Source organism: Gordonia rhizosphera NBRC 16068 (assembly GCF_000298195.1).
Classification (GTDB): domain Bacteria; phylum Actinomycetota; class Actinomycetes; order Mycobacteriales; family Mycobacteriaceae; genus Gordonia; species Gordonia rhizosphera.
In genome coordinates this window covers 1-56,774 of sequence record NZ_BAHC01000164.1, presented here as the reverse complement: position 1 = coordinate 56,774, position 56,774 = coordinate 1, and the positions used below count along the sequence as shown (strand labels likewise).

The 56,774-nt window shown below is 66.8% G+C and carries 53 protein-coding genes, 1 tRNA gene and 1 pseudogene (1 of these 55 running past the window's edge); 36 read left to right on the top strand and 19 right to left on the bottom strand.

Annotated elements, in window-relative coordinates:
• A protein-coding gene (locus GORHZ_RS20265) for an AMP-dependent synthetase/ligase (protein WP_006336282.1) crosses the window boundary here: on the top strand, positions 1–1,782 show its 3' portion. The gene continues 51 nt to the left of window position 1, outside the view; only the last 1,782 of its 1,833 coding nucleotides appear in the window; the start codon falls outside the window, past its left edge; its stop codon occupies positions 1,780–1,782.
• Positions 1,783–1,831: 49 nt separating this feature from the next.
• On the opposite strand, the pseudogene GORHZ_RS30220 reads toward GORHZ_RS20265, so the two are convergent.
• Positions 1,832–2,470 (bottom strand): annotated as a pseudogene (locus tag GORHZ_RS30220) (DUF998 domain-containing protein); the annotation flags it as partial.
• 161 nt (positions 2,471–2,631) lie between these two features.
• On the opposite strand from GORHZ_RS30220, the gene GORHZ_RS20260 reads away from it, so the two are divergent.
• Together GORHZ_RS20260 and GORHZ_RS20255 are read left to right on the top strand one after the other, a co-directional pair.
• A complete protein-coding gene (locus GORHZ_RS20260; RefSeq protein ID WP_006336280.1) occupies positions 2,632–3,060 on the top strand; it encodes a DUF6325 family protein in 429 nt (142 codons plus the stop codon).
• Between the two features lie 43 nt (positions 3,061–3,103).
• Positions 3,104–3,427 carry an SHOCT domain-containing protein gene (locus tag GORHZ_RS20255; protein ID WP_006336279.1) on the top strand — a complete coding sequence of 108 codons (324 nt, stop codon included), beginning with the start codon at positions 3,104–3,106 and terminating at the stop codon, positions 3,425–3,427.
• A 3-nt stretch (positions 3,428–3,430) separates the two neighbouring features.
• Here GORHZ_RS20255 and GORHZ_RS20250 read toward each other — a convergent pair whose 3' ends face one another.
• Positions 3,431–5,041: an MFS transporter gene (locus tag GORHZ_RS20250; protein ID WP_006336278.1), complete on the bottom strand. Its 1,611-nt coding sequence runs from the start codon at positions 5,039–5,041 to the stop codon at positions 3,431–3,433.
• 111 nt (positions 5,042–5,152) lie between these two features.
• Between GORHZ_RS20250 and GORHZ_RS20245 the strand changes: the two genes are divergently transcribed.
• From GORHZ_RS20245 to GORHZ_RS20235, 3 genes are read left to right on the top strand one after another with little or no spacing between them, the layout of a single operon-like run.
• Positions 5,153–5,407, top strand: a complete 255-nt coding sequence (locus GORHZ_RS20245; protein ID WP_006336277.1) for a hypothetical protein — start codon at positions 5,153–5,155, stop codon at positions 5,405–5,407.
• Positions 5,408–5,417: 10 nt separating this feature from the next.
• Complete coding sequence (locus GORHZ_RS20240; RefSeq protein WP_006336276.1) at positions 5,418–6,617, top strand: cupin domain-containing protein; 1,200 nt, start codon at positions 5,418–5,420, stop codon at positions 6,615–6,617.
• A complete protein-coding gene (locus GORHZ_RS20235; RefSeq protein WP_006336274.1) occupies positions 6,614–7,498 on the top strand; it encodes a ferredoxin family protein in 885 nt (294 codons plus the stop codon). The genes GORHZ_RS20240 and GORHZ_RS20235 overlap by 4 nt, the downstream gene beginning before the upstream one ends.
• A gap of 1 nt (position 7,499) precedes the next feature.
• Here the strand turns inward: GORHZ_RS20235 and GORHZ_RS20230 are convergent, their stop codons facing one another.
• Entirely contained in the window at positions 7,500–9,611 is a 2,112-nt protein-coding gene (locus tag GORHZ_RS20230) for a glucose PTS transporter subunit IIA (RefSeq protein WP_006336272.1), read from the bottom strand.
• Between the two features lie 154 nt (positions 9,612–9,765).
• Positions 9,766–10,083, bottom strand: coding sequence for a hypothetical protein (locus GORHZ_RS20225; RefSeq protein WP_006336264.1), 318 nt, complete (start codon positions 10,081–10,083; stop codon positions 9,766–9,768).
• A gap of 106 nt (positions 10,084–10,189) precedes the next feature.
• Here GORHZ_RS20225 and GORHZ_RS20220 point away from each other — a divergent pair, with 106 nt between their 5' ends.
• The 4 genes from GORHZ_RS20220 to GORHZ_RS20205 are packed head-to-tail and all read left to right on the top strand — an operon-like array spanning position 10,190 to position 13,777.
• Entirely contained in the window at positions 10,190–10,597 is a 408-nt protein-coding gene (locus GORHZ_RS20220; RefSeq protein ID WP_051999008.1) for a YchJ family protein, read from the top strand.
• Positions 10,598–10,657: 60 nt separating this feature from the next.
• Positions 10,658–11,401 carry a hypothetical protein gene (locus tag GORHZ_RS20215; RefSeq protein WP_006336262.1) on the top strand — a complete coding sequence of 248 codons (744 nt, stop codon included), beginning with the start codon at positions 10,658–10,660 and terminating at the stop codon, positions 11,399–11,401.
• Positions 11,398–12,195, top strand: a complete 798-nt coding sequence (gene mddA, locus GORHZ_RS20210; protein ID WP_006336261.1) for a methanethiol S-methyltransferase — start codon at positions 11,398–11,400, stop codon at positions 12,193–12,195. Before GORHZ_RS20215 ends, mddA begins: the two co-directional genes overlap by 4 nt.
• A gap of 31 nt (positions 12,196–12,226) precedes the next feature.
• Entirely contained in the window at positions 12,227–13,777 is a 1,551-nt protein-coding gene (locus GORHZ_RS20205; RefSeq protein ID WP_006336260.1) for an HD domain-containing phosphohydrolase, read from the top strand.
• On the opposite strand, the gene GORHZ_RS20200 is transcribed toward GORHZ_RS20205, so the two are convergent.
• Positions 13,774–14,406 carry a DUF2461 domain-containing protein gene (locus GORHZ_RS20200; RefSeq protein ID WP_006336259.1) on the bottom strand — a complete coding sequence of 211 codons (633 nt, stop codon included), beginning with the start codon at positions 14,404–14,406 and terminating at the stop codon, positions 13,774–13,776. The two genes, GORHZ_RS20205 and GORHZ_RS20200, sit on opposite strands and share 4 nt — an antisense overlap.
• Before the next feature lie 121 nt (positions 14,407–14,527).
• On the opposite strand from GORHZ_RS20200, the gene GORHZ_RS20195 reads away from it, so the two are divergent.
• From GORHZ_RS20195 to GORHZ_RS20185, 3 genes are all read left to right on the top strand, one after another.
• Complete coding sequence (locus tag GORHZ_RS20195) at positions 14,528–17,020, top strand: FAD-dependent oxidoreductase (RefSeq protein WP_006336258.1); 2,493 nt, start codon at positions 14,528–14,530, stop codon at positions 17,018–17,020.
• A gap of 405 nt (positions 17,021–17,425) precedes the next feature.
• On the top strand, positions 17,426–17,818 hold the full coding sequence (locus tag GORHZ_RS30215; protein ID WP_245551477.1) for an oxygenase MpaB family protein: 393 nt from the start codon (positions 17,426–17,428) through the stop codon (positions 17,816–17,818).
• Between the two features lie 83 nt (positions 17,819–17,901).
• Entirely contained in the window at positions 17,902–18,642 is a 741-nt protein-coding gene (locus GORHZ_RS20185) for a PIG-L deacetylase family protein (RefSeq protein WP_006336256.1), read from the top strand.
• Here the strand turns inward: GORHZ_RS20185 and GORHZ_RS20180 are convergent.
• The gene (locus tag GORHZ_RS20180; RefSeq protein ID WP_006336250.1) at positions 18,629–21,442 is read right to left on the bottom strand and encodes an ATP-binding protein; all 2,814 of its coding nucleotides are present in this window, start codon (positions 21,440–21,442) and stop codon (positions 18,629–18,631) included. The two genes, GORHZ_RS20185 and GORHZ_RS20180, sit on opposite strands and share 14 nt — an antisense overlap.
• Positions 21,443–21,564: 122 nt before the next feature.
• Between GORHZ_RS20180 and GORHZ_RS20175 the strand changes: the two genes are divergently transcribed.
• Complete coding sequence (locus GORHZ_RS20175) at positions 21,565–22,611, top strand: class I SAM-dependent methyltransferase (RefSeq protein WP_006336248.1); 1,047 nt, start codon at positions 21,565–21,567, stop codon at positions 22,609–22,611.
• A gap of 24 nt (positions 22,612–22,635) precedes the next feature.
• Here GORHZ_RS20175 and GORHZ_RS20170 read toward each other — a convergent pair whose 3' ends face one another.
• From GORHZ_RS20170 to GORHZ_RS20155, 4 genes are all read right to left on the bottom strand, one after another.
• Positions 22,636–23,439 carry an ABC transporter permease subunit gene (locus GORHZ_RS20170; protein WP_006336246.1) on the bottom strand — a complete coding sequence of 268 codons (804 nt, stop codon included), beginning with the start codon at positions 23,437–23,439 and terminating at the stop codon, positions 22,636–22,638.
• The gene (locus GORHZ_RS20165; RefSeq protein ID WP_006336244.1) at positions 23,436–24,332 is read right to left on the bottom strand and encodes an ABC transporter ATP-binding protein; all 897 of its coding nucleotides are present in this window, start codon (positions 24,330–24,332) and stop codon (positions 23,436–23,438) included. The genes GORHZ_RS20170 and GORHZ_RS20165 overlap by 4 nt, the downstream gene beginning before the upstream one ends.
• A gap of 205 nt (positions 24,333–24,537) precedes the next feature.
• Entirely contained in the window at positions 24,538–25,191 is a 654-nt protein-coding gene (locus tag GORHZ_RS20160; protein ID WP_006336242.1) for a hypothetical protein, read from the bottom strand.
• Positions 25,188–25,838, bottom strand: coding sequence for an MBL fold metallo-hydrolase (locus GORHZ_RS20155; RefSeq protein ID WP_006336241.1), 651 nt, complete (start codon positions 25,836–25,838; stop codon positions 25,188–25,190). Before GORHZ_RS20155 ends, GORHZ_RS20160 begins: the two co-directional genes overlap by 4 nt.
• A gap of 125 nt (positions 25,839–25,963) precedes the next feature.
• On the opposite strand from GORHZ_RS20155, the gene GORHZ_RS20150 reads away from it, so the two are divergent.
• On the top strand, positions 25,964–26,896 hold the full coding sequence (locus GORHZ_RS20150) for a sodium:calcium antiporter (protein WP_006336239.1): 933 nt from the start codon (positions 25,964–25,966) through the stop codon (positions 26,894–26,896).
• On the opposite strand, the gene GORHZ_RS31785 is transcribed toward GORHZ_RS20150, so the two are convergent.
• Genes GORHZ_RS31785 through GORHZ_RS20140 form a run of 3 tightly spaced genes read right to left on the bottom strand, consistent with a single transcriptional unit; the run spans position 26,875 to position 28,528 of the window.
• Positions 26,875–27,057 carry an alpha/beta hydrolase gene (locus GORHZ_RS31785; RefSeq protein ID WP_006336237.1) on the bottom strand — a complete coding sequence of 61 codons (183 nt, stop codon included), beginning with the start codon at positions 27,055–27,057 and terminating at the stop codon, positions 26,875–26,877. The two genes, GORHZ_RS20150 and GORHZ_RS31785, sit on opposite strands and share 22 nt — an antisense overlap.
• Positions 27,058–27,059: 2 nt before the next feature.
• Positions 27,060–27,812, bottom strand: a complete 753-nt coding sequence (locus GORHZ_RS20145) for an alpha/beta fold hydrolase (RefSeq protein WP_006336235.1) — start codon at positions 27,810–27,812, stop codon at positions 27,060–27,062.
• Positions 27,809–28,528: a potassium channel family protein gene (locus GORHZ_RS20140; RefSeq protein ID WP_006336230.1), complete on the bottom strand. Its 720-nt coding sequence runs from the start codon at positions 28,526–28,528 to the stop codon at positions 27,809–27,811. The genes GORHZ_RS20145 and GORHZ_RS20140 overlap by 4 nt, the downstream gene beginning before the upstream one ends.
• Positions 28,529–28,704: 176 nt before the next feature.
• On the opposite strand from GORHZ_RS20140, the gene GORHZ_RS20135 reads away from it, so the two are divergent.
• The 3 genes from GORHZ_RS20135 to GORHZ_RS30600 are packed head-to-tail and all read left to right on the top strand — an operon-like array spanning position 28,705 to position 30,525.
• A complete protein-coding gene (locus GORHZ_RS20135; protein WP_040532650.1) occupies positions 28,705–28,920 on the top strand; it encodes a hypothetical protein in 216 nt (71 codons plus the stop codon).
• Positions 28,917–29,564, top strand: a complete 648-nt coding sequence (locus GORHZ_RS30605; protein ID WP_006336228.1) for a cytochrome b N-terminal domain-containing protein — start codon at positions 28,917–28,919, stop codon at positions 29,562–29,564. The genes GORHZ_RS20135 and GORHZ_RS30605 overlap by 4 nt, the downstream gene beginning before the upstream one ends.
• A gap of 4 nt (positions 29,565–29,568) precedes the next feature.
• Positions 29,569–30,525: a hypothetical protein gene (locus GORHZ_RS30600; RefSeq protein WP_006336227.1), complete on the top strand. Its 957-nt coding sequence runs from the start codon at positions 29,569–29,571 to the stop codon at positions 30,523–30,525.
• Between the two features lie 8 nt (positions 30,526–30,533).
• On the opposite strand, the gene GORHZ_RS20120 is transcribed toward GORHZ_RS30600, so the two are convergent.
• Entirely contained in the window at positions 30,534–31,391 is an 858-nt protein-coding gene (locus GORHZ_RS20120; RefSeq protein ID WP_040532647.1) for a DUF5995 family protein, read from the bottom strand.
• A 382-nt stretch (positions 31,392–31,773) separates the two neighbouring features.
• On the opposite strand from GORHZ_RS20120, the gene GORHZ_RS20115 reads away from it, so the two are divergent.
• Entirely contained in the window at positions 31,774–32,625 is an 852-nt protein-coding gene (locus GORHZ_RS20115) for an SAM-dependent methyltransferase (RefSeq protein ID WP_006336225.1), read from the top strand.
• Positions 32,626–32,760: 135 nt separating this feature from the next.
• Here GORHZ_RS20115 and GORHZ_RS20110 read toward each other — a convergent pair whose 3' ends face one another.
• Positions 32,761–33,183, bottom strand: a complete 423-nt coding sequence (locus tag GORHZ_RS20110; protein WP_006336223.1) for a DUF1801 domain-containing protein — start codon at positions 33,181–33,183, stop codon at positions 32,761–32,763.
• Between the two features lie 235 nt (positions 33,184–33,418).
• On the opposite strand from GORHZ_RS20110, the gene GORHZ_RS20105 reads away from it, so the two are divergent.
• The 4 genes from GORHZ_RS20105 to GORHZ_RS20090 all read left to right on the top strand — a co-directional run bounded on the left by GORHZ_RS20105 (position 33,419) and on the right by GORHZ_RS20090 (position 37,270).
• Positions 33,419–33,709: an Rv0250c family protein gene (locus tag GORHZ_RS20105; RefSeq protein WP_006336221.1), complete on the top strand. Its 291-nt coding sequence runs from the start codon at positions 33,419–33,421 to the stop codon at positions 33,707–33,709.
• Positions 33,706–34,530, top strand: coding sequence for a succinate dehydrogenase subunit SdhC (gene sdhC / locus GORHZ_RS20100; protein ID WP_006336219.1), 825 nt, complete (start codon positions 33,706–33,708; stop codon positions 34,528–34,530). The genes GORHZ_RS20105 and sdhC overlap by 4 nt, the downstream gene beginning before the upstream one ends.
• 63 nt (positions 34,531–34,593) lie before the next feature.
• Positions 34,594–36,513 (top strand): fumarate reductase/succinate dehydrogenase flavoprotein subunit, encoded by a 1,920-nt coding sequence (locus GORHZ_RS20095; RefSeq protein WP_006336218.1) that lies wholly within the window; start codon positions 34,594–34,596, stop codon positions 36,511–36,513.
• Between the two features lie 10 nt (positions 36,514–36,523).
• Positions 36,524–37,270 carry a succinate dehydrogenase/fumarate reductase iron-sulfur subunit gene (locus GORHZ_RS20090; RefSeq protein WP_006336216.1) on the top strand — a complete coding sequence of 249 codons (747 nt, stop codon included), beginning with the start codon at positions 36,524–36,526 and terminating at the stop codon, positions 37,268–37,270.
• 105 nt (positions 37,271–37,375) lie between these two features.
• Here GORHZ_RS20090 and GORHZ_RS20085 read toward each other — a convergent pair whose 3' ends face one another.
• Together GORHZ_RS20085 and GORHZ_RS20080 are read right to left on the bottom strand one after the other, a co-directional pair.
• Entirely contained in the window at positions 37,376–38,284 is a 909-nt protein-coding gene (locus GORHZ_RS20085) for an NAD(P)-dependent oxidoreductase (protein ID WP_280986377.1), read from the bottom strand.
• 10 nt (positions 38,285–38,294) lie between these two features.
• On the bottom strand, positions 38,295–39,098 hold the full coding sequence (locus GORHZ_RS20080; protein WP_040532644.1) for a hydroxypyruvate isomerase family protein: 804 nt from the start codon (positions 39,096–39,098) through the stop codon (positions 38,295–38,297).
• A 157-nt stretch (positions 39,099–39,255) separates the two neighbouring features.
• On the opposite strand from GORHZ_RS20080, the gene GORHZ_RS20075 reads away from it, so the two are divergent.
• Positions 39,256–40,515 (top strand): serine hydrolase domain-containing protein, encoded by a 1,260-nt coding sequence (locus GORHZ_RS20075; RefSeq protein WP_051999007.1) that lies wholly within the window; start codon positions 39,256–39,258, stop codon positions 40,513–40,515.
• 171 nt (positions 40,516–40,686) lie between these two features.
• Here the strand turns inward: GORHZ_RS20075 and GORHZ_RS20070 are convergent.
• A tRNA-Leu gene (locus GORHZ_RS20070) sits at positions 40,687–40,763 on the bottom strand.
• A 155-nt stretch (positions 40,764–40,918) separates the two neighbouring features.
• On the opposite strand from GORHZ_RS20070, the gene GORHZ_RS20065 reads away from it, so the two are divergent.
• The 11 genes from GORHZ_RS20065 (at position 40,919) to GORHZ_RS20015 (ending at position 53,125) form a co-directional block, all read left to right on the top strand.
• On the top strand, positions 40,919–41,545 hold the full coding sequence (locus GORHZ_RS20065; RefSeq protein WP_040532662.1) for an ANTAR domain-containing response regulator: 627 nt from the start codon (positions 40,919–40,921) through the stop codon (positions 41,543–41,545).
• 171 nt (positions 41,546–41,716) lie between these two features.
• The gene (locus GORHZ_RS20060; protein WP_040532642.1) at positions 41,717–42,937 is read left to right on the top strand and encodes a branched-chain amino acid ABC transporter substrate-binding protein; all 1,221 of its coding nucleotides are present in this window, start codon (positions 41,717–41,719) and stop codon (positions 42,935–42,937) included.
• A gap of 86 nt (positions 42,938–43,023) precedes the next feature.
• Positions 43,024–44,064 (top strand): branched-chain amino acid ABC transporter permease, encoded by a 1,041-nt coding sequence (locus tag GORHZ_RS20055; protein ID WP_006336209.1) that lies wholly within the window; start codon positions 43,024–43,026, stop codon positions 44,062–44,064.
• Positions 44,061–45,284, top strand: a complete 1,224-nt coding sequence (locus tag GORHZ_RS20050; RefSeq protein WP_006336208.1) for a branched-chain amino acid ABC transporter permease — start codon at positions 44,061–44,063, stop codon at positions 45,282–45,284. The genes GORHZ_RS20055 and GORHZ_RS20050 overlap by 4 nt, the downstream gene beginning before the upstream one ends.
• Positions 45,281–46,222, top strand: coding sequence for an ABC transporter ATP-binding protein (locus GORHZ_RS20045; RefSeq protein WP_006336207.1), 942 nt, complete (start codon positions 45,281–45,283; stop codon positions 46,220–46,222). Before GORHZ_RS20050 ends, GORHZ_RS20045 begins: the two co-directional genes overlap by 4 nt.
• On the top strand, positions 46,206–46,940 hold the full coding sequence (locus GORHZ_RS20040) for an ABC transporter ATP-binding protein (RefSeq protein WP_006336206.1): 735 nt from the start codon (positions 46,206–46,208) through the stop codon (positions 46,938–46,940). Before GORHZ_RS20045 ends, GORHZ_RS20040 begins: the two co-directional genes overlap by 17 nt.
• 18 nt (positions 46,941–46,958) lie before the next feature.
• Complete coding sequence (locus GORHZ_RS20035) at positions 46,959–47,528, top strand: GNAT family N-acetyltransferase (RefSeq protein WP_006336205.1); 570 nt, start codon at positions 46,959–46,961, stop codon at positions 47,526–47,528.
• A gap of 72 nt (positions 47,529–47,600) precedes the next feature.
• Positions 47,601–50,330, top strand: a complete 2,730-nt coding sequence (gene polA, locus GORHZ_RS20030; RefSeq protein ID WP_040532640.1) for a DNA polymerase I — start codon at positions 47,601–47,603, stop codon at positions 50,328–50,330.
• A gap of 152 nt (positions 50,331–50,482) precedes the next feature.
• Entirely contained in the window at positions 50,483–51,394 is a 912-nt protein-coding gene (locus GORHZ_RS20025) for an ABC transporter substrate-binding protein (protein WP_006336203.1), read from the top strand.
• Between the two features lie 8 nt (positions 51,395–51,402).
• Positions 51,403–52,365, top strand: coding sequence for an amino acid ABC transporter permease (locus tag GORHZ_RS20020; protein WP_006336201.1), 963 nt, complete (start codon positions 51,403–51,405; stop codon positions 52,363–52,365).
• Positions 52,352–53,125: an amino acid ABC transporter ATP-binding protein gene (locus GORHZ_RS20015; protein WP_006336199.1), complete on the top strand. Its 774-nt coding sequence runs from the start codon at positions 52,352–52,354 to the stop codon at positions 53,123–53,125. The genes GORHZ_RS20020 and GORHZ_RS20015 overlap by 14 nt, the downstream gene beginning before the upstream one ends.
• Before the next feature lie 26 nt (positions 53,126–53,151).
• Here GORHZ_RS20015 and GORHZ_RS20010 read toward each other — a convergent pair whose 3' ends face one another.
• Positions 53,152–54,000 (bottom strand): class I SAM-dependent methyltransferase, encoded by an 849-nt coding sequence (locus GORHZ_RS20010; protein WP_245551476.1) that lies wholly within the window; start codon positions 53,998–54,000, stop codon positions 53,152–53,154.
• Between the two features lie 21 nt (positions 54,001–54,021).
• On the opposite strand from GORHZ_RS20010, the gene GORHZ_RS20005 reads away from it, so the two are divergent.
• Positions 54,022–56,774: AfsR/SARP family transcriptional regulator (locus GORHZ_RS20005; RefSeq protein WP_040532639.1), on the top strand; the 2,753-nt coding region annotated here is incomplete at its 3' end.

The following is a 56,774-nucleotide window of genomic DNA, read 5'->3' as shown; positions in this document are numbered from 1 at the left end:
GCGACACTCCCCGAGGCATTCCAGCAGACGGTGAAGGTGCGGCCCGGTGCGGTGGCACTCCGTACCGTCGGCGGGATCACCGAGATCACCTGGGCGGAGTACGGCAAACGGGTGCGGGCCATCGCCGCCGGGCTCGCCTCGCTCGGGGTCTCCCACGGCGACACGGTGGGCATCATGCTCACCAACCGTCCCGAGTTCCATCTCGTGGACACCGCGGCGCTGCACCTCGGTGCGATCCCGTTCTCGATCTACAACACGAGCTCACCGGATCAGATCGAGTACCTCTTCGGCAACGCCGAGAACCGGATCGTCATCACCGAGCAGGTGTTCGTCCCGCTGATCCGGGCGGCGAACACCGTCGTCGAGACGATCGTCGTGGTCGACGGCGCGGCGAGCGATGCCATGACCCTGACCAACCTGGAGGAGGCGGGCTCACCCGACTTCGATTTCGACGCCACCTGGCGGGCGGTGGAGCCGGCGGATCTGGCCACGCTGATCTACACCTCGGGTACCACCGGACCGCCCAAGGGCGTGGAGATCACCCACCGCAACATCATCGCCGAGCTCGCGGCCCTCGCCGAGGTCGTCGACGTCGGGTTCGACGACCGGGTGATCTCCTACCTGCCGGCGGCCCACATCGCCGACCGGGTGTCCTCGCACGCCGCCAATATGGTGCGCGGCCTGCAGGTCACCACCGTCGCCGATCCCCGCGAGATCGCGGCCGCGCTCCCCGAGGTGCATCCGACGTTCTTCTTCGGGGTGCCCAGGGTGTGGCAGAAGCTCCGCGCCGGAATCGAGGCGAAGCTGGCCGAGGAGACCAGTCCGGTCAAGAAGAACCTGGGATCGTGGGCACTCGGGATCGGCGCGAAGGCCGCCCGGGCCCAGACCAACGGTACGGAGCTCGGATTCGCGGACCGGATACAACACGACCTGGCCGACAGACTCGTGCTGAGCAAGGTGCGTGCCGCGATCGGCATGGATTCCATCACCTTCGCCGGGTCCGGTGCCGCCGCGATCCCCGCCGAGGTGCTCGAGTTCTTCCTCGGACTCGGTGTCCCGGTCCTCGAGGTCTGGGGGATGTCGGAGACGACGGGGGTCGCAACGATGACCACCGCCGACAACCTGAAGATCGGTACCGTCGGGAAACCGGTCGAAGGGGTGGAGGCCAAACTCGCACCCGACGGTGAACTCCTGATCCGCGGTCCGGTGGTGATGCACGGCTACCGCAAGATGCCGGAGAAGACCGCGGAGACCATCGACGCCGACGGCTGGCTCGAGACCGGGGACATCGCGACGATCGACGACGACGGCAACGTCACCATCGTCGACCGCAAGAAGGAACTGATCATCAACGAGGCCGGCAAGAACATGTCGCCGACCAACATCGAGAACGCGATGAAGGCGGCGTCGTCGCTGATCGGTCAGGTTGTCGCGATCGGCGATGCTCGTCCGTATGTCGCCGCCCTGGTGGTGCTCGACCCGGATGCCGCTGCGGCGCGGGCGAAGATGCTCGACATGCCCGAGGCGGACATGGCCGCCCTGTGTACCCACGACGCCGTGGTCGAGGAGGTAACCCTCGCCATCCGCAGCGGTAACGAACGGCTCTCACGAGTCGAGCAGGTCAAGCGGTTCACCATCGTGCCGGCGGCGTGGGACCCCGGCGGGGATGAACTGACCCCGACGATGAAGTTGCGCCGCAAGCCGATTGGGGAGAAATACGCGGAAGCCATCGTGGGTCTGTATGAAGAACAGGCCGGTACCGCGGTAGTCGATCTCCGATAGTCCAGCGCACCGGACGTAGCGCCGGGGTTGCCAGCGCCACCCCCCAGATCACCAGCCACACCGTCATCCCACCGACCTGGATACGTTGTGCCAGCCCGAGCACGAAGTCGCCACCCAGATTGTCGGCAGCCAGCATCCATGCCGTCGACACTCCGATCACCCCCAATGCGACGGTGCCGACCATCTTGAGCTGCGGCCAGATCCGGTCTCGGAAGGCCGAGACCGTCGCGGCGATCATCACCGCGAAGATCGAGACGACGGCCAGCGTGCTGGTCAGGGCGTGGATGTGATGAAGCTGCGGGAACAGCCCGCTGGGTTCGCTGGGGCAGCCCGGGTCCACTCCCGGGATGCACTCGATGGGCAACAGGGCGTCGGAGATCGTCGACACCCCGAACATGGCAAGGGCGATCACCGCGGTGATCGCGGGAAACCCGCGGAAGTGCGGTCGCGGCAGCAGCAAGAGGGCGGCTGCCAGCATGGCGCAGCAGGCCGCGATCACGTCCCCGGCGACGTAGACGTCGCGATGCGGGCGGTGGAGGGCGTCGAGTTCGGAGAGGAAGCTGCGGAGAGGGTCGAGCGGGCTGGACCAGAGGAACTCGAGCACCCACGACGAGTAGCTGATGCCTGCCAGCGCCACCAGGGCGGCGGCGATGACAACACGCGGGGACCCGGTTCGTTCAGACTGCATCCCGCCAGCGTAGCCGCGGATTCTCACGGCAATCTGAGGAGATCTGGCCTATGCGCCGGTGTCGGCACCCGGCCGCACTAGGATCGGTGGCGAGCGGTCGGTCACTCGTGATCATCGATACCGACCGTGATCCCACAGCCGCCACGCAGCGAGGTTCATAGATGACCGAAGACACTGACATCGAGATCGGCCCCATCGACTACATCGTGCTCGAATGGACGGACAAACAGCCCAATGGTGAGGCGATCCCGCATCTGATCGACCTGGTCGACCGCGGCATCATCCGGATCATCGACCTCGTGTTCGCGACCAAGGGCGAGGACGGCACCGTCGCCCAACTCACCGTCGACGAACTGGGTGCAGAGTTCGACGTACTCGAGGGCGCGGCAACGAATCTGATCGGCGACGACGATATCGCGGAGGCGACGGCGGTTCTCGAGCCGGGCACCTCGGCCGCGATCATCGTCTACGAGAACGCCTGGGCGGCACCGTTCGCGACGGCGCTGCGACGCAACGGCGCGCAGCTGGTCGCGTCGGGACGCATCCCGATCAACGCTCTGCTGCAGGCCCTCGACGACGCCGAGGCCTGACCCCCGGCCGACCGCTTTTCACCCGATCACGAAGGAGAACACCATGCCAGGACTCATCCGCGCGGCCGCTCGTACCGCGGTCATCGCCGGTACCGCGACGTCGGTGAGCAACCGCGTTTCTCGCCGCCAGTCCAATCGCTGGGCCAAGCAGGAGTACGAAAACCAGCAGCGTTACGCCCAGCCGCCTCAGCAGCAGTACTACGAGCAGCCGGCCCCGGCTCCCGCTCCGGCCGCTGCGGCACCGGCTGCCGGCGGGATGTCCGCCGACGCGATCGAGGAGCTCAAGCAGCTCGGCGCGCTCTTCCAGCAGGGCATCCTCACCGAGCAGGAGTTCGCCGCGCAGAAGGCGAAGATTCTCGGTAGCTGACGGTTAGGGCTGCGCCCCGAGTTCCGCGCCGGGGACTCGGGGCAGACGCCGTGCGATCACCAGGCCGATCGCGGCCAGGAAGATCGCCAGCAGGATCGCCTCCTTGATCGCCTCGATCTGGGCCTGCGCGTAGTCGTCGGAGAGCGCGGTCGCCTCGTCGGGGGACAGACCGGCCCGCTGCGCGGCGGCCTCGATCTCGTCGCGGCTCACGATGTCGACTCCGTCGGCGGACAATTGGGCCACTTGTAGTTTGGTCGCCGTCGACAGATCCGGGTTGGTCTGGGCGGCGCTGTTGAAGCCGGAGCTCAGGGCGGCGACGAGCAGCGCGCCGAGCAGTGCCACACCGACCGACGTGCCGATGTTCTGCGCGGTGCCCTGCAGCCCGCCCGCCTCGCCGCGGTCACGGTCGCCGACCGACGACATGATCACATTGCCCAGCTGGGATGCGATCAGGCCGAATCCGGCTCCGAAGATTGCCATGCCGACGGCGAACAGGAAGCCGTTCAGTTCCACGTCTATCGTCGTGATCAACAACAGCGATCCCACCATCACACCGACGAGACCGGTCGAGACCATCCGGCGGGGTGACTGTGTCGCAGCGAGTTTCGGGCTGGAGAAGGCGGCCAGCAGCATCGCGATCGACATCGGTGCCAGCTTCACCCCGGTCTCGAAGGCGTTCTTCAGCAGCACGTATTGCAGGTAGATCGGGATGACGAAGAACATGCCGCCGATGATGGTCTGCTGTGCCATCAGCATGACCAGGCCGTTGCGCAGCTGCAGCATCTTGAGGAGTCCGGGATGCATGAGGGGGGTGTGTCCCCGTTCGATCGTCCTGCGCTCGAAGGCGAAGAAGCCGATGAGCACGAAGATGCCCGCCGCGATCATGAACGGCACCATGGAGAAACCGAACGGCGTGATCTGGGTGTCGCCGATGGTGAGCGCTCCGGTCGGTTTGATGAAACCCCAACTGCCGGACTGCAGGAAGCCGAGGACGATCAAGCCGAGACCGAGCGCGGACAGGACCGTCCCGCCCCAGTCCATCCGACGCGACGCGGACTTCTGCCCGATGTCGGCGATCACCTTCACCGAGGCGATGATCGCCAGACACACAACCGTTTCCGCCGCGAACACGACGCGCCAGGTCAGTGCCTCGGTGACCCACCCACCGATGAGGGGGCCCGCCGCCGCCCCGGCCGCCGCGATCCCGCCCAGTGCGCTGTAGGCGGTGGCTCGGTCGCGGCCGTCGTAGTTGCTCGCGGTCAGCGAGATGATCGCGGGCATGACCATGACCGCGCCGGCGCCCTCCACGAATGACCAGCCGAACAGCAGCACACCGATATTCGGGCTGAGCGCGGTGATGAGCGATCCGGTGCCGTAGATCCCGAGTCCGATCGCGAACACGCGTCGACGCCCGAACATGTCGCCGAGTCGCCCGCCGAAGAGCATGAATGACCCCATCACCAGTGTGTAGAGGGTGATGGCCAGCTGAACCTGGGTGAGGGTCGTGCCCAGATCCTCGACGACCGCCGATACGGAGACGTTCATGACAGTGGTGTCGAGGACCATGATGAATTGTGCGGCGCACAGGATGAGCAGAACGCTCCAGCGTTTCATGCGTGAAGCGTAAACGGGGATCCGGCGAATGCGCGGAATCCCCACCGTGATGTCGACATAGTGGAGACAGGAGTCGCCAACCCGGGTGGCTCCGACGAGGAAGGACGATCGATGGCGATCAACGACGACGACATCACCACCTCGACGGGCGGCGGTGAGGGTACCGCCGACGGCGGTTCGAATCCGGGCGGCCACGACGGCGGTGCCGATGGCACAGCGGGTGCCGGTGAGGGACCCGCCGACGGCGGCTCGAACCCCGAAGGCCATGACGGCGGTGCCGATGGCACAGCGGGTGCCGGTGAGGGAACGGCCGACGGCGGCTCGAACCCCGAAGGCCACGACGGCGGAGCGGACGGAACCGCCTGAGCGGCAGGCGATGCTGAGCCGCTGTATCTCGACCGATCCGGAGACCTTCGCGGGACGGCACTGGGGACGACGACCGATGCTCAGCCGGTCGCACGAGTTGCCCCGGGACTTCGACGACCTGCTCTCCGGAGAATCGGTCGACGAACTCCTCACCTCCCGGGGTGTGCGGATCCCCTTCATCCGGATGGCCAAGGAGGGCGCCCTCGTTGGCCGCGAGTGTTTCGTGGGGCCGGCGGGTTTCGGGGCGGAGGTCGCCGACCAGGTGGATTCGGCGATGGTCCTCGCGCAGTTCGCCGACGGTGCGACGATCGTGCTGCAGGGCCTGCACCGGTTGTGGCCACCGGTCATCGATTTCGTGCGGGACATGGTCGACGATCTCGGACATCCCGTGCAGGCCAATGCATACATCACCCCACCGAGCAATCGGGGCTTCGACCCGCACTACGATGTGCACGACGTATTCGTCCTGCAGGTGACCGGACGCAAACACTGGCGGGTGCACGAACCGGTGTACACCGATCCGCTGCCGTCGCAGCCGTGGACCGACCACCGGGCTGCGATCGTGCGACGTGCCGACGACGCACCCGTCATCGACACGATCCTCGAACCGGGAGACGCGCTCTATCTGCCCCGCGGGTGGATTCATTCGGCGCAGGCGCTGGGGGAGACCTCGATCCACCTGACCGTCGGGGTCGAGCCGCTCACCGCGCGCGATGTCATGGCGGCGGTCCTCGATGAGTTGGCCACCGTCGCGGAGTTCCGGGCGTCGCTACCGATGCGTGCCGACCCCGCCGACGCGATCGCCGGCACGATCGCCACCGCGATCGACGTGTTGCGTGAGCGGGCAGGGGAATTCGGCACGACTGCGGCGACACGGCTCGCGACCCGGCATGCCCGGCGGACCCGGCCGGTGGCCGTTGCACCACTCGCCACGCTCGAGGCGATCGACAATCTCACCGCCGACACCGCGGTGCGCTGGCGACACGGTCTGCACGCGACCCGGCACCGATGCGGTGAGCGCGTGGAGCTGCGCCTGCCCGACCGCACGGTGAGCTTCCCGGCGGTCTGCGCCGACGCACTCGCACAGATCCGGCGCGGCGATACGGTATCCGCCCGTACCCTTCCCGGTCTCGACGCGGCCGACGGGGAGGTGGTCATCCGCAGGCTGCTGCGCGAGGCGGTCGTCATCGTCGTGGGGACAGACCGATGACGGATCGGCGTCCCTGCAGCGACGAGGCCGCCGGCCGCGACGACCCGATGTACGGGACCGCGTCGGCCGGCTATTCCTGGGTGCTGCTGGAACTGTCGGGGCCATGGGGGCCGTCCGTGTTCCTCAACTCGCCCACCGTCATCGACCCCGCACTGGGTCGCGCCATCGTGCGCCGGGTGGAGAGTGCGGGGATGCGCATCGTCGCGATCCGTCGCCCCGGGCGCCGGCCGTCGACGCGCCGCTGGCGGTGGTTCGTGGTCGACGCCCGGCCCGGCGAGGAGAGCATCCACCACGGGGAGGTCGATGATCCCGCCGGTTACCTCGACCTCGCGCTCGACGGCACCGACGGTGAGGTGTCGCCCGATCCGCTGATCGCGGTCTGCGCCCACGGCAAACACGATCAGTGTTGTGCGGTCCGCGGCCGACGGGTCGCCGCGGCCATCGCCGCCGAGTTCGGTGACTGGACGTGGGAGTGTTCGCATCTCGGCGGTGACCGGTTCGCTGCGACGATGCTCGTGTTGCCGCACGGACTCTGCTACGGCCGGGTCGACTCGCATGACGACCCCGCCGCGATCGTCCGCCGCTATCGCGAGGGCCGCCTCGACGATGCGTTGCTGCGCGGGCGGACCGCGCTGCCACACGCCGTGCAGGCCGCACAGCACTTCGCGCGGCAGGCGATCGGGGAGGACCGGATCGACGCCCTCGCGCCGCTCGACCTCAGGCGTGAGGAGCACACGATCCGCGTGCTCCTCACAGGGTCGGCCGGTCCGATCGAAGTCGTACTGGCCGAACACCTGTCGGACCCGCTGTACTCCACCTGCGGGGCCACCGCCGCCGGGCGGGTGCGGCAGTTCGTGCTCGTCTCGCTGGCGGCGCCGTAGCTCAGGCGCTCGGCTTCGCCTTGGCCTTCGCCTCCACGGCGATGACCGGCACCCCGACCTTGACCTCGCCGTCGGCGATCTTCTCGACGGAGGCGAACTTCTTCGTGTTCATGATCACCACCGGCGTGATGAGCGGGTAACCGGCATCCTCGATGGCCTTGCGGCTGAAGGTGCCCAACGGCGTTCCGGCCGTGACCTTCTGCCCTTGCTTGACCTTGACCTCGAAACCATCGCCCTTCATCTGGACGGTGTCGATGCCCACGTGGATCAGCAGTTCGATACCGCCGTCGAGGACAAGTCCGTAGGCGTGTCCGGTGGGCTGCGCGGCCACCACCATCCCCGACGCGGGCGCATAGACGGTGTCACCGGACGGCAGGATCGCGACGCCGCCGCCCATCGTCCCCGCGGCGAACACCGGATCGGGTACGGCACTCAGTGCGACGACCGTACCGTCGAGCGGCGCACCGATCTCGGTCACCGCACCTCGCTCACCCTGGGCCTCCGCGGTGGTTTCCCTGGCGGCCAACGTCTTCGCCGCAGTGGCTGTGGCGGTGAACCGCTCGGCCGCCTCGACCTGTTCGGCGGTCGCGTGCACCGCCGACGCGGTGTCCTCGATGGGGATCGGGCCGGGCTCTTCGGCCCCCGCCGCCCGTGCCTCCTCGAACTCCGCCTGCTGCTCGGGCGTGCGGTAGCCGGAGAGGAGCACGAGGGCCATGGCGGTGAAGAACGCCGCGGCGACGGCGATCCCGTACAGCACGATGCTGTCGAACGCGGGGATCGTCAGCAGCGAGGTGAAGACGAACGCGTTGGTCGTGACACCACCACCGATGCCGATGATCAGGCCGCCGACGAAGCAGCCCACGAGCATTCGTGGATAGATCCGTTTGAAGCGCAGGTGGATACCGTAAAGGGATGGCTCGGAGATCCCACCCAGCAGGCCGGCGGCAAGGGCGCCGGTCGCCGTTTGTTCCATCTGCTTTTCACGTTCCCGCCAGGAGAGGATCAGCACGGCCGCGGTCGCACCGAAGCACGCGAAGTTCCACGCGCCCATCGGGCCCTGGATGAAGTCGTAACCCAGGGTCTGGATGTTCAACAGCATGATGGCGTTGATCGGCCAGTGCAGGCCCAGCGGCACCATGAACGGGTAGGCGAGTGGGATGACGATGGCGAAGATGAACGGTGAGAAGTCGTTGATGGACTTCAACAGGTCGGCGAGGCCGGCGCCGACATAGACGCCGATCGGGCCGATGACGAAGGCGGTCAACGGGATCATGATCAGCATCGCCACGAACGGGACGAAGATCAGTTGGACGTTCTCGGGGATGAGTTTCTTGAGCAGTTTGTAGAGCGGGCCGAGCACGGCGGCCATCAGCAACGGCGGGAAGACCTGCGAGCTGTAGTCGAAGAGGGTCAGCGGTACGCCGAAGATGTCGATGGTCTGGACCTCGAAACCGAAGACCGAGCGTGTCTGCACCTGGTCCGAGGACATGAGCGCCTGGAACCCGGGCAGCATGACCACAGCCATGATCGCGAAGCCGACCCATGGGTCGGCGTCGAGTTTCTTCGATGCGTTGTAGGCGATCATCAGTGGCAGGAAGGTGAACACGCACTGCCAGCAGAAGTTCACGAACTGCCACGACGGCGACAGTTCGGTACGCGGATCGGCCCAGTTGCCGATCACGTCGAGGGTGCTCATCAGCGACATGAAAGTGATGAACAGCGACGCGCCGAGCAGGGCGCCGAGGATGGGGCGGAACGAATCCGAGAGGTACTCGAACAGGGAGTCCAGCCAGGCGGACTTGCCCCGCGGGCCCTTCGCGCGGGCGGCCGCCTTGATGGCGGCAGCGTCGGTGGGCCCGCCTCCGGCCATCCCGGGCAGGGCCATGATGTCGTTGTAGACCGTCTGGACTCCACCACCGATAACAACCTGATAGCGGTTCCCGGCCTGCGGGACGGCGCCCATGACAGCAGGGATCGCGTCGAGATCGGATTCCTTGACCCCGGAGGAGTCGATCAGCTGGAATCGCAGTCGGGTCGCACAGTGTGTGAGACTTTCGATGTTGCCGGGTCCGCCGACCGCCTCGACAATGTCGGCTGCATCCTTCGTCGCCATGACTCTCCCTTGAGTGAGGGCCGCCTGTTCAGTTATGTGGTACGTACCGGCCCGTCATCAATACGACGTCCCCGACATGATCGACAGGCCCGACAAAATGGATGCTAGCGCGCGCGCACCTCTCGCGGGCCCAGATGGCGAAGGCTCTCCAGGATCATGCGACCCGGCGGTCGGCGGAGTCGATGTCGGCGAGGAGACCACCCGGGTCGACGATCATGATGACCGATCCGAGGGTGTCGGCGGCACGTTCGATGACCCGCTCGATCTGGGCCGGATCGGAGGGATCGCTGACGACGGTCAGGACGTGATCGTGGATGGACGCATCGTTGTAGGGCACCAGTGCTCGCTGTGACGGACCGGTGATAACCACGTTGCGGCCGGAAGCAAGGATCTGCGCCACGATCGAGTGGGCGCGCCGGCCGCCGTCCATGACGACGAGGATGGTGTCGGTGCTGTTGTCGTTGGGTTTCATGAGGTCATCTCACCGCGCCGCACTGCGACGGCCATGTGCTCTTGCTGTCAGTCGGCTGGACGCCGTGCGACCAGGACGCAGTAGGCCGGAGCATAAGCTGACGACGATGACCAGACGACCGCGCGACGGGGTTCGCCCGGACCGATGCCCATGCCTGTCCGGCCTGACCTTCGATGACTGCTGCGCTCCGATCTTGTCCGGACAGCGCAGGGCCGGTACCGCCGAGGCCCTGATGCGGTCGCGGTTCACGGCCTTCGCCCTCGGAGATCGCGACCATCTGCTGGCGAGCTGGCATCCACGCACCCGACCGGAGAGCCTCGACCTCGACGACGGCCTGCAGTGGTACCGACTCGACGTCGAGGAGATTTCCGGGGGGTCACCTTTCGATACCACCGGTGAGGTGACCTTCACGGCCTACTACCGGACCGGCGCGGCCCGCGGAACGCTGCACGAGTGCAGCAGATTCGAGCGTTACGACGGACGCTGGGTCTACGTCGACGGCGTCGTGTCCTGAGCCGATGGTTGAGGCAACCGCCTCACGCGACGGCGGTCGACCCGGGCCGACACTGGCCTCATGAACACGACAACACCCCTGCAGGTCGTCACCGCCCTGCGCGCAGATCCCCAGCTACCCCACGGCACCGACGAGCGACTGACCGGCTACGGCGTCATGGGTATCCCGTTCGCATCGGGTCACGTCCTCGCACTGCGAGACATGCTGGCCAACTCGGTCGGGCCACCCTACCGCGCCATCTGGCATCGCGATCCCGAGGGCCGGTGGACAATCCACACGACCACGGATCCGGACTGCAGTTGCCCACGGTGGTTCGGCGCCGGCGCCGCCGTCGACCGGGTCGACAGCATCGACGTCTCGTGGGTGGACGACTCGACACTCGAGGTCACCCTCGGGGACCTGTTGCACTGGCGGGTCGCACTGGTGGCGTCGCCGTCGACGCGGATCATGACCACGATGGGCGGCGCGATGCCCGCGGCCGCCTGGACCAGCAACACGGTGCTGGCCTCGATGGGACCGATGGCGCGCGCCATGCTCGGCGTGGGCCGCGTCCGACTGCGCGGCCGAACCCCGAACGGTCAGTGGTTCAAAGCAGCTCCACTACATGTGTGGCGGGTCGGCACGAGCGAGGCCACTCTCGCCGGGGAGGACCTTGGTGATCCTGCCCCGCTCGATTCGCAGGCCCGCCTGGGTGACTTCTGGCTGCCCCAGCGGGGCATCTTCTTCGCCGGGGACGCCCGCTTCATCCCGGTGACGCCGTCGTCCGAGGACGAGGCGCCGGTCGATGTCGAGGTGGCCCGATGACCACCATCGAACGGACCGCGCACACACCGACGATCGGCCGGGTCGCCGGTGTCGTCTACGGCACGGCCGCCTACCTGTTGTTCCTCATCGTCTTCTTGTGGGCCATCGCATTCGTCGAGAACGCCACCATCGTTCTCGGCGGCACCGACATCGTGCCGAACACCATCGACAGCGGTGGTCCGACCTCGTCGACCGCGATCGCGCTGCTCGTGAACCTGGCATTGCTCACTGCCTTCGCCACCCAGCACAGCGTGATGGCCCGGGCCGGCTTCAAGCGATGGTGGACCCGTTTCGTGCCCGCCCCGATCGAACGAAGCACCTACGTGTTCGCCGCCACGACGTGTCTCGCCGCGCTGATGTGGTGGTGGCACCCGATCACCGCCACAGTCTGGGATGTGTCGGGCACAGTGACCCGAGACCTGCTGATCGGGGTGTCACTGGCGGGATGGCTGTTCGTGCTCGCCTCGACCTTCCTGATCAACCACTTCGATCTGTTCGGACTGCGGCAGGTCGTCGCCAATGCCCGCGGCGTCACGTTGCCGCCGTACCGCTTCGTCGTGCCACTCTGGTACGGATTCGTGCGCCACCCCATCTACCTCGGGTTCCTGGTCGCCTTCTGGGTGGCCCCGACGATGACCGTCGGGCACCTCGTGTTTGCCAGTGCCACAACCGGTTTCGTACTCTTGGGCATTCAGCTCGAGGAACGGGATCTGGTGCGCTCCTTCGGGGCCGACTACGTGGCCTATCGTCGGCGGGCGCCGATGCTGATCCCGGGGGTGCGGCGCCGTGCCTGATGGGGTCGCGGTGATGCGCGACAATGGACCGATGACCGGGTCACCCCCGCTGCCGCGACGCGTGGAGGTCTTGGCCGGGCTGTCCATCGCCATCGATCTGGGGTTGGGTCAGCCGGCCGAGCACATGCTGCGGTCGGCAGTCGTCGCGTGCAGGCTCGCGGATCGTCTGGGTCTCGCACGGGAGCAACGCGCCACCATCTACTACGCGACCCTGGTGATGTGGATCGGATGTCACGCCGATTCCCAGGAATACGCCCGGTGGTTCGGTGACGACATCGCGGTCCGGCGGGATTCCTACCTCGTCGACTGGTCGGGACTGCCCTACCTCCGTTTCCTCCTCGGCAACGTCGGTCGGGGAGAGCCGGTGGGACAGCGGGTGAAGACGATGTCGGCGTTGTTCCGGGACGCGCGCGGGAACATCGCCACTCTGGTGCATTCGCATTGCCTGTCGGCTGCCGCGCTGGCCCGTCACATCGGTCTCGGCCCCGATGTCGAACAGGCGATCGCCTTCACCTTCGAGCGTTACGACGGTGGCGGGTTGCCGACGGGTGCCGCCGGCGACGCCATCCCGATCGAGATGCGGGTGGCCCAACTGGCCGACATGGCCGAGGTACACGAACGTCTCTACGGCGCCGACGGTGCGATGGCGATGGTCCGCAGCCGGCGGGGCGGACACTTCGACCCGGCGGTCGTCGACGCATTCTGCGCCCACTGCGCCGACCTCTTCCCGGCTCCCGACGACGACCCGTGGCAACAGGCGCTGGACCTCGCACCCGATGCGGAGATCCGACTCGACGGCGCCGGACTCGACGTCCTGCTGACCGCGATCGGGGATTTCGTCGACCTCAAATGTCCCTTTGCGCTGGGCCATTCGCGATCGGTGGCGAAGCTGGCCGACTCCGCCGCCCGACAAGTCGGCCTCTCGGCGGCCGACACCGATGCGATCCGCCGGGCCGGCTTCGTCCACGACGTGGGGCGCCTCGGGGTCTCCAACCAGATCTGGTCGAAGCCGGCCGAGCTCACCGGTGCCGAATGGGAGCGGGTCCGGATGCATCCGTACCTGACCGACCGGGTCCTGACTCGCATCTCCGGCCTGGGCACCATCGCGGCGATCGCGCGCGCCCACCACGAGCACGTCGACGGCACCGGCTATCCGCTCGGTATCGGCGGTGCGGCGCTGGGGCGATCCGAGAGATTGCTGGCCGCTGCCGTCGCCTACCAGTCGGCGCTCGAACCGCGCCCGTACCGGGAGCCGATGTCTGCGGAGGATGCCGCGGCCCGGTTGCGCCGGCGCGCCCAACGTGGCGCCCTCGACGGCGATTGCGTCGCGGCGGTGCTCACTGCTGCCGGACACGCCCGGTCGCGGATGCACCGCGACGACACCTTGACACCGCGTGAGACCGAAATCCTCGGCCTCGTCGCACGCGGCCTGTCCAACCGGGAGATCGCCGAGCGGCTGGTGTTGAGCGAGAAGACCGTCCGCAATCACGTCGAACGGACCTACACCAAGATCGGCGCCTCCAACCGGGTGGGTGCAAGCCTGTACGCGCTGCAGAACGGTCTGGCCGGTCCGCCCGACTAGGCCCCGCCGTGCCGGACGACCCAGTCGACGAGCGGAGTCGTCTCGCGCCAGTCCGTCCTGATCTTGTCCACGAGTTCGGGGGAGTGGATGACCTCGTCGAAGCCATAGTCGCGCATCACGGTCAGGGACTTGTGCCGGAGCAACCCGATCCGCGGGTGGTCGGCGGGCCAGCCGCGCGGAGCGGTCTTGAGCCTCTCGCCGCCGATCTCCCAGCCCGCGGCCTCGAGAACATCGATGATCCGCACGAGTTCGGCGCCATGGAGCTGTTCGTCGATGGCCTGGCGGATCGCGGTGAGGCGTTCGGCGGAAGCGTCGTAGAACCCGGCCCCGACCCGCACCCCGGGCGCGCCGATCTGGACGTAGTAGCCGGTCGCCGGGGCGACCGCGACGTAGGCACCCTGATGGGTCTTGTAGGGCGTCTTGTCCTTGGAAAAACGCACATCGCGGTAAGGACGAAAGATCTTCGCGGCGCCGAACTCGTCGGCCAGCGCGTCGGTGAGTTCGGCCATCGGCTCGGCAACAGCGGTGCGGTAGAGGTCTTTGTGCGCCTCCCAGAACACCTTGGAATTGTCGATCTCCAGATCGTCGTAGAAATCGAGCGCCGCCTCGGGAAATCCCTGGAACGTCATGGGACGAGATTATCGATTTCACAAGTGAACATTCGGTACAAGACACCGATTGGCCGGGTGGGTGGCCACGAATCGTTCTAGGCTCGGGCCCACACTTGTATGTCCGATTCGGGAGTTCGTCATGAAACTCGTTGTCGTCGGCGGCGTGGCCGCCGGAGCGTCGGTCGCGGCGAGGGCTCGTCGTCTCGACGAGTCCGCCGAGATCATCGTCTTCGAGCGGGGCCACCACGTCTCGTTCGCCAACTGCGGTCTGCCCTACCACGTCGGCGAGGTCATCGCCGAGCGCGACCGCCTGCTGCTGCAGACCCCGCAGAGCCTGCGTGAGTCGCTCAACATCGACGTTCGCATCGCGACCGAGGTGATCGCGATCGACCCGGCGGCGCACACCATCTCGGTGCGCGAGGTCGACACCGGAACCGAGTACACCGAGAGCTACGGCAAGCTCGCGCTGTGCCCCGGTGCCTCACCGGTTCGTCCGCCGCTTCCGGGGATCGATCACCCGGCCATCGACGTGCTGCGCCGCATCGGTGACATGGACCGCATCAAGGCGCGGTTGGACGGTGCGCTGGCCAAGCAAAAGGCCGGACGACGCGACCCGGTCCACGCCGTGGTCATCGGCGCCGGCTACATCGGGCTGGAGATGGCCGAGAACCTGCACCACCGCGGCGTCACGGTGGATGTGGTGGAGATGGCCGATCAGATCCTCCCGCCGGTGGACCGCGACATGTCCATTCCCGTCGAGCAGCATCTGCGCGGGCGGGGCATCCACGTGCACCTGTCCACCGCGGCGGCGGCATTCGCGCCGCTGCCCGACGAGCGGGTCAGCGTCGAACTCAAGAGCGGCACGACCCTGCCCGCCGATCTCGTGGTGCTGGCCGCCGGGGTGCGACCGGACACCAAGCTGGCGACGGAGGCCGGACTCGCCCTCGGCGAGCACGGCGGTATCGCGGTCGACACGCACATGCGCACCTCCGACCCCGACATCTGGGCGGCCGGCGACGCCGTCGAGACCCCGCACACGGTCCTGCCCGGGAGTTACCTGTCGCCGCTGGCCGGACCCGCGAACCGCGAGGCCCGGGTTGCCGCGGAGAACATCTGCGGCCGCGAGACCGAATACCTCTCCACTCAGGGCACCTCGATCGTCAAGGTGTTCGACATGGTCGCCGGTGGCACCGGCGCCACCGAGCGGCAGCTCAAGGCCGCGGGGGTCGCCTACAAGGCGGCCCATGTCCACCCCTCGGGCCACGCCGGCTACTACCCGGGCACCGCGATGATGCACCTCAAGGTGCTCTTCGCGCCCGACGACGGCCGCCTTCTCGGCGCGCAGGCCTGCGGCTTCGACGGCATCGACAAGCGCCTGGACCTGATGGCCATGGCGATTCGCCAACAGATGACCGTCTACGACCTCGAACATCAGGAACTGGCCTACGCACCGCCGTTCGGGTCGGCGAAGGACCCGATCAACATGGCCGGGTTCGTCGCCTCCAACGTGCTGCGCGGAGATCTGACCCTTTGGTACGCCGAGGACTTCCCGGCGGCGACCGAGGGTGCCGCCCTCGTCGACGTCCGCACCCCCGAGGAATACGACATCTGGCACATCCCCGGGGCGGTGAACGTCCCACTGCCGACGCTGCGCAAGACCATCGAGGCAGGGGAATGGGACCGCGCGCAGCCGCTGCGGCTGTACTGCGCGGTCGGGTTCCGCTCCTACCTGGCCCATCGCGTGCTCGTGCAGTCCGGCTTCACCGACGTCGCGACCCTCTCCGGCGGTTCGACCACCTTCAAGGCGGTGCACGAGAAGCCCGAGGACACCTACGAGGCGATGCCGCCGATGGAGTCCTACGCCGAGGCCGCCTCGATCGCAGCCGCGCCGGCTGAGGCGACCGGCACACTCATCAACCTGGACTGCACGGGTCTGGCCTGCCCGGGGCCGATCATGAAGCTGTCCAAGGCGATGGAGGACATCGAGGTCGGCGACGAGGTGCGGGTGACCGTGTCCGACCCGGGATTCGCCCTCGACGCGCCCGCGTGGGCCTCCAAGAACGGTCACCGCCTGGTGGACATCGAGCCCGAGGGGCCGGGCTACGTCGCGACCATGCGCAAGGGTGGCGCCGGCGTGGCCACCGTCCCGTCGGGGCCGGTGAAGGACAAGACGACGATGGTGGTGTTCTCGGGCGACCTCGACAAGCTCGTCGCCGCCTTCATCATCGCCAACGGCGCGTTGTCGATGGGTCAGGACGTGTCGATCTTCTTCACCTTCTGGGGCCTCAACGCGCTGAAGCGCGAGGACGCACCGTCGCGCGACAAGTCGGCGATGGAACGGATGATGTCGATGATGATGCCGTCGGGTGCGGGACACCTGCCGCTGTCGACGATGAACTTCGGCGGCGCCGGCGCGGGCATGATCAAGAAGGTGATGAGCGACCACGGCGTTCCCACCCTGCCCGAACTGATCGCCTCGGCACAGGAGGGTGGAGCACGCCTCATCGGCTGCACGATGACCATGGAACTGCTCGGTATCGCCGAGTCCGATCTCATCGACGGGGTCGAATTCGGTGGTGTCGCGACGATGCTCGGCGATTCGCAGGATTCGAGCAGCACCCTGTTCATCTGACGGCTGTTCATCTGACGGTTGTTGATCTGACGGCTGTTCATCTGAGGACGGGTCGATGGTCCCTATGCGCCCGACCGCTACCATGACAGCCTGGACTGACAACCGGCGTTCTCAGAATTGCCGGGGTCGGCGAGTCCGGCGGTGTTCGGGGGCCGCCGGACCCGCCGGAGGATGAGCGAGGGGGAGGCGTGTCCGCGGAAGCGACTATGGCCCAGAGGGATACGCGGCGTCGGGTCGAGATGCCGATGGTGTATCGCTACCTCGGTGATCGGCGGTTCGCCTACGCGCTGCCGCGGGCGATCAGTCTGCAGATCCTGCACCCGAGCAACGCGGCGAGCCTGGTCTCCCACGTACCCGGTGGACTGTGGGTGCACAAGAGCCGCGCGGTCTCCCAGATGGTGTACGTTGCCTACAGCAACCGGGATCTGCGAGCTCTACCTCGAATGCTGCCGCTGGTATTCGAAATACGGCATCTCGGATCGTCGGATGCCGCGCACGCGTGGCGAGTTCGACGAGTACTTCGACGACTTCTGCGCGACCCGGCTCGAGGTGTCGCCAGAGGCGCAGGCGCTGCGTGACGAGGCCGTGCAACCGCGGACCTGGCTGCCCGGCAAGGTCCCCACCCCCGCGATCCGCGCCATGCTGCACGAACGGGCGCGGGATCTGCTCGGCGTGGAGGTCAGCGATTCCGATCGGCGGGCGTTGCGGGCATTCGCCGCCCGGGCGAAGATGGGTGCGGCGCTGCGACCACCGCAGCTGCGGCTCATCCCGTCGGCACGCCACAACCCGGACGACTGAACCGGCCGTGACAGCGTCACGTTAGCCGGCCGCGAGTCCGGTCCTCGACGATCAGGGGGATCCCGACGAGCGAGGAGGACATCATGATCGAGCAAACCGCCACCGTGGCAGAACTCGGCACGATCTTGGGGATCTGGGCGCATCCCGACGACGAGGCGTATCTGTCCGGTGGTCTGATGGCACTGGCGCGCGATCAGGGCTCACGCGTCGTCTGTGTCACGGCGACCCGGGGAGAACTGGGCACCGACGACCCGGACACCTGGCCACCGGCCAGGCTTGCTCGCACGCGTACCGAGGAACTGGCGGCGAGCCTCGAGATCCTCGGGGTTGCCGAACACGTCTGGCTCGACCACGCCGACGGGGAATGCGCGACCGCCGACCATGCGGCCACGATCGGCCGGCTGTCCGAGATCATCGACGACGTGCGGCCGGACACCGTGATCACCTTCGGGCCGGACGGGGTGACCGGACATCCCGACCACCGGATGGTGTCGGCTTGGGCCACAACGGCATTCGATCGTGCCGCGCCGGCCGGCGCTCGCATCTTGCAGCCGACCTCCGCACTGCGTCGGGTGGCCGCCTGGCGTGAGCTCAACGACAGCCTTGGGATCTACCCACCCGGACTTCCGGTCACCACCCCGCCCGAGCGGCTCGCCCTCGACCTGGTTCTGGACCCGCCCACGGCGGCACGCAAGGTCCGTGCGCTCGCGGCACAGGAATCCCAGACCGCGCCGCTGATCGCCGCGATGGGCGTGGCGACCTACACCGCGTGGGTGGCCGACGAATCGTTCGTCGGCCGTCGTCGCCGGATCACCGCTGCGTGAGGTGCCGGTCGATGGCCTCGCGCGCGGCGCCCAGCACCTCAGCGCGGCCGGCCGCGGCGCCATCGTCGGCGCCGGCGCCCGCCGACGCACCTGCGAGGGCCGGTGCGTCGGGGGCGTGGTCGGCGGCGGTGTCGATGAGTGCCGCGGTGTCGTCGTCACCAAGCCGGCGCAACAGCATCGCGAGGTTGCGCAGCGCGGTCCACTGATGGGTCCAGTTGCCCGTCCGGGTGAAGTAGTCGAGCACCTCGCGGTACCCACGTAGTGCCTCGTCGAATCGCCCGGCCGCAGTCCGCGCGGTCAATAGCCCGACCGTCGCCACCCCCGCGAAGAATGTCGCACCGGATTCGTGTGCCAGGTCGATCGCCCGAAGATAGTGGCGCTCGGCGGCCGCGGCGTCGCCGGCGATGTTCTCGATCTCCCCGTCCACGTAGGCCGCCCATGACCGCATCGACGGCGACACCGCAGCCGCCGACCCGCGCGCATTGAGGTCGCGCGCCGTCGCCACATCGCCCGCGTACACGCGGGCCAGGGCAGCGATGCCGAGATTGTCGCGCTGTGGTGCCAGCTCGGCCGCGGCCAGGGAGTGGTCGACGCACCGATCCCACTCACCGCGGGCGAGGTCGGCCACCGACAGCACCGACAGTCCGTACCACCGGTCGGGCCCGTCGGCCAGGTCCAGTCCCACACCTGCCAGGCGTTCGGCCTGCCGGTAATCACCGTCGTGATACCAGGCCTCGCCGGCCATCGCGAACACCGCCCCCGCGCGGGCGTGGCCGGCCAGGGCCGGGTCCGCGGCGAGTTCCTCGGCCCAGTGCCGGATCTCGATCAGATCCCGGTAGGCGATCGCGTTGTACAGGCCCAGGACGATGGCGGCCGTGACATCGACCGCCCCGACGGTGCGTGCCGAGCGCCACGCCGCTCGCAGGTTCGGCATCTCCCGGCGCAGCAACGTGTCGGCGTCGGCCTCGGCCACCGATTCCATACCTGTGCCGATCCGGTCGGCGAGAGCGGACGCCCAGCTCAGCATCCGATCCGTCGCCGCAGCCTGTTCGCCGGCGGCCGCGAGCCGATCGAGGCCGAACGCGCGCAGCGTCTCGAGCATGCGGTACCGGGTGGCGCCGCGGAACGACGCGTCGACCATGGACGCGTCGACGAGCCGGGCCAGCGCCTCGCCGGGCTCGGTGGCCAGGTTCAGTTCGGCGGCGACTCGCTCGGCGGTGTCGAGGTCGACGCCATCGGGAAATACTGACAGACTCCGGAACAGCGCCTGCTCGTCGTCGGACAGCAGCCGATAGGACCATTCGATGGTGGCGCGCAGCGTACGGTGCCGCGCGTCGGTGCTCGACCGCCCGCCGCCGAAGAGATCCAGCGAACGATCCAGCCGCGCATGCAGATCGCGGAGCGAGAACGTGGACAGCCGACCCGCGGCGAGCTCGATCGCCAGTGGCATGCCGTCGAGCCGGGAGACGATGTCGGCGACCGTGGCCAGTTGATCCGGCGTCGGTCGGGCGGCGGGTCGAACCCGTTGTGCGCGTTCGAGAAACAACGCCACCGACGGGAATCCGGCGGGATCGTCGCCGGCCGCCGGAACCGGCAGCGGTGCCAGCCGAAAGACGAACTCGACCGGCAGCCCGAGTGATTCGCGGCTCGTCGCCAGCACTCTCACGTCGGGGCATGCCGCGAGAATGCGGGTCACCGTGTCGCGGGCGGCGTCGGCGAGGTGCTCGCAATTGTCGATGACCAGCGTCGCGGGTTGCTGTCCCAGCACGGCCACACATGCCGCCAGCACGTCGCCGTGTTCCACGCGAAGGTTCAGCGCCGCGGCCAGGGTGTGCGCGATGGCGGCGGCCTCGGTGATGGGGGCGAGCGACACCAGCGTCGTGTTCGGGGTCGCGCGCGCGACCGCGAGCGCGACGCTGGTCTTGCCGACGCCGCCGGGCCCGACGATCGTGACCAGACGCTCGGTTTCCAGTGTTCGCCGCACAGAGGCGATCTGGGTTTCGCGTCCGATCAGTCTCGGAGATCCCGAGAATATCTGCGGCCCAACCGTATCGGGGACCGACGCGGCGATCTCGCGTTCGGTCTCGCTCAGTGCGGCGGACGGGTCGAGGCCGGTCTCGTCGGCCAGTCGCCGGCGAAACTCGCGGGCCACGCGCAGCGCCTCGGGTACGCGTCCGGTGGCGGCGAGTGCGCGCATGTGACCGAGAACCGCCTGTTCGCGCAGCGGATCGGCGGCCCACGACGACGCGGCGAGGTCGGCCACCTGGCCGGCGTGCCCCTCGGTTACCCCGACGGCGACCAGGGCATCGGCGATCTCGCGGTGCAACCGCGCGTATCCCTCGACGGCGGTGGCGATCTGGTCCACCTCGGTGAGGTCGGGAAGCTCCGGGCCGCGCCACAGGTCGTAGGCCTCCCGGAGTGTCTCGAAAGACCCGGGCGACCCGGTTTGCGCGGCCGCCAGCCGGGTGCGGGCCGCGATGACGTCGAGCTCGTCGGGTTCGAGGGCCAGCCGGTACCCGCCCGGCAGCGTCTCGAGCCGGTCCGCGGCGGAACCGAGTTGGGCACGTAGCCGCGAGATGTGGTTCTGCAGCGCCTGCCGTCCGGTGTCCGGGATCCCCGCCGGCCACAACGCGTCGAGGAGTGCATCGACGGGTACGACCGCCCCTTCGGCGATCGCGAGTAGTACCAGCAGGGCCCGACGCTTGGAGCCGGGCACGTCGACGATCTCGCCATCGACGACGAGCCGCAACGGTCCGAGCACCTCGATACGCAGTGTCGATGGTCTGCGCTGGGTGGGCATGGCTGCTCCCGTGTGCTCGTGTCAGCACGACGATAGCCGACGGCAGTGCCGTGACAGCGCGTTCGGCGACTCTTCGGTGGTGGCCGGCATCGTGCCGGTCGACGACACGAAGGAGTACTGAGATGGACCCCGAGAAGGTAACCGAATTCATGGGACAGGTCGTGGCGGACATGGCCGCCACCGACGCGGCGGGTTCGGTGGTGATTGGTGAGCGGCTCGGCCTGTACCGTTCGCTCGCCGAAGGACCGGCGACGCCGGCCGAGTTCGCCACCCGAACCGGTTGTCACGAGCGGTATCTGACCGAGTGGCTGCGCGGTCAGGCCGCGGGTGGGTACGTCACCTACGACCCTGCGACGGGGCGGTTCTCGCTCACCGAGGAGCAGGCGTTCTGCCTCGCCGATCCGGACGGGCCGAACGTCCCCGCGGCCTTCTGCATCGGGCTCGGGACACTGCGCGCGGAACCGAAGATCACCGAGGCCTTCCGCACCGGCGCCGGCGTCGGCTGGCATGAACACGACGAGGATGTCTTCGTCGGGTGCGACGCCTTCTATCGCCCCGGCTACGTCGCGGACCTGGTACCCACCTGGATCCCGGCGCTCGACGGGGTCGAAGACAAGCTGCACGCCGGAGCGCGCGTGGCCGACGTCGGTTGCGGGCTCGGGTCGTCGACACGGCTGATCGCGGCCGCCTACCCGAACAGCTCGGTCGTCGGCGTCGACTACCACGAGGAGTCGATCACCCTGGCGCGCAAGCGGACTGCCGAGGCCGGCCTCGGCGATCGGGTGGGTTTCGAGGTCGCGACGGCGCAGACGTTCCCCGGATCCGACTATGACCTGATCGCGATGTTCGACTGCCTGCACGACATGGGGGATCCGCTGGGCGCGGCCCGCCGGATTCGCGAGGCGTTGACCGACGACGGCACCTGGTTGCTGGTGGAACCGCTCGCCTCCGACGTCGTGGAGGAGAACTTCAATCCGGTGGGACGGCTGTTCTACAGCGCGTCGGTGTTCCTGTGTCTGCCGAACAGCCTGTCGCAGCCGGGTGGCTACACGCTCGGTGCTCAGGCCGGCGAGGCCGCGGTCCGCGAAATCGCCGCCGACGCCGGGTTCACTCGGTTCCGGATGGCCGCCCAGACCGGGTTCAACGCGGTATTCGAGATCCGGCCGTAGTCCGGTCTCGCCACGGCGGTTCCGTCAGACGATGTCTCGGCGGAACGTCGTGGCGCGGCCGAGCACCGCGAAGACCGCGATGTAGGCGAGCATGATGATCACACCCGCCCACCGCGGCAGCAGTTCGACGGTGCCGCTGCCCACCGACGAGTAGAAGCTCGACCCGACGACCGCGTCGGCGGCCGCGCCGGGGAGATACAGCGCGACCGACGATGTCGCGTCGAAGGAGGCGAGCGCCACCCGCGCGATGGGTTCGACCAGCTGTGTGAAGGCGAGCAGGATCACGATGGCCGCCACCTGATTGGAGACCACCGATCCGAATGCGACACCCATGGCGGTCCACAGGACCATCACGAGCATCGACGCCACGATGACCTCCACTGTCCTGCCGTCGGTGAGGTAGGCGCCGTCTCCCTGCCAGGCGAGCACCGGAGCAGCGGTGACCACCACCGCTGCGGTGCCGAGAATCCCGTACAGCAGTCCGATCGGAATGCCCGCGACCAGTTTGGCCGACAGCAGGACAGTGCGGCGCGGCTCCACCAGGAGACTGGTCGTGATGGTCTGGTGGCGGAATTCGCCGGTCACCGCCAAACTGCCGATCACCAGCGCGAATACGTATCCGATCGGGCTGGTGAGCGCATAGATGGAGCGTGCGAGTTCAGCTCCGCTGAGTTGCGTCTGTGGCGGCCGGCCCTCGACTTCGACGGTCAACGAGACGCTGAGCACCAGGCCGATGAATCCGAGGTACAGGACCAGGGCGACCAGCAGGATCCACCACATCCGGGTGGACACGAACTTGCGGTACTCGGCGATCAGCGCGGCCGTCACCGGCGGTCCTCCGACGTGAGCCTCAGGAACACTGATTCGAGATCGGCACCTATATCGACCAGCTGATGCAGTTCGATGCCCGCGGCAAAGGCGGCCGATCCGACGGTGGCACCATCTTGTCCGTCGACCCGGAACCCGCCCGGTCCCTCACTGACGGCCCAGCCGCGGTCGTGGGCCAGTACGGCGAATGCGTCGGGCACGGGTGTGCGCACGCCGACGGCGGTTTCGGCCAGCGATTCGAATTCCGCGAGTGTGGACGCCTGGATGAGCTTGCCACCGCTGATCACGACGACGTCGTCGACGGTGTTGCGCACCTCGGCGAGCACGTGGCTCGAGACCAGCACCGTCCGGCCCTCGTGCGCCAGGGAGCGCAGCAGTTCCCGCAACCACACGATGCCCTGTGGGTCCAGACCGTTGGCCGGTTCGTCGAGAACGATGATCTGCGGGTCGCCCAGCAGTGCGACGGCCAGCCCTAGCCGTTGCCGCATGCCCGTCGAGTACCCGCCCACCCGGCGATCGGCGGCAGGGCCGAGACCGACGAACTCGAGAACCTCGCGGCAGCGTGCAGTCGAGACACCGGTCTGGGGTGCCAGTGTCTTGAGGTGGCCGAGGGCGGTCCGTCCGGGATGGAAACTGGACGCCTCGAGCGCGGCCCCGACCAGCCGCATCGGCCGCGGGATCTCGCGGTACGGCCGGCCGCCGATCACCGCGCGGCCCGCGGTGGGCTCGATGAGACCGAGAACCATCCGCAGGGTGGTCGTCTTCCCTGAGCCGTTGGGACCCAGGAATCCGGTCACCCGTCCGGGCGCGACATCGAACGTCAGACCGTCGACCGCGGTGAGGGTGCCGAAGCGTTTGGTCAAACCTTCGATGGAGATCGCCGACGCTGCCATCTCACCTTCCTGTCGATTCCGGTTGGTCTCGGGCAACGCTACCCGAGGTTGTCGTGCCTTCACACTGTCCGCACCTGCCGTCAGACCCGTGTCGCCCGACGGCAGCACTCGACACCTACCTGCGGATTCGATACGGGCACAATGTGATTCCCGGCTGCGGAAGGTGCCGCCGAGCGACGACGATGCCGGCTCGCGGTGAAGGTGCTCAGCCGAGCAGGTTGACCGCGTTGGCCACGACGAGGCTGAGGACGACGATCGACAGGAGTGATTGTGTGGCCATCGCCAGTTTGACCCAACGCGCCAGTGGCATGACGTCGGTCGGGCTGAAGGCGGTGGCGTTGGTCAGCGCGAGGTAGAGGTAGTCGAAGAAGATCGGTCGCCAACCGGGTGCCGCGAGGCGGGGATCGAGCTGCTGCGGGAAGGCCAGATCGGGGTGTTGGCGCGGATGTAGATGTCTGTTGACGGGCCCGCCGTCGTCGAGTTCCCAGTACAGGAACGCGAAAGCGATGATGGTCTGCAGCCAGATGAGCGCCCCGGAGACGAGCAGTTCGTTTGCCACGGTCGTATCCGGGTTGCCGTGCAACAGATCCCAGACCAGTCGCCCGGCCCCCCACGCCGCGCCCGTGGCGATCGCCGCGACGAGAGCGAGCGACAGAGCCCGGACCCACCGGCCGGGCCGATCGATTCGACCCGGATCGACGATGATGAGGGCCACCAGCACCGTCCCTTCGATCGCGGGCAGCAACCAGTCGGTGCCCGGTGAATAGCGGGCGGGCAGCAGGAACGGCACCGCCATCGAGACGACGACGAATGCTGATGCGGTCCAGCGCCGCTCGGCGCGCGGCCCGTCATCTGTCATTCGGTACCGAGGTCTCGGGTCTCGCCCAATGCCAGAACCTCCAGCGGTGTTTTGGTGAGCGAGTTCTCGCCGAGGAACATGTCGGCCGTGGCCTTGCCTGTGTCGTTGAGCATGATGTCGTGGATCGCGATGCAGCTGCGGGGGGACAGGGCGCGGACGTAGTCGATGGCCTGTTCGGTCGAGATCCACGGTCCGCTGATCGGCAGGAGCAGCGTCTCTACCGGGCGTCCCGGATTCAGGTATGCATCGCCTGGATGAAACAGCTGCCGGTCGATGAGGTAGCCGACGTTGTCGACCAACGGGATCTCGGGATGGATCACCGCGTGATCGGCGACGAAGGTCTCGACGGAGAAGCCGACGATATCGAAGGACTCACCCGTCGAGACCGCATGCACCCGGTCGGAGACCTCGGAGATCGCGCCGGCAATCGACGCGGGCCCGTAGAGGTGCAGATCGTCGTGCGCCTTCATGGCCGCCACGATCTTCTCGGTGTCGAAGTGGTCGAAATGTTCGTGCGTGATCAGCACGGCATCCGCGGCGTCGAGGAGCTCGGCCGCGTCGGGGGTGAACGCCCCGGGATCGATGAGGAGCGTCTTGTCGTCCTTGGTCAGTGTGACGGTGGCGTGTGTGTGCTTGGTGAGGAGCATGAGACCTCCGATGTGCAAGTGATCGCCCGACAAGACCAGGGTAGTTGCAGCGGGCACCTACCCTCCGAAGATCATCAACAATCCCCGGCAAGCGCGAGATCGCCCGACGTGATAGTCGGTAGATCATGGGGTTGGTGGTCGCGGTGGCGGCGATGGTGGCCGGTTTCGCGGTGGCGGTGCTGGCCTCGCGGGTGGCCGTCACCGGCGCGAACAGCCTCGTCGCGCGCACCCGGTTGCCACCCTTCATCGTGGGTATGACCCTCGTGGCGCTGGGCACCGACCTGCCCGAGATGGTCAACTCGATCGCCGCCTCGGTGCAGGGATTGGGCGACGTCAACGTCGGCGACTCGATCGGTTCCGTGGTCACCCAGATCACGCTCGTCCTCGGGTTGATGCCGCTGCTCGGGGGTGCGCTGCTGCTTCCGCGTCGGCGCAGCACGATCGTCGGCGTGGGTATCGTCGGGGCGCTGCTGGTCGGTGCGGCCCTCATGCGTGACGGCGACCTCTCCCGGTTCGACGGGGCCGTGCTCGTCGGTTCCTGGGTGTTGTTGTCGTTCATCGTGTGGCGGTTCGGTGGCGACACGGAGACAGACCCACCGGAGCCGGACGACGGCAGTCACCTCCGTGCGCTCGCACAGCTCGCGGTCGGCCTAGCGATCATCACCGTCGGCGTCATGGCGGCGATCTGGGGTGTCGTCAGGCTCGCCGACGCGGCCGGGGTCCCGGTGTTCCTCGTCAGCTTCTTCGGCGCCTCGCTGGGCACATCGCTACCCGAGTTGCTGTTCAGCGTGACCGCGCTGCGCCGCGGTCACTCGGATATGGCCGTCGGCGACGCCCTCGGCGCATCGATGGTCGACGCGACCCTGTCGATCGGCATCGGCCCGCTCGTCGCGCCCACCCTCGTCTCGACGTCGCTGGTCGAGCGCGGGGTCCTGGTGGCGACGGCATCCGTCGTGTTCGCCGTCGCATTGCTACTGGCGCGGGGCCGGCACACCCGGGTCACCGGCGCGATTCTCGTCGGCATGTACCTGGCCGTCTACGTTGTGCTGCTCGCCTGATCGTTCGACAGGAAGGCCTCGACCTCGGTGCGCACCCGCTCGGTCTGACCCAGTTGGAGGTGGCCGCCCGATTCCAGACTCACGAGCCGGGCGATGGGGATGCGGTCGGCGGCCCGGGCGGCGGCGTCGTAGGACGCCAGCGGATCGTCGGCGGCGTGCACGATCAGCGTCGGGACGCGGGTTCCTCGAGCGGATAGGTGTTGATCTCGGGGTTCGCCACATATGCGTCGAACACTGCGCCGGCGGCACGCAGGCGCACCGGGAAGATGGTGTCGAGCAGCTGCGCCAGCATCCGGCCATCGTCGTCGCCTCGCGGGAACCCCTCGGGGACACCCATCATGCGGGCGAACGCCGGCCGGGCGAACGTCTTGAGCGCCCAGAGCGGCGGGTCGGAGTAGAACGCCTTCGCCCACGCCGGAGGTGCCTGCGCGGTGCCGCTGCCGGGGAAGTTCCCGGAACTGATGATCAGGTGCCGCACCCGATCGGGATGGCGCAGCGCGAACTGCACCGCGGCACTCGTGCCCGCCGAGATCCCGATGACATCAACCGCGGTCAAACCCAGTGTGTCCAGCAACTCGGCGAACGCGTCGGCCTGGCCGGCGACCGACGGGTCGTCGGGAATGTCCGACCCCAGGTAGCCGAACCGGGACGGAGCGATGATCCGCCGGCCTCTGACCGTGTCCCGCACCGACAGCAGCCCGCCGTCGCAGCCGTGGAAGATGCCGTGGCTGACCAGGATCGGATAACCCGAGCCGTATTCGGTGTACTCCACGGCGCCGAACCGGGTGGTGACTGCACGGCGATCCATCGCCTCGACGCGGGCGCGGGCGTCTGCGATGTCGCGGCGGTAGCGCAGTGCGGTGGCACCGCCGGCCGCCGAGAGCGCCGCCACAAGGATCGGGAGGAGGCGGCTCATGGGCGCACCGAGTCGGACTCGAGTCGCTCACCCAGGCGGGCGACCTCGTTGCGGAGCTCTTCGATCTGCAGGGCGGTGGCGGCCTGGTGTGCCGCGTCGCCCTCGGAGACCTGTTCGACGATCCACGACGCGATCGTGGCGGTCACGACACCGATCAGGCTGATACCGCCGATCATCAGACCTGCGGCGACGAACCGCCCGGTGGTGGTCACCGGCGAGAAGTCGCCGTAGCCCACGGTGGTGACGGTGGCCATCGACCACCAGAGGGCCTCGCCGAAGGTGGTCACGGTGGAGTCCGGATGTCCGCGTTCGGCCTCCAGCATCGCCAGCGAGGCGACATAGATCAGCAGCACCGACGAGGCGATCGTGTACATCATCACCTTGCCCCGGATCGCGCCGCCGACCGCCCGATGCATGACGGACAGCATCGCCAGCAGACGCAGAAGTTGCAGCGGCCGAATGGCCGGTAGCAGCACCACCGCGAAGTCGAACAGATGATGGGCGAACCAGCGTAATCGTTGATCGGCGAGTATCAGGCGGGCTGTGTAATCGACGAAGAAGAGGACCCAGGACCCCAGGATGACGACGGCACAGACCGCCTGCCACGTTCCGGTCAGGTCAAGGAGCACCTGGCAGCTGTAGGCCACCAGGAAGCAGAGAGCCACCCCGGCCATCGGCCACTGGGTCCGTCGTTCCCACTGTTGCTGCGAAACCATATCCGACCACAGTAACGGTGAGCGTCGGCCACTGCGCGACCTCGGGGCCACCTCCAGGTCACCGAAACTTCTGATAACCGACAGGTGGTAGCGCGGAGATGATGTGCCGACGTACGTTGAATTAGGTCCCCGACAGCGTCTCCGGCGCTGTGCCGAATGAAGGCGGGTGGCGCGCTGTGGAATTCGTACATTCTGTGGCCGAAGGAGCTGGCAAATACGTCGAATGGGGCGTAATTCAGATATCGGTCACGAACCTGGCGATCATTGCCGTGATGGTCGTCGTGTTCATCCTGGCGCTGATCATTCCGTTTCCGTCCGGACATGGCCCTTCAGCCCATGACCCGTCAGCGCATGGCACGGCCTCCGACGAGGACGGCGGTGAGGATCGATGAGTACCGCCTCGGATCGGATCGGCAAGCAGCACGGGACGGACTCGTCGAACTGGACAGTCCGGGTACGCGGTTGGATCACCCGTCTGGTTCCGCCAGGTGAGGCGCTTCCCGACCGGCAACCCGTCTACGTCGCGTCGTGGATCTACGTCTTCGGTGTGCTCACGATCGCGGCCCTGGTAGTAGTCATCGGTTCGGGCTGTGTCCTGGCGTTGGGCGGCTCAACGTGGTGGCACGTTTCGTCGCTGGGCCATTTCGTCAACTCGGTCCACCTGTGGAGCGTGGAACTGCTCTTCGGGTTCATGGTCATCCACCTGTGGGGGAAGTTCTGGATGGCGGCGTGGCGGGGCGGGCGCTCGATGACCTGGATGACCGGCGTCGTGCTGTTCGTCACGGCGATCGGCGCGTCGTTCACGGGATTCCTGTCGCAGACCAATTTCGACGCGCAATGGATCAGTACCCAGGCCAAGGACGGTCTGAACTCGGTGGGCATCGGGGCGTGGTTCAACGTACTCAATCCGGGACAGATGCTGATGTGGCACATCGTGCTGTTGCCGCTGGGCGTCGGCGCACTCACGCTGATCCACGTGGTGCTGGTGCGGCGTCACGGCGTGGTCCCGCCGATCGGCGCCGACCAGGAGGTCTGAGGTCATGGCCCGTAGGACGCCGGACTCACACGGCTTCCCGACCCGGCCCTACGACCTGGTCAAGGAGTTCACCATCGCCTTGGTGGTCGTTCTCATCCTGAGTGTGGGCCTGGCAGCGATCTTCTCGTCGCCGGATGAGCGACCAATCACGTTGAAGGCGTGGGCACAGGCAGCACCCAATGACGTCATCGCCACTGCCGCCGGTGAACTCGCGGGCACCACGGCAAGTGCCACCTATGGACCTCCGTACAACAACGCCTCGGACGGCCAGAAGCTCGGACCACTGCCGCTGCAGAAGTGGGGCGGAGTCCGCCTGCCGGTCGACTCGGCGGATCTCGTCCTCGATCCGCTCGGAGATGTTCAGAACAACCCACGGCTCGGGGTGGCACTCGCTCGCTGGAAGGCTGCGACACCCGATCAGCGGACCAGGTGGGCAACCGACTATTCGGATGCCATCGGTACCCCGGCAACCGACGGCGAGGCCGCCACCGGGGCGGCCGGCGACCCGGCTGCGGTGGCGCCGGGTGACTACGGACCGGTACCCACCCTGTCGTCAGAGTTCCTCACCTATGCGCTGAGCGGTGGTCTGGAGGGGGCCCTCACCTCGGCCGGCAACTTCTACGGCGGTGACGCCACCCGGTCACTCCTACTGCTGTCCGACGGCGCTTATCTCGAGGACCAGGCGCGGGCAAAGCACCTGGGTGGCGACCAGTGGGGGATGATGAACGAGGTAGGGAACGCCCCGGGCCAGCCGTGGATGTGGCTCTACACCTTCTGGTATCAGGTTCCGCCGTTCTCCACGTCCGACAATGCCGACGCCCTGGTCTGGGGCCTGATGATCCTGCTCACAATTCTGCTGATGCTGGTTCCCTTCATCCCGGGCGTGCGGTCGATTCCGCGATTGATCCCGGTGCACCGGCTGGTGTGGCGGGACTATTACCGGCGCACGACGCGGCCTTGACCTGAGCGTCAGAACAGGCCGACCGCATCGGATGTATCGAGGGCGGCCTCCGCGGTCGCCCATTCTGCCCACATCGATCCGTAGGTCGCCGTTTTGGTGACCGGATTCGACAGCCCGCGCCCGCTCACCCACGCCGCGGCGCGCACGCTCTGGAAGAACAAACCCGTCGCCCGTTGTTCGCCGATCGCGTCGCCGACTATCGAAGCGGTGAACAGTTCGGTCAGGTCGGTGCCGTAATCCTCCTTGATCGACGCGATGATGTCGGGGGTCGCGCTTCCGAGGATCTCTCCATAGTGGTTGAAGTCGGCCCATTGGTCCGCGTCGGTGTGCACCGCGACGATGGCTGCCGGGAGATCGAGAATCAAGTGGGAGTTCATCCCCGAGGTGGCCACCCGGCCACCGCTGTGCCGGCAGTCGGTGGCGAACTGGAAGTGCTGCTGCCATGCGCGGGGCACCTCGCCGCCGGTGACGTGCGCGTTGACGGCCTCGAGGTAGCGATTGACGAAGTTCACCGCGAGACGCTCCGCCCACGGTGTCTCCTGATAGGCGTGTTGCGCGATGGATCGGAGGGTGACGTCGAGGATCGGAGCATAGACGTCGGCGAAGGCGCCGCGAGGGTCTCCCTGACCGGCCCAGATGGAGGCGATCTCATGGACATTGTCGCGGGCCTCGGTCAGTGTGCGGTTCGCCAACGGTGCGGACAGGTCGGCGATGTGCTGACGCTCCGCCGTCGGCAGTGTCGGCCTACAGGTCGTCGTTCCGGAGGTGGCATGCGCGACGGGCGCCGTGAATGCGACCATCGCGAGTGCACCCACGGCGATCATCGCTCGACGGACCGTCGTGCCGGCGATCGTGGTCTTGGGCATGGCCGCGAACTTACTGGTGCGTAAGGTTCGATTCAAACCGAAGTGGCTCACGCCACATCCGCGACAGCTTCAGCGTCCCTTGGTTATTGGTGCCCTGGGATGGGTGTCGCTCAACCGGTGCAGTCTGTGTTCGCCTTCGCGAAGACGTAGCAGTGCAGCGGCGGCGTCGAGACGATAATCAACGTCGGGTCGGATCAACCGGAGCGCCCGGCGTCCCGCTCAATGCGAGCGAAAGTCCTGGTCGGGATCGGCAAGCGGCCTGGTACCGTTTGCCGCAGCCCTGTCCATGCGGTGTCGGACCTCGAACGCGCCGTCGACGATGTACTCGATGTCGTCGGCATCGTGGTTGAGCGGAAGACCGCACCTTCGAGCGGAGCGGCGTATGTCTGACATTGTCGGCGGATCGTCCCACAACGACAGGTTTCCCCGGGCATCCGGGTATAACCCGGATTGGGTCCGTGCAGCAGTCAGCGGGGGAGCGAACTCGCTGTGGCTGACCGAGTGGCTGTGCGAGGCAATGGACCTGCAATCCGGAATGCGCGTCCTCGATCTCGGGGCCGGGCGAGGTGCGTCGTCGGTGTTCCTACATCGCGAGTTCGGCGTCGAGATCTGGTCTGTCGACCTGTGGTTCGGCGTAGACGAACGCGCACAACGGATTCGCGATGCCGGAGTGGCCGCATCGGTGTTCCCCCTACACGCAGACGCACGCGCATTGCCGTTCGCTCGCGACTTCTTCGACGCCATCGTGAGCATCGACTCGTACGTGTACTACGGCACCGACGACCTGTACCTCGGCTATCTCATGCGACTGTTGCGGCCGGGAGGCCGATTTGGGATCGCAGGAGCCGGATTGTTGAGTGAGATCGACGGAGAACCGCCGGCGCATCTGCGGGAGTGGTGGGAACCGGGCATGGCGTGCCTGCATTCCGCGCAGTGGTGGCGTCGGCAATGGACGCGCTCGGGCGTGGTCGACGTCGAGCTATCTGACGCACTCGAAGACGGGTGGCAGTACTGGCTGCAATGGCAGAACGCGATCGCGCCGGACAACGAGACCGAGATCCGAGCTCTGGAAGCCGACGCCGGGCAATACCTCGGCTACGTGCGGGCGGTGGCCCGTCGTCGCGAGGGCGTGATTCCGGATGACCCGATCGGTCTGATCCCGGTCGAGTACGAACGGTATCCGTTGCGGCGCGACGCTGGCTCCGTGAACAACCCTGAGAAATTTACGGGCTGATCGTGGCACCTTCGTCGGCCACCACACCTCCGGTGAACCGGTCGCGGAGGCGCCCATCACGCTTGACCGAAGCCGGTCGCGTCGATCCGCTTTTCACGGCGCTGTCGGACACGTTCGACGCTGATCGCGGGTTGTTCAGGGGCGGGGATCATCGCCGCGGCTGAACGCGATACGGATGAGTTGACGCAGAACGTCGATGTCGATCTGCTCCAGCCGTTTGACGTATACGCACCCCGCTCCCTCGGTGTACGTGCCGAGTTCGGGTAGCAGTGCAGCTCCCTCCGGCAGATCCTTCAGCCCGTAGAAGGTCATCGCGGTCTTACGTGGCGAGAACCCAACCTTGGGCCAATCGCCTTCGGTCCGAGATGTTTTCGACGGCGACACGTAGTGGTAGGAGCCGTAGCCGACGATCGACGGGCCCCACATCACCGGTTGTGCGCCGGTCTCGGTGCGCATGATCTCGTCGACGCGGTGTCCCTCGCCGACCCGACGGGCCGGGGACGCGCCGTCCAGGAAATCCTGCACCGACGCGTCGGTCGGCTGGGTCTTGATCGCCATATGCTCAGCGTAGTGGTGTGCCGGCCGGCCACTCGGAGTCGAAGCGGCCGTCAGCTCCGCGCGCGGGGAAGGCCCCACGAGCGGCCCGACACGTTCGGACAAGGAGTCGAAGCGGCCGTCAGCTCCGCGCGGGGGGAAGGCCCCACGAGCGGCCCGACACGTTCGGACAAAGTCGTTGACTGAGTGAGTCCTGGCGGTACTGTGGTGTCTATCACATAGGCTTGGAGGGAACGCCATGATAACGGCCGAGATGAACGAACTCCATCGCAGCATCGGGGTGCTGCGGCATCACATCGTCACACTGAAAACCAAGTACGGGGATGTCGATGCCGTCCGCCGGATGACCAACGACCTCGATCGGCTCGAGATCGACCTGCACGACTTCGAGCACAAGCCGCCGCCGGTGCTGCGGGCGAAGGGTAAGGAAGACGTGATCTACGTCCCCGACAGCAAGTCAGACGAGGCGGCGTGGCTCGGTGCGCAAGACGAAGGGTTGGGCTTCCACTCGCGTGAGCGCACGAAGTGAGCGCCCCCGCGACTGAGCGGGAGGCTACCGGGGTCTTTTCTCCGGGACGGGCGCGCATTGCGGCGCGAACCCTTCGTGTGGACAGATGGTGGCTGTCGCCACTGCTGACGGTGCTCGGGCTGTCGGTCTTCATCGTCTACGCGACGGTGCGTTCGTTTGTCCGCAGTGCCTACTGGGTTGCGGATTATCACTATCTGACGCCGTTCTATTCGCCGTGCCTGAGTGAATCGTGTGTGCCGGGATCGAGCCATTTCGGGACGCCGTTCCCGGAACTCCCGATGTGGATCCCGCTCGGCTTCGTGGTCCTGCCGTTTCTGCTGGGCTTCCGTGTGACCTGCTACTACTACCGCAGGGCCTATTACCGTTCGTTCTGGTTCTCACCGCCTGCCTGTGCGGTAGCCGAACCCCATGCGCGGTACACGGGGGAGACGCGGCTTCCGCTGATCATTCAGAACGCGCACCGCTACTTCTTCTATGTGGCGGTCATCGTCTCATTGATCAACACCTACGACGCCGTCATCGCGTTCCACGGCAAGGGCGGTGGTTTCGGCTTCGGACTGGGCAACGTGATCCTGGTGGTGAACGTCGTCCTGCTGTGGACCTACACGGTGTCGTGTCATTCGTGTCGGCATGTCACCGGTGGTCGCCTGAAGCACTTCTCGGCGCACCCTGTCCGGTACTGGATTTGGACTCAGGTCTCGAAGCTCAACACCCGACACATGCAGTTCGCCTGGATCACGCTCGGCACGCTGATGCTCACCGATTTCTACATCATGCTGGTGGCCAGCAACACAATCTCTGACCTGCGATTTGTGGGTTGATCCGTCGCCATGCTCGCAATGCCTGTTGCGCAATCGATTTCACGTTTGGGGGGCTTGACCTAGATGACCGAACCGGAACGCCACAAATACGACGTTGTTGTGATCGGTGCCGGCGGTGCCGGTCTGCGGGCGGTAATCGAGGCCCGCGAAAAGGGCTATTCGGTCGCGGTGGTGTGCAAGTCGCTGTTCGGTAAGGCCCACACCGTGATGGCCGAGGGTGGTTGTGCCGCGTCGATGGGCAACGCCAACGAAAAGGACAACTGGCAGACGCATTTCAAGGACACCATGCGTGGCGGCAAGTTCCTGAACAACTGGCGCATGGCCGAACTGCACGCCCGAGAAGCGCCGGATCGGGTGTGGGAACTGGAAACCTATGGTGCGCTGTTCGATCGGACCGCCGACGGGCGCATCGCCCAGCGCAACTTCGGTGGTCACACCTACCCTCGGCTGGCTCATGTCGGTGACCGGACCGGTCTGGAACTGATCCGGACCATGCAGCAGAAGATCGTCTCGCTGCAGCAGGAGGATCACGCGGCCACCGGTGACTACGAGTCACGCATCAAGGTGTTCGCCGAATGCACCATCACCGAACTCCTCAAAGACGGTGGCGCGATCTCGGGAGCGTTCGGCTACTGGCGCGAATCCGGCCGTTTCGTCCTGTTCGAGGCCCCGGCGGTGGTCCTCGCGACCGGTGGTATCGGCAAGTCGTTCAAGGTGACGTCGAACTCGTGGGAGTACACCGGCGACGGACACGCACTCGCGTTGCGTGCCGGGGCGAGCCTGATCAACATGGAGTTCATCCAGTTCCACCCGACCGGGATGGTGTGGCCGCCCAGCGTCAAGGGGATCCTGGTCACCGAGGGTGTTCGAGGCGACGGGGGCGTCCTGAAGAACTCCGACGGCAAGCGATTCATGTTCGACTACATTCCGCCGGTGTTCAAGGGGCAGTACGCGGAGTCGGAAGAAGAGGCCGACAAGTGGCTCGCGGACAACGACAGCGCGCGCCGTACGCCGGACCTCCTGCCACGCGACGAGGTGGCCCGCGCGATCAACGAAGAGGTCAAGGCCGGCCGCGGTACCGAACACGGCGGTGTCTACCTCGATATCGCCTCCCGCATGCCTGCCGACGAGATCATTCGTCGCCTGCCGTCGATGCATCACCAGTTCAAAGAGCTCGCCGACGTCGACATCACGGCCGAACCCATGGAAGTGGGTCCGACCTGCCACTACGTGATGGGTGGGATCGAGGTCGATCCGGACACCGGGGCGTCGCGTGTGCCGGGCCTGTTCGCGGCCGGCGAATGTTCCGGCGGGATGCACGGCTCGAATCGGTTGGGCGGCAACTCGTTGTCCGACCTTCTGGTCTTCGGGCGGCGGGCCGGGCTCGGCGCGGCGTCGTATGTCGAATCCCTGCAGACCCGGCCCCAGGTCTCTGCGGCCGACATCGACCGGGCGGCGGCGTACGCGCTCGCGCCGTTCGATCCTCCCGCCGACGGCAAGCCGGAGAATCCCTACACACTGCACACCGAACTGCAGCAGTTCATGAACGACCTGGTGGGCATCATCCGGAAAGAGGCGGAGGTGCAAGAGGCGATCACGGCCCTCGAAGCCATGCGAAGCCGGCTGGGCGGGATGCAGGTAGAGGGACACCGGCAGTTCAATCCCGGCTGGCACCTCGCCGTCGATCTGCGAAACATGCTGCTGGTCTGCGAATGTGTCGCCAAGGCGGCGCTCCTGCGCACCGAGAGTCGGGGTGGCCACACCCGCGACGACCACCCGGCGATGGACCCGAACTGGCGCAAGACACTGCTGGTGTGCACCGCCGACGCGGGCGACGAGTCGCCGGTGCCGGAGGTCACCGTGGTCAAGGAGGACCAGATCCCGATGCGTCCGGACCTGCTGGAACTGTTCGATTTCCCCGAGATCGAGAAGTACTACACCGCCGGTGAGATCGCCGGTCACCCCGACGCCGGAGCCAACTAGGAGAACTGACATGGGCTACGACGCGAAGTTCCGGGTCTGGCGAGGTGACACCGATTCCGGCGACCTCGAGGACTACACAGTGCTCGTCAACGACGGCGAGGTGGTGCTCGACATCATCCATCGACTCCAGGCCACCCAAGCCCCCGACTTGGCCGTGCGCTGGAACTGCAAGGCCGGTAAGTGCGGATCCTGTTCGGCGGAGGTGAATGGCCGCCCACGACTGATGTGCATGACCCGGATGTCGACGTTCACCGAGGACGAGGTCATCACGGTGACCCCGATGCGGACCTTTCCGGTGATCCGCGATCTGGTCACCGACGTCTCGTTCAACTATGCGAAAGCCCGTGAAATCCAGTCGTTCACGCCACCCGAAGGTCTGAAGCCCGGTGAGTACCGGATGCAACAGGTCGACGTGCAGCGGTCGCAGGAGTTTCGCAAATGCATCGAGTGCTTCCTCTGCCAGAACACCTGTCACGTGGTCCGTGATCACGAGGAGAACAAACAGAACTTTGCCGGACCTCGTTTCCTGATGCGGGTTGCCGAGCTCGACATGCATCCGCTGGACGTGGCCGAGCGACGTGATTCGGCGCAGGCCGAACACGGTTTGGGACTGTGCAACATCACCAAGTGTTGTACCGAGGTGTGTCCCGAGCACATCAAGATCACCGACAACGCGCTGATTCCGATGAAAGAACGCGTCGTGGATCGTCGCTACGACCCGTTGGTGTGGTTGGGTAACAAACTGTTTCGTCGATAGGCCGCGAGGTCATCGCTGCACGAATCTGTTCCCGCTGCATCGATCGAATCCGCGGGAACGAAACGGTGCAGCGGCGACGGACTCGCCATCGTCGGATGGGTTTGGTTAGTCGGATGCCTCACGGAGTCGGCCCGACAGCCGCTCCACGCCGCGGAACAGGGCGCCGTGGTCGAGGCCACCGTCGCCATTTGCGCGCGCCGAGGCCATCAGCGTCGCCATGAGCGAACCGATGGGTGTGATTACCCCCGCATCGCGCGCAGCGGCGGTGACGATACCGAGATCCTTGTGGTGCAGGTCAATTCGGGCGCCCGGCGCGAAGTCACGACGGAGCATCCGGTGGGCCTTGTGATCGAGAACCGACGATCCGGCAAGGCCGCCGGCGAGGACCCGCACCGCGGCCGCGGTGTCCACGTCGTGGGCCTCGAGGAACACCAAGGCCTCCGCGAGGGCCTCGATGTTGGCCGCCACCATGAGCTGATTGGCGGCCTTCACGAGCTGCCCGCTCCCGCTCGGCCCGACATGGGCGACAGTCCCGCCGACCGCTTCGAGTACCGGTGTGGCAGTGGCGAACGCCGCATCGTCACCACCCACCATGATCGAGAGCGTGCCGGCGATCGCACCCTCCTCGCCGCCCGAGACCGGTGCATCGAGAAACGAATGCCCGTGCGCGAGTGCCGCGTCGGCCATCCGTACCGCGACGTCCGGCCGGATGCTGGAGAAGTCGACGATCACCGTGTGCGGTGTCGCGTGCGCGAACACACCGTCGTCGGCGGTGAGCACCTTCTCGACGTCCGTGGAATCGGGGACCATCAGTGCGACGATGTCCGCGTCCGGGACCGCCTGTGCAATCGAAGCGGCAGCGCTGCCGCCGACTTTCACGAGTTCGGCGGATCGGGCGGGTGTCCGGTTGTAGCCGACGACGGTGTGTCCGGCGCGGACCATGTTGATCGACATCGGGCTACCCATGACCCCGAGTCCGATGAATGCGATTGTGGCCACGTGGTGTCCCTTCAGAACTGTGTGGTCACGCGGGGAAGTCCGCGAGCCAGTCGAATGTATCGCGACGAGTTGCCCGGTACTCCAGGCTGATCCAGCCCGCGTACTCGTGGTCGGCGAGAGTCCTGAGATATCGGGCGATGTCCAGGGTTCCGGTCCCGGGTTCCCCGCGTCCCGGCGCGTCGGCCACCTGCACGTGGCCGATGCGATCGGCGAAATCGTCGAGCACGGTGTCGAGATCGTCGCCGTTGGTGGCGAGGTGATAGAGATCGGCCAGAAGCATCACATTGTCGACCCCACACTCCCGCCGTACCCGATCGCAGACGGCCACGGCGTCGGCAGCGAGCGTCAGAGGATATGCGGGCACACCACTGATCGGCTCGACGAGGACATCGGCGCCGATCGCGGCTGCGGCACGTCCGGCGCGCGCGAGGTTCTCTATAGCCAGGTCATCTTGCGCCGACGCGGTGAGGCCGCTGATTCGGTTGCCGTAGAGGGCGTTGAAACCGACTGTGCCCAGACGTCTTCCGATGTCAACAGCCACCGCCACACTGTCCAGGAATTCGTTACTGGTGTGCGGATGTGACAACAGACCGCGGTCTCCGGCCGCGAGGTCGCCGCCTGCGAAGTTCAGGTGGGTGAGTCGAACCCCGGCGTTCTCGATCGCGGTGACGAGTGCGTCGACCTCGCGATCGGCGGGGACGGCGACGTCGAACGGCCACCAGAACTCGACTGCGCCGAAGCCGGCGTCGTAGGCAGCCTGTGGTCGGTGCAGGATCGATATCTCGGTGAGCAGGATCGAGCAGTTGACCGTCAGTCGTCGGGCATCCACCGCCAGCAAGCCTTCCCGGTCGTCACTTCTGTGATGGTGAGCGTAGCCAGCGTTACCCGTTGGGGTCTCGCAGCCCGTGTGATCGCGGGCAGAACCCAGCACATTCACCTGTCAATGCGCTCATATTGCTACGGTTTGCGCCGTACCGTTCTTGGGCATGAGACCTCGAGCGCTGCGTGCCAATTCCTTCCGATTGCTCGGCGCCGTCGCGGCGTTCGGGCTGATCGTCTCTGCCTGCTCGGACTCGGGTGACGAATCCTCGTCGGCGGACATCTCCGCTTCGTCGTCGCCATCGTCCGCCGCCGCGGCAGGGACCGTCAAACCCCTCGACCAGGCCGCGCTGCAGGCAGCCCTGGACGAAGGCGCCCAGGAGTTCCTGCTGCCGGGCGCGGTGGCGCTGCTGCGCACCCCTTCGGGCACGGTCACCGCGACCTACGGCACCACGGAGCGGGACGGTGGCACGCCGGTGTCCCTCGACGACCACGTCCGGATCGGCTCCAACACCAAGACGTGGACGGCGACCGTCACCCTCCAACTCGCGCAGGAGGGCAAGCTGGCGGTCACCGACCCCGTCTCCAAGTACCGCGCCGGTGTGCCCAACGGCGACAACATCACGATCGAGCAGCTGCTGAACATGCGCAGCGGCCTCTATAACTACAGCGAGACACCGCAGGTCAACGAGGCGCTCGACAATGATCCGCAGCGGGTGTGGACCCCGGACGAACTGCTGGCGATCGCTTTCGAGAACCAGCCGTACTTTCCGCCCGGCGAGGGTTATCACTACTCCAACACCAACTACGTGCTACTCGGACTGATCGCCGAGAAACTCGACGACAAGCCCCTCGCCGAGGTCTACCAGGACCGGATTTTCAAGCCGGCCGGACTCACCAGCACGGTGTTCCCCGAGCTGCCCGACACCTCGCTGCCCGATCCGTACTCGCACGGCTACTTCTACGGCACCAACATGCTCACCATCAATGATCCGGCGCTTCCCGAGGACATGCAGGCCGCCGCGAAGAACGGGTCGCTCGCGCCGGCCGACGTCACCAACAACAACCCGTCGTGGACGTGGGCGGCGGGCGGCGGCATCTCGACCGCAAATGACCTCGCCACGTGGGCCGAAGCCCTCGCCGACGGGAAGATGCTCGATCAGCAGATGCAGCAGCAGCGAATGGCCAGTATCCAATCGAGCGACCCATCGAACCCTTCGGCGGCCGGCTACGGCTGGGGGCTCGCGAAGATGGGCCCGATGTACGGGCACACCGGTGAGCTACCCGGCTACAACTCGTTCATGGGTTCGGACCCCGAGAACAAGGTCACGCTCGTCGTCTGGGCGAACCTCGCGCCCGGCGTCAATGGGCAGGACCCGGCCACGACCATCGCCCGGGGCATCATCGAGAAGATGTACGCCGGGTAGGAGTACTCGTAGGCTCGCCGCGATGGCCTGGCCTGTTGCTGAAAGTGGCTCCGTGGGGCAGCTCCGAGGGGATATCCCCTCGGAGCTGCCCCACGGAGCCACTTTCAGCAGGTGAGGGCTGCAGGGCATGTGGCGCTGGAAGAGTGAAATCCCTGCTGAACAGGGGTTTCGTGGTGCCCTCGGTGAGACTCGAACTCACACTGGACGGGTTTTGAATCCGTTGCCTCTGCCAATTGGGCTACGAGGGCCTGTGCAGGTCGCCATCGGCTGTGGCGGCTGCGACAGTCCACTCTAGATGATCGGCCGAGCGGCGGGCCAGCCGGTACTCTGCTCGCATCACAGTGTGACGGATCGTGCTGGTCGTGGCGGGGCCGCGGACGGGGCGGTTCGCTCGGAGGAGGGGATGATGACGGTGGTGGACAGCGTGACGGCTCAGGCCGGCGGGTCGACGACGACCCATCGCGTGCTGGTGGCCGAGGACGACTCGTTGATCCGGATGGACCTCATCGAGATGCTCCGCGAAGAGGGCTACGAGGTCGTGGGCGAGGCGCCCAACGGGCAGGTCGCGGTCGATCTGACCGAGCAGCTGACACCGGATCTGGTGATCATGGACGTGAAGATGCCTGTCCGCGACGGCATCGACGCCGCTATGGAGATCGCGCAGAAGAAGCTGGCGCCGGTCGTCATGCTGACCGCGTTCAGTCAACGTGAGTTCATCGAGAAGGCCCGCGACGCGGGCGCGATGGCCTATCTCGTGAAGCCGTTCACCAAGGCCGACCTGGTGCCGGCGATCGAGGTCGCGGTGAGTCGCTACAACGAACTCAGCGCGCTCGAGAAGGAGGTCGCGACGCTGTCCGACCGCCTCGAGACCCGCAAGCTCGTCGAGCGCGCCAAGGGCCTGCTGATGGAGAAGCAGTCACTCACCGAACCCGAGGCGTTCAAGTGGATCCAGCGTGCCGCGATGGATCGGCGCACGACGATGAAAGCCGTTGCGCAAGTGGTGGTCGAAACCTTGGGACCCACCCCCTGATCCACGAAAACGGACAGCTCGTTAATTCTGTGAAACGCTGCGGACGGGCTTCGTGCGTGTTTGTCGGCAACCGTCGCACGGGCCCCTGTTTGGGTCTATGTTTTCCCAAGGTCTGCTCGGTGGACCTTCCGGCGCTCGCGTCGGGATGGCTGAAACGAGAGGTATGTGAGTATGCATCGTCGTACGACGACCGCTGCTTTTGCCGTGGCGATGGCCGGGGTGTTGGCGGTCTCCGCGTGTAGCAGCAAATCGACGGATTCCGGCTCCGGGGCGAGCGAAGCCGCCGGCACAGGGCTGCAGATCACCGCCCTGGCCCAGATCGACACGCAGGGCAACAAGGTCGAGGCTTCCTCCGAGTCCGACGCGGCCAGCCCCGCCGGTGACGGCACTGCGAAGTGCGATCCGGCGACCATCGCGATGGCGGGTGCGCTGACGGGCGCGGACGCCGCACTCGGCATCAATATCAAGAACGGTGCACAGCTCGCCGTCGACGAGCACAACAATGCGAATCCGGACTGCCAGATCACGCTGAAGACCTTCGACACCGAGGGCGATCCGCAGAAGGCCACCCAGGTCGCCCCGCAGATCGTCAACGACAGCTCGATCATCGGCCTGATCGGACCCGCCTTCTCCGGTGAGACCAAAGCGACCGGCGGCATCTTCAACCAGGCCGGACTGGTGTCGACGACCGCATCGGCGACCAACCCGACCCTCACCGACAACGGGTGGAAGACCTTCTTCCGTGGCCTCGCCAACGACGACGTGCAGGGCCCGGCCCTGGCGAAGTACATCACCGGGACGATGGGCAAGAACAAAGTGTGCGTCATCAAGGACGACACCGACTACGGTATCGGCCTGGCCAACGCGATGACCGCGACCCTGGGTTCGGCCGCCGACGCCGGGTGTGCCGGAGACGTCAAGAAGGGTGAGCGTGATTTCTCGGCGGTCATCTCGAAGGTCACCGGCGCCAACCCCGACGCCGTCTTCTACTCCGGCTACTACGCCGAGGCGGCACCGCTGGCGCAGCAGCTGAAGTCCGCCGACCCCGACGTGACGTTCATCTCCGGTGACGGTTCCAACGATCCGCAGTTCACCGCACAGGCGGGTGACGCGGCCAAGGGTGCGTACCTGTCATGCCCGTGCGGCCCCGCGCCCAGCCAGTTCGACAAGGACTACACCGCGGCCTTCAACCAGGCCCCCGGTGTCTACTCGGTGGAGGCCTACGACCTGGCCACCATCCTCATGAAGGGCATCGCCGAGGGCAACACGACGCGGCCGGAACTGCTCCAGTATGTGAGCAGCTACTCGGGCGACGGCCTGGCGCGCCACTACCAGTGGACGCCGACCGGCGAGCTCACGTCATCGCTCATCTGGGTGTACGAGGTCGAATAGACCACCACGGCACGGTGCGTCCGGGCGTCCGCCCGGGCGCACCGTGCGCTCTGTGGGGTCTTTGACTTGGCGGCGGAAAGGTATGCATGATCGTGCACTCGTTGGCCGAGACGACGGCGGTGGCGGCGACCATCAACTTCGACCTCGGTTCGCTGCGATCGGGCTTCTGGGGCCTCACCATCGAGGGTCTCACCTATGGTTCGATCTATGCGCTCGTGGCGGTGGGCTACACCCTGGTCTACGGCGTGCTGCGGCTGATCAACTTCGCGCATTCCGAGGTGTTCATGCTCGGCATGTTCGGCCAGTACATCGGACTGCTGCTCCTCGGGTTCACCCCGTCGGGCAACACGTATTCCGAGGGTACGGTGATGACGATCATCTACCTGCTGCTGGCCGGGCTGTGCGGCATGGCCGTCTCCGGCAGCGCCGCCGTCGGACTGGAGTTCGTCGCCTACCGGCCACTGCGCAAACGCAACGCCAAACCGCTGGCCTTCCTGATCACCGCCATCGGCATGTCGTTCGTCCTGCAGGAGTTCGTGCACTACGTCTTGCCGAAACTGCCGGTCGACCCGCCGCTGGGTGGGTCGAGTGCGCAGCCCACGATTCGGCTCGTGCAGCCGGAAGTGGAGTTCTCCATCTTCGGGGCGCCGGTCTACAACCTGACGCTGATCATCATTCTCTCGGCGTTGGTGCTCGCGATGGGCACCGACTACATGATCAACAAAACCCGCCTCGGGCGCGGCATCCGCTCGGTGGCCCAGGATCCCGATGCGGCCCTGCTGATGGGTGTGTCGCGTGAGCGCGTGATCATGCTGACGTTCCTCATCGGCGGCCTCCTCGCCGGTGCCGCGGCATTGCTGTACACCCTGCGTGTCCCGACCAACATCGTCTACTACGGCGGATTCGTCCTGGGTATCAAGGCGTTCTCCGCGGCGGTGCTCGGCGGCATCGGCAACGTGCGTGGCGCGCTGCTGGGTGGGCTGCTGCTCGGTGTGATGGAAAACTACGGCTCGGTGGTGCTCGGCAACCAGTGGAAGGACGTCGTCGCATTCGTCTTGCTGATCCTGGTGTTGATGTTCCGTCCGACCGGCATCCTGGGTGAGAAACTGGGGAAGGCGAGGGTATGACCACAAACCGTCCTCCATCCGTCCGCGCCGAACTCGCCGAGATCGAATCCCGTGGTCTCGGCGACCGGCTGCGGACCTGGTGGAATGCCCTGCCGCGTGTCGTCCAGTGGCTGATCGGGATTCCGGCGATCATCCTGATCGCCCTCCTGCCGGTCATCAAACCCCCGCTGCTCACCACCACCGCCACCGACTTCGGCGTGGTGATGGCGACCTTCGCCATGACCGCGCTCATCGCCATCGGCCTCAACGTGGTCGTCGGACAGACCGGACTCCTCGACCTCGGCTACGTCGGCTTCTACGCGGTCGGCGCCTACGTGGTCGCCCTGATGACCAGTCCGGCCAGCCCGCTGTGGAACAGTCCCGACCACGGCATCTTCTCCGGGCCGTGGGCGTGGCTGGCGTGTGTGCCGCTCGCGATCGTGATCACCGGTATCACCGGCGTCATCCTCGGTACGCCGACGCTGCGCGTCCGCGGCGACTACCTCGCCATCGTGACGCTGGGTTTCGGTGAGATCGTGCGCTTGCTCGCGGACAACCTCACCGAGGTCACCAACGGCGCGGCCGGCCTGCAGGGTGTGCTCTACCCCGAGTTCGGCCGATCCGACCAACATCCCACGGGTGTGTTCTCCAACGCCAACAACTCGGGCACGTTCAGCTACGGCGTCTGGTGGTACTGGCTGGGCATCGCGCTGGTCATCATCGTGCTGGTGGTGATCGGCAACCTCGAACGCAGCCGCGTCGGACGCTCCTGGGTTGCCATCCGTGAGGACGAGGACGCCGCGGAGATCATGGGCGTACCGACCTTCAAATACAAACTGTGGGCGTTCGTGATCGGCGCCGGCATCGGCGGACTGTCCGGTGCGGTCTACGCGGGTCAGGTCCAGTACGTCGACCCGAAGGCCTTCACCGTCATCAACTCGATGCTGTTCCTGTGCGCGGTGGTCCTCGGCGGTCAGGGCAACAAGCTCGGGGTGATCGTCGGCGCCTTCGTCATCGTCTACATCCCCGCCCGCGTCCAGGGCGTCGAGATCGGCGGGCAGTCGTTGAGCGAGTTCAAATACCTGTTCTTCGGTCTGTCACTGGTGGTGCTGATGATCTTCCGGCCGCAGGGACTCTTCCCGGCGCGGGCTCGACTGGTCACCTTCGGACGGCAGGTCTATGCCGCGGTGCACCGGGTGGCGCCCCCGCCGACCACACAGCGGGAGGAGGCGAACACATGAGTGAACCCGAGGACCTCACACCCGACGCCGAACTCGCCGAGGCCGAAGCCGACCCGGAGGCGACCCGGATCGTCGATCCCGCCGCCGTCGCCGCCGACCTCGCCGACCCGGAAGCGGTCGCCGAAGTCGTTGCCCCGCACCGTGACATTGCCACCGGTGAAGGCGAGAAACTCCTCGAGGTGTCCGGGCTGAGCGTCGAGTTCGGCGGTCTCGCCGCACTCGACGACGTCACCTTCGACATCAAGCGCGGCGAGATCCTCGGCCTCATCGGTCCCAACGGTGCCGGAAAGACGACCTGCTTCAACGCGATCACCGGCGTGTACCGGCCCAGCGCCGGCACCGTCCGGTTCGACGGTGCCCCGCTGGGTAGGATCAAGCAGCACAAGATCACCCGGCTCGGCATTGCCCGAACCTTCCAGAACGTGCGCCTGTGGGGCGAGATGACCGCCCTGGAGAACGTCTGTGTCGGCACCGACGCGCGACACAAGACCTCGGTCTTCGGTGGCATCTTCCGCACGCCGCGTCACTACCGCGAGGAGCACGACGCCGTCGACCGCGGTATGGCGCTGTTGGAGTTCGTCGGGATCGCTCCGCGCGCCGCGGAGAAGGCCTCAAATCTGCCCTACGGTGATCAGCGCCGTCTGGAGATCGCGCGTGCCCTGGCCACCGAACCGAAGCTCTTGTGCCTCGACGAACCGGCCGCCGGGTTCAATCCCAGCGAGAAGACCGCCCTGATGGGCCTGATCCAGAAGATCCGCGAAGACGGCTACACCGTCCTGCTGATCGAACACGACATGCGCCTGGTGATGGGGGTGACCGACCGTATCGTCGTGCTGGAATTCGGTCGTAAGATTGCCGAGGGCACACCGAGCGAGATCCGCGACAACCCCGCGGTGATCGCCGCCTACCTGGGAGTTCCCGATGACGACACCGCCTGAGCCTGTCCTCGAACTGCGCGACGTGGTGATCCACTACGGGAGAATCCGTGCCCTGCACGGCATCTCCCTGCAGGTCGGCGCCGGTGAGCTGGTCACCTTGCTCGGCGCGAACGGTGCAGGCAAGTCGACGACGATGCGCGGCATCTCCGGTCTCAACCGCCTCACCGAAGGGGAGATCCGGTTCAACGGTGAGGTCATCTCCGGGTTGGCGCCGCACGAGCGGGTCAAGCGCGGCATCATCCAGGTGCCCGAGGGGCGTCGGATCTTCCCCGGCATGACGGTGCTGGAGAACCTCGACATGGGCTGCTACGGAAGGAAATTCGAGTCCAAGAGCTCTTACGACGAGGCGCTCGATCGCGTCTTCGACCTATTCCCACGGCTCGCCGAACGTCGCAAACAATACGGCGGCACCATGTCCGGCGGCGAACAGCAGATGCTCGCGATCGGTCGGGGCCTCATGGCGCGCCCGAAACTCCTGCTCCTCGACGAGCCGTCGATGGGCCTGGCGCCCATGGTGATCCAGCAGATCTTCCGGATCATCGCGCAGATCAACGCCGACGGGACCACAATCCTGCTCGTCGAGCAGAACGCGCAGCAGGCGCTCAGCCGCTCCGACCGCGGCTACATCCTGGAGACCGGCACGATCACCAAGGAGGGCTCCGGCAAGGATCTGCTGGTCGACGACGCCGTCCGAGAGGCGTACCTCGGCGTCGCCTGACTCGGTATCCTCGGCGCCATGCCCACCACCACGGTGACATCGAGTCGCGACCTCGACCTGGTGAGCTCGCTGCTCGCGCGGGCATTCGCCGACGACCCGGTGCTGCGCTGGATGCAGCCCGATCGCGGTCGGGACAAGCAGATCTTCGACGTCCTCATCCGGTGGGTGCACGGCGCGGACGCGGTCATCGACCTCGCCGAACACGACGCCGAACCGATGGGCGCGGCGGTCTGGGACCCGCCCGGCGCCCGGATGTCGGCGTTGCAGCAGATCGGGTCGGTGCAGGGTTTCCTCCGGGCCTGCCGCGGCCGTATCCGGCGAGGTGTGCTCCTCGAGCAGGAGTTCGCCAAGCGTCGGCCCCGCGAACCGCACTGGTATCTCGGTCAGGTTGGTGCGGCCGTGCAAGGCCGTGGTGTCGGCACGGCACTGTTGACCACGGGGATCGAGCGCGTCGACGGCCCCGCCTACCTGGAGAGTTCCAACGAGGCGAACGTGCCGCTCTACGAGCGGTTCGGATTCGAGGTGCGTGAGGCCGTCACCCTGCCGCTGGACGGGCCGACCGTCTGGACGATGTACCGACGGGGCTGACCGGGGCCTCGGCCTCGGGTCTCCACCGCACACCCTCCGGCGCTGTCGGGCCGGATAACTAGACTCGCTGGGGTGAGTCCCGCGAAGAGTTCGACCGCCCCCGCCACGAGGTCCTCCGGCCCGGCCGGCCGCCCGCGTCTGATGCTGCTCGACGGACATTCGCTCGCCTATCGGGCGTTCTTCGCGTTGCCCGCGGAGAACTTCAAGACGGCCACCGGGCAGACCACCAACGCGGTCTACGGCTTCACCTCGATGCTGATCAACCTGCTCCGCGACGAGGAACCCACCCACATCGCCGCCGCCTTCGACGTCTCGCGCAAGACGTTTCGTTCCGAGATGTTTCCGGAGTACAAGGCGCAGCGGTCGAAGTCGCCCGACGAGTTCAACGGCCAGGTCGATCTCACCAAGGAGGTGCTCGACGCGCTCGGCATCCCCGTGCTGGCGATCGAGGGATACGAGGCCGACGACATCATCGCGACCCTGGCCACCCAGGCCGATGCGGAGGGCTACCAGGTGCTGGTCGTCACCGGCGACCGGGATTCGCTGCAGCTCGTCAACGATTCGGTGACCGTGCTCTATCCGCGCAAAGGGGTCTCCGACCTGACCCGGTTCACGCCCGAGGAGGTCGAGAAGAAATACGGCCTGACCCCGGCGCAGTACCCGGATTACGCGGCGCTACGCGGCGACCCGAGCGACAACCTGCCCGGCATCCCCGGGGTGGGGGAGAAGACGGCGTCGAAGTGGATCCGCGAATACGGCTCGCTGGCCTCGCTGGTCGACCACGTGGACGAGGTGAAGGGCAAGGTCGGCGACGCGTTGCGGGCCCACCTGGCGTCGGTGCAGACCAACCGCCGGCTCACCGAGCTGGTCCGCGACATGCAGCTACCGGCGACACCCGACGATCTGGCGATGGTCGGCTGGGACCGGGACCGCATCCACCAGCTTTTCGACGACCTCGAGTTCCGCGTCCTGCGCGACAGGTTGTTCTCGACGTTGAGTTCCGTTGAGCCCGAGGCGGAATCCGGTTTCGACCTGAACGGCACCGTGCTGGCCCCGGGGCAGGTGCGGGCCTGGCTCGCCGAGCACACCGCTACCGGCCGCAGCGGGGTGGCGGTCACCTCGCCGCACCGCGTCGTCGGCGGCGACGCCACCGGCATCGCGATCGCGGCCGCCGACGACACCGCCGCCTTCGTCGACGTCCCCGGGATCGACGCCGACGACGAGCAGGCGCTCGGCGACTGGCTCGCCGACACCGACCGGCCGAAGGCGCTGCACGAGGCGAAGTGGGCCATCCACGGGCTGCGGGCACGCGGGTGGACGTTGGGCGGTGTCACCAGCGACACGTCGCTGGCCGCCTACCTTGTCCGTCCCGGCCAGCGGACCTTCAACCTCGACGACCTCGCGCTGCGCTACCTGCGGCGTGAGCTCCGCGACGACTCCGCGCCCGAGGGCGGTCAGATGTCGTTGCTCGACGACGACGCCACCGACGCGCGCGCCGCCGAGCAGCAGATGCTCGAGGCCCGCGCGGTCGCCGAACTCGCCGACGTCCTCGACACCGAACTCGACCGCATCGACTCCAAACCGCTGCTGACCGAGATGGAGTTGCCGCTCACGTTCGTCCTCGCCGAATTGGAGGCAGCCGGCATCGCCGTCGACGTCGGCCACTTCGCCGAACTCGAAGCCGATTTCGCCCAGCGCATCCGGACGGCCGCCGACTCCGCCTACGAGGTGATCGGCGAACAGATCAACCTCGGCTCACCGAAGCAGTTGCAGACGGTGCTCTTCGACAAGCTCGACATGCCGAAGACCAAAAAGACCAAGACCGGCTACACCACCGACGCCGACGCGCTGCAGAGCCTGTACGAGAAGACCGAACACCCGTTCCTCGCGTACCTGCTCGAGCACCGCGACGCGACCCGGCTGAAGGTGACCGTGGACGGGCTGCTCAAGTCGGTCGCCGACGACGGTCGCGTCCACACCACCTTCAACCAGACCATCGCCGCGACCGGCCGGCTCTCGTCGACCGAACCGAACCTGCAGAACATCCCGGTGCGCACCCCGGCGGGACGACAGATCCGGCACGGATTCGTCGTCGGAGTTGGCTATGACTGTCTGATGACGGTGGACTACAGCCAGATCGAGATGCGCATCATGGCGCACCTGTCCGAGGACGCCGGGCTCATCGAGGCGTTCAACACCGGCGAGGACCTGCACAACTTCGTCGGGTCGCGGGCCTTCGGTGTTCCGATCGACGAGGTCACCCCGGAGATGCGGCACCGCGTCAAGGCCATGTCCTACGGCCTGGCATACGGGCTGAGCGCCTTCGGTCTCGCCGCCCAGCTCAAGATCAGCCGCGACGAGGCCAAGGAACAGATGGAGGCCTACTTCGCGCGGTTCGGGGGCGTCCGCGACTACCTGCATCACGTCGTCGACGAGGCCCGGCGCAACGAGTACACGGCGACGCTGTTCGGCCGCCGGCGCTACCTGCCCGACCTCAACAGCGACAACTGGCAGCGGCGGCAGTCCGCCGAGCGGATGGCGCTCAACGCCCCGATCCAGGGCACCGCCGCCGACATCATCAAGGTCGCGATGATCAACGTGCAGAAACGTCTTGTCGCAGAACAGTTGCGGTCGCGGATGTTGCTGCAGGTCCACGACGAGCTGGTCCTCGAGGTGGCCACCGGTGAGCGTGAGGCCACCGAAGCCGTGGTGCGGGAGGAGATGGGCAACGCCATCACCCTGTCCGTGCCGCTGGAGGTCTCGGTCGGGTTCGGGCGTTCCTGGGACGACGCCGCACACTGACACATCCCGGACCCGACCCGGTTAATCTCTCGTAACTACCCGGTGGATCGGCTTGCCAGCCAGTAAGTTCGAGACAGCGCGCCGACGAGCAGTGGCAGGCGTGCCCGCGATCATGTGCATGCATGTTCCGAAGTCGACGGATGGGGTCTGTGATGCGTTATCTGCGATCGTCTCGGCTGGGTGGGCCGCTGTTGGCGCTCATCGCGGTCCTGGCACTCGCCTTGGCCGGCTGCAGCAACGACGAGTCCGGATCGTCGGGTCCGACGTCCTCGACGGCGAAGGTCGAGGTCTCGAAGGTCGACGAGATCGCCGCGCTTCTACCCCCCGACATCGCACAATCCGGCAAGCTCGTCATCGGTGTGAACGTGCCCTACCAGCCGAACGAATACAGGGATGCGAGCGGCAAGATCGTCGGCTTCGACGTCGATCTGATGGACGCCGTCACCGGTGTGCTCGGGCTGACCCCTGAGTACAGGGAAGCCGACTTCGACAAGATCATTCCCGCCATCCAGCAGGGCACCTTCAACGTCGGCATGTCGTCGTTCACCGACAACAAGGAGCGCGAGAAGCAGGTCGACTTCGTCACGTACTTCAGCGCCGGTGTCCAATGGGCCCAGCAGGCGGGCGGCAGCATCGACCCCAACAACGCCTGCGGCAAGCGGGTTGCAGTGCAGTCGACGACCTACGAGGACACCGAAGAGATCCCGGCCAAGAGCAAGGCCTGCACAGATGCGGGCAAGCCGGCGATCGAGAAACTCAAGTTCGAGTCCCAGGACGAGGCGACCAACGCGCTCGTCCTCGGCAAGGTCGACGCCATGTCGGCGGACTCTCCGGTCACGGCATACGCGATCAAGCGGTCCAACGGGGCACTCGAGCCGGCCGGCCCCATCGCTGATTCGGCACCGTACGGTTATCCGATCGTCAAGGGCTCCGAGTTGGGGCCGGCACTGCAGAAGGCCGTGCAGTACCTGATCGACAATGGTCAGTACCAGCAGATCGCCGAGAACTGGGGTGTCGAGGCCGGCACCATCCCGACCTCGGTGATCAATGGCGCGGTCAGCTGAGGCGAGACGTGACGGCACCCTCAACCGGACCCATCGGCCTCGACCCCGACGAACCCGCCCCCATCAAGGCGGTTCCGCTCCGGCATCCGGGGCAGTGGATCTCGGCAGCCATCGTCCTGATCCTCGTCGCCCTGTTCGTCTACGGTGCGGCCACCAACCCCGCCTACGCGTGGGACACCTACGCGCAGTACCTGTTCGACACCCGGATCCTCTCCGGTGTCTCGTACACGCTGGCGCTCACCGTCCTCTCGATGCTCATCGCGATCGTGCTCGGCATCGTGCTGGCGGTGATGCGGCTCTCATCCAACCGGGTGCTGCGCTACACCGCGTGGGTCTACCTGTGGATCTTCCGCGGCACACCGGTGTACGTGCAACTGGTGTTCTGGGGACTGTTCCCGTCGATCTACAAGCAGATCGACCTGGGCATCCCGTTCGTCGTGCAGTTCGCCCATTTCAACATCCAGGCATGGAACGCGGCATTTCTGTTTGCGATGATCGGACTGGCCCTCAATGAGGCCGCGTACATGGCCGAAATCGTGCGTGCGGGTGTGTCGTCGGTGGGTGAGGGACAGACCGAGGCCTCTGTAGCGCTGGGCATGTCGTGGTGGCAGACGATGCGACGCACGGTGCTGCCGCAGGCGATGCGGGTCATCATCCCGCCCACGGGCAACGAGATCATCAGTATGCTCAAGACGACCAGCCTGGTGGTCGCCGTGCCGTTCAGTCTGGAGCTCTACGGTCGTGCCCGCGACATCTCGGGCGTCAACTTCCAACCGATCCCGCTGCTGATCGTGGCGTCGACCTGGTACCTCATCGTGACGAGTGTGCTCATGGTCGGCCAGTACTACCTCGAGCGGTACTACTCGAAAGGTGCGAGTCGGCAGTTGACCGCCCGTCAGTTGAAGGCGCAGGCCGCGGCAAAGGAAACAGAGTCCACGATCGTCGAGGGGGAGAGCGATGAGCGACGCTGACACCCCGATGGTCCTCGCGGACAAGGTCTGCAAGAGTTTTGGATCGCTCGAGGTGCTGAAGGGCATCACGCTCGAGGTCGGCCGCGGTGAGGTGGCCTGTCTCATCGGCCCGTCCGGATCGGGGAAGTCGACGTTCCTGCGGTGCGTCAACCACCTCGAGGTGGTCAACGCCGGGCGGCTCTACGTCGACGGTGACCTGATCGGCTATCGCGAAAAGGGCGACAAGCTCTACGAGATGAGCCCGAAGGACGCCGCGAAGCAGCGCCGCGACATCGGCATGGTGTTCCAGCACTTCAACCTGTTCCCGCATCGGACCGCCCTGGGGAATGTCATCGAGGCGCCCATCCAGGTCAAGAAGCAGAACAAGCGCGAGGCCACCCAACGGGCCCGCAGTCTGCTCGACCGGGTGGGGTTGGCCGACAAGGCCGACACCTACCCGGCGCAGTTGTCGGGTGGGCAGCAGCAGCGCGTGGCGATCGCCAGGGCACTGGCGATGGAACCGAAGCTGATGCTGTTCGACGAACCGACCTCGGCCCTCGACCCCGAACTCGTCGGCGAGGTGCTGAACGTGATGCGGGAACTCGCCGCGAGCGGCATGACGATGCTGGTCGTCACCCACGAGATGGGGTTCGCCCGCGAGGTCGCCGACCAGTTGGTCTTCATGGACGGTGGCGTGGTCGTCGAGAAGGGCGATCCCCGCGAGGTGCTGGCCAACCCGCAGCACGAACGGACCCAGTCGTTCTTGTCGAAGCTGCTCTGAACCCGCGACCGACTCCGCTGGGGCCGTCAGGGCTTATGGCAGCAGAAAATGGCGGTGCCCGGAAAGAACTGGCCACGTAGCGGGCTCCACTGTCCCCAGATCTGGTCGAAACCCTCGGGCCATTCGGGTTCGACGATGTCGTCGAGGATCATTCCCGCCGAACGGATTTCCCGGACACGGTCGCCGATAGTGCGGTGATGCTCGACGTAGGTGACCTCACCGTCGTCGTCGATCTCGGTGTAGGGCGTCCGGTTGAAGTACGGGATCGCGACGGTGAGGCCGTCGGGACCCGGGTCGTCGGGGAACATCCAGCGCATGGGGTGGTTGACCGCGAAGACCCACCGGCCCCCGGGGCGCAGCACACGGGCCACCTCGGCCATCACCCGAGCCGTGTCCGCGACGAAGGGGACCGCACCGAACGCCGAGCACGCCGCGTCGAAGGATTCGTCGGCGAACGGCAACGACTCCGCGGTGGCCTGCACCAGCGGGGTCGGTGTGTCGTCATCGGCCATCGCGGCGAGCCCGATGCCGAGCATGCGCCGCGACAGGTCGATGCCGACCGCCCGCGCACCGTGGGCGGTGAGCCAGCGCGCGCAGGGTGCCGAGCCGCAGCCGATCTCGAGTATGTCGCGGCCGTCGACAGGTCCGAGCAGATGCGCTTCCTCCTCCCGGACGCCCTCAGGGCACCACACGAAATCGCCGCCGGCCACGTAGGTGCCGAGGAACTCGCCGTGCTCGGCGTGATAGTTGTCCGCATCGTGGTCCCACCACCAACGATTGGCCCGCTCGCTCGTCGCGGAATCGGCGTCGGGAAGCAGGCGCGGGGGCCGCACCTGCGCTACCCCGGGGTCGCACTCGTCCTCACTGATCGCCACCCTGCGATGATAGAATGCCGCGTGGTCAGCCTTCTGCTTCTGGGCCCGGTCGACGTACCCGGGCGAACAGGTGGTGATCTCGGCCAGTTCGGCAGCCCGCGACTCCGATGTCTGCTCGCGGCCCTCGCATCTCGCGCTAATACGGTGGCCGACGTCGACTGGCTCGCCGACATCCTGTGGCCCGATCATCCACCCGCCGCCCCCGATGCCGCACTGCAGAACCTGATCTTCCGTCTGCGCGGACAACTCCGCGACCGCGGCGTGTCCGATGCGCTGCGTGTGGTCACCGCCGCGCCTGGCTATTCACTCGTGGTCGACCGGTCGGACGTGGACTCGCTGCTCTTCATGGACCGCTGCCATAATGCCGAGGCGCTCGTCGCGACGGACCCGGCGGCTGCGGTCGAGACCGTCGATGCAGCCGAATCACTCTGGCAGGGAAGGGCATACGGCGAGTTCTCAGACCAGCCATGGGTGCGATCGGAGGTGGAGGCGCTCGGCCAGATGCGCGTGCATACGGCCGAAGTCGCCGCCGAGGCGCAGCTGCGCACCGGGCATGCCGCCGAGGCAGCCACGCGCCTGGCGGCCATCGCCGACGAACACCCATACCGCGAGAGCCTGCACCTATTACTCATGCAGGCGCTGTGGCGAGCCGACCGGGCTGCGGATGCACTCGAGGTCTACCGCACACTACGGCAACGACTCTCGGTCGACCTCGGCACCGAACCGGCGCAGCGAGTCCAGGATCTCCACACGAGAATCCTCTCCGGGGCGCCGTCGCGGTCGGTGGCACAAGCGACACCGGCAGGAGCTGAGGAGGTGACGGGCTCGATCATCGGACGAACCGATGATTTAGCCGAACTCGAACAACGCCTTGGTGATTCGGGGATGGTGACCGTGGTCGGACCGGGTGGCGTGGGAAAGACCGCCCTGGTGCGGCGGTTTGTCCGCGATCGCGACAACGTCTGGTTCACCGAACTGTCCGCGGTCTCGACCCCCGACGCGGTGGTGCACAGCGTGGTGTCCGCGACCGGGGTGACGGTGCGGCGCGATCTGGATGTCCTCGACGCCCTGACCGAATCTCTCGTACCCCGAACGGGTTTGCTGGTTCTCGACAACTGCGAGCACGTCGCGGACACGGCCGCCGAACTCGCGCGGACGGTGCGCGGTCGCTGCCGCGGCGTCACGATCCTCGCGACATCACGTGTGGCACTGGGTATTGACGGCGAACAGGTGTCGGTTCTCGAACCGCTGGACACTCCGTCACCTGGGGCGTCCGCGTCCTCGATCGCGGAATCGCCGTCGGTCCAACTGTTCTGTGCCCGTGCCCACGCCCGCGACCGGCGTTTCGCGCTGACCGACGAGAATGCGTCTGCCGTCGCCGAGATCTGTCGTCGGCTCGACGGACTGCCACTGGGCCTGGAACTCGCGGCGACCAAGGCGCGGGCCATCCCGCCCGAGGTGCTGGTGCAACGACTCCAGTGGCGGTTCCGAATCCTGCGGGGCGCCCGCGCCACGGCGCCGAGGCACCGAAGTCTGCATGCGCTCGTCGACTGGTCCTACGGGCTTCTCAGCGAGGCCTCCCGGAGGCTGTTCGACACGCTCGCCGTGTTCCCGTCACGCTTCGACCTCGACGACGCCGAGGAACTGGCCGAGTCGACCGGTGCCCTGGCGCGGCCCGATGTCGCCGACGCAGTCGCCGAACTGGTCGACACGTCGATGCTGGCGGTCGAATCCGGCGGCTATCACATGCTGGAGACCCTGCGCGCGTTCGGGATTCGACAACTCGAGGACAGCGAGCACCTCGAGGCGGTGCGTGCCGCGCACGCGGCGTGGGTGGCGGACTGGCTGGCGCCGCTCGGCCGCGATCTGTTCGGTCCGGGACATGTCGCCGCGGCGGCCCGGGTGACCACCCGCCTCGACGACATCCGAGCCGCGATCGAATGTGTCACGGACCGGGATCCGCAGGTGGCGAGCAGACTTCTCGAAGGGGTGATCCCCTACCTCGAGCTCAGCATGAGTACAGAGGTGACCGGGTGGGCTCGCCGGGTGATCGCGAGGTTGCCCTCGCCCGATGAGCACGGTGACGGCGCGGCGGCCTGGGCGGTCGCCGCGGGTGGCGCACGGTTCGACGGTGACCTGTCCGCCGCGGAGCGATATGCCCGTACGGGGCTCGCATCGCAGCCGGCACCCGCCGTCGAGGCGTATCTGCTGATGATGCTCGAGGAGGTCGCGCTGTTTCAGGGTGACGCCGACACCGCTCTGCTGCGCGCGCACGCCGTCCAGGACACCGCCGTGGCCGCGCAGATGGCGGGTGTCGCCCACATGGCCGCCGCGACCACGGTACTCATCCGGGTCTACCAGGGACAGGCGTCCGGAGATGGCGGGTGCTCCGGTGACCACTGCACCGTCGCGATCGAACTCGCGGCGACCTGCGACTCGTCGGGTGAGGACGTCGTCGCGGCCTGGTGTCGCTACGTGGCCGGCGAGTGCATCCTCGACTCCGATCCGGTCCGTGCGGCGACGCTGCTCGACTCGTCGATCGCCGAGGCCAAGCGCAACGGCGACCGGTATCTGCTCGGCGTTGCGATGGTGTCACGCGCCTCCATCGAGGCACGGCACGGCAGCCCGGAGATGGCGGCGGAGCTGTTCGTCGACGTCGTGGGTCACTGGCGCGACGCGGGCAACTGGACCCATCAGTGGGTCTCGTTGCGGACGGTCGTCGACATCCTGGCGCGCCTCGACCGGTTCGAGCCGGCGGCGCTGCTGCTAGATGA

Coding starts and splice junctions, on each gene's coding strand:
- GORHZ_RS20260 (WP_006336280.1), top strand. CDS start 2,632: ATGACCGAAGACACTGACATCGAGATCGGCCCCATCGACTACATCGTG.
- GORHZ_RS20255 (WP_006336279.1), top strand. CDS start 3,104: ATGCCAGGACTCATCCGCGCGGCCGCTCGTACCGCGGTCATCGCCGGT.
- GORHZ_RS20250 (WP_006336278.1), bottom strand. CDS start 5,041: ATGAAACGCTGGAGCGTTCTGCTCATCCTGTGCGCCGCACAATTCATC.
- GORHZ_RS20245 (WP_006336277.1), top strand. CDS start 5,153: ATGGCGATCAACGACGACGACATCACCACCTCGACGGGCGGCGGTGAG.
- GORHZ_RS20240 (WP_006336276.1), top strand. CDS start 5,418: ATGCTGAGCCGCTGTATCTCGACCGATCCGGAGACCTTCGCGGGACGG.
- GORHZ_RS20235 (WP_006336274.1), top strand. CDS start 6,614: ATGACGGATCGGCGTCCCTGCAGCGACGAGGCCGCCGGCCGCGACGAC.
- GORHZ_RS20230 (WP_006336272.1), bottom strand. CDS start 9,611: ATGGCGACGAAGGATGCAGCCGACATTGTCGAGGCGGTCGGCGGACCC.
- GORHZ_RS20225 (WP_006336264.1), bottom strand. CDS start 10,083: ATGAAACCCAACGACAACAGCACCGACACCATCCTCGTCGTCATGGAC.
- GORHZ_RS20220 (WP_051999008.1), top strand. CDS start 10,190: ATGACCAGACGACCGCGCGACGGGGTTCGCCCGGACCGATGCCCATGC.
- GORHZ_RS20215 (WP_006336262.1), top strand. CDS start 10,658: ATGAACACGACAACACCCCTGCAGGTCGTCACCGCCCTGCGCGCAGAT.
- mddA (WP_006336261.1), top strand. CDS start 11,398: ATGACCACCATCGAACGGACCGCGCACACACCGACGATCGGCCGGGTC.
- GORHZ_RS20205 (WP_006336260.1), top strand. CDS start 12,227: ATGACCGGGTCACCCCCGCTGCCGCGACGCGTGGAGGTCTTGGCCGGG.
- GORHZ_RS20200 (WP_006336259.1), bottom strand. CDS start 14,406: ATGACGTTCCAGGGATTTCCCGAGGCGGCGCTCGATTTCTACGACGAT.
- GORHZ_RS20195 (WP_006336258.1), top strand. CDS start 14,528: ATGAAACTCGTTGTCGTCGGCGGCGTGGCCGCCGGAGCGTCGGTCGCG.
- GORHZ_RS20185 (WP_006336256.1), top strand. CDS start 17,902: ATGATCGAGCAAACCGCCACCGTGGCAGAACTCGGCACGATCTTGGGG.
- GORHZ_RS20180 (WP_006336250.1), bottom strand. CDS start 21,442: ATGCCCACCCAGCGCAGACCATCGACACTGCGTATCGAGGTGCTCGGA.
- GORHZ_RS20175 (WP_006336248.1), top strand. CDS start 21,565: ATGGACCCCGAGAAGGTAACCGAATTCATGGGACAGGTCGTGGCGGAC.
- GORHZ_RS20165 (WP_006336244.1), bottom strand. CDS start 24,332: ATGGCAGCGTCGGCGATCTCCATCGAAGGTTTGACCAAACGCTTCGGC.
- GORHZ_RS20160 (WP_006336242.1), bottom strand. CDS start 25,191: ATGACAGATGACGGGCCGCGCGCCGAGCGGCGCTGGACCGCATCAGCA.
- GORHZ_RS20155 (WP_006336241.1), bottom strand. CDS start 25,838: ATGCTCCTCACCAAGCACACACACGCCACCGTCACACTGACCAAGGAC.
- GORHZ_RS20150 (WP_006336239.1), top strand. CDS start 25,964: ATGGGGTTGGTGGTCGCGGTGGCGGCGATGGTGGCCGGTTTCGCGGTG.
- GORHZ_RS20145 (WP_006336235.1), bottom strand. CDS start 27,812: ATGAGCCGCCTCCTCCCGATCCTTGTGGCGGCGCTCTCGGCGGCCGGC.
- GORHZ_RS20140 (WP_006336230.1), bottom strand. CDS start 28,528: ATGGTTTCGCAGCAACAGTGGGAACGACGGACCCAGTGGCCGATGGCC.
- GORHZ_RS30605 (WP_006336228.1), top strand. CDS start 28,917: ATGAGTACCGCCTCGGATCGGATCGGCAAGCAGCACGGGACGGACTCG.
- GORHZ_RS30600 (WP_006336227.1), top strand. CDS start 29,569: ATGGCCCGTAGGACGCCGGACTCACACGGCTTCCCGACCCGGCCCTAC.
- GORHZ_RS20120 (WP_040532647.1), bottom strand. CDS start 31,391: ATGCCCAAGACCACGATCGCCGGCACGACGGTCCGTCGAGCGATGATC.
- GORHZ_RS20115 (WP_006336225.1), top strand. CDS start 31,774: ATGTCTGACATTGTCGGCGGATCGTCCCACAACGACAGGTTTCCCCGG.
- GORHZ_RS20110 (WP_006336223.1), bottom strand. CDS start 33,183: ATGGCGATCAAGACCCAGCCGACCGACGCGTCGGTGCAGGATTTCCTG.
- GORHZ_RS20105 (WP_006336221.1), top strand. CDS start 33,419: ATGATAACGGCCGAGATGAACGAACTCCATCGCAGCATCGGGGTGCTG.
- GORHZ_RS20095 (WP_006336218.1), top strand. CDS start 34,594: ATGACCGAACCGGAACGCCACAAATACGACGTTGTTGTGATCGGTGCC.
- GORHZ_RS20090 (WP_006336216.1), top strand. CDS start 36,524: ATGGGCTACGACGCGAAGTTCCGGGTCTGGCGAGGTGACACCGATTCC.
- GORHZ_RS20075 (WP_051999007.1), top strand. CDS start 39,256: ATGAGACCTCGAGCGCTGCGTGCCAATTCCTTCCGATTGCTCGGCGCC.
- GORHZ_RS20065 (WP_040532662.1), top strand. CDS start 40,919: ATGATGACGGTGGTGGACAGCGTGACGGCTCAGGCCGGCGGGTCGACG.
- GORHZ_RS20060 (WP_040532642.1), top strand. CDS start 41,717: ATGCATCGTCGTACGACGACCGCTGCTTTTGCCGTGGCGATGGCCGGG.
- GORHZ_RS20055 (WP_006336209.1), top strand. CDS start 43,024: ATGATCGTGCACTCGTTGGCCGAGACGACGGCGGTGGCGGCGACCATC.
- GORHZ_RS20050 (WP_006336208.1), top strand. CDS start 44,061: ATGACCACAAACCGTCCTCCATCCGTCCGCGCCGAACTCGCCGAGATC.
- GORHZ_RS20045 (WP_006336207.1), top strand. CDS start 45,281: ATGAGTGAACCCGAGGACCTCACACCCGACGCCGAACTCGCCGAGGCC.
- GORHZ_RS20040 (WP_006336206.1), top strand. CDS start 46,206: ATGACGACACCGCCTGAGCCTGTCCTCGAACTGCGCGACGTGGTGATC.
- GORHZ_RS20035 (WP_006336205.1), top strand. CDS start 46,959: ATGCCCACCACCACGGTGACATCGAGTCGCGACCTCGACCTGGTGAGC.
- GORHZ_RS20025 (WP_006336203.1), top strand. CDS start 50,483: ATGCGTTATCTGCGATCGTCTCGGCTGGGTGGGCCGCTGTTGGCGCTC.
- GORHZ_RS20015 (WP_006336199.1), top strand. CDS start 52,352: ATGAGCGACGCTGACACCCCGATGGTCCTCGCGGACAAGGTCTGCAAG.